Genomic DNA, 55,156 nt, shown 5'->3' on the forward strand with positions numbered 1-55,156 from the left:
TTAATTTAGATACACTTGCTTGCGTGTTGGTGTCAATGGCGTTAATGGTAGAAACGCCATTTGTGGTCTCCACTGTTACATTACGACCCGCTTGAATACCAGCAACTGTCGCATTAATGGTAATTTTAGAAACGCCATTCGCTTCTGTAGTTGGTGTCACGGTAATGCCATTACCTGATGCAATATTGACTTTATCACCTGGGTTAATTAAGCCTACTGTTTTATCACCAGCTTGTAATGTCCAGCCGCTATTATTAATAGCATTAGCAACTGCTTTATCGGTAGTTAAGCCGGTTGGCGTGGTAATATTGTTGGCAGCCCCCGCTGTGAATTGAAGTTCGTTTGATTTGGTTGTATTGATTTCTAATTTATTATCACTCGCTTTGGTTGTAATAAAACTACCTGTCGCACCAACAACAGATAAACGTTGATCGTGTAAACGTACATCACCTTTTGTATTGTTGTCACCTTTGAAGGCAAGGTTCACGGATTTTAATTGCGCTACGTTTACTGCGTCATCATCTGCCTTACCTGCAGCTAGGTGGTTGATTTGACGGGTTTTATTACCATTACCAATTGATAGTCCAGCAAGGTTAGAGGTAAGCGTTTTTCCATTGAGTCCATCATAGTGATTTGCTCGCCCATCATGTGTAGATGCATCAAAGCCAGTTTGACCTGAAGCTGCAGTTGTTTCTGATTTTGAACCTAAAGCAATACCATCAGCGATGTTTGCTACGGCAGCTGAGCCAATGGCAACAGCGTGTTCCGCACTCGCAGTAGTTTTATTACTATCATTCTGATCACCTGCACCTAGTGCAATTGAATTATTACCTGTACTTTGAGCATTTCGACCAATTGCAATTCCTCGAGCACCATTACTGTAAGCTTTATCACCTATTGCAATTGCACTAGTGTGTAACGTTGTTGCAGCATTACCAATTGCTACTGTACGAGCTTGTTTACTGGTTGCACCGTTACCGATCACAACAGCGCTGTCGGCATTACTTGTTGCTGTACCAACATTTAAGTCATATTGTTCATTATTTTTTAATGCTGTCGCTGATTTACCAATTACTACAGCGTTATTTGCAGATGAGGCTGCGTCTTTACCAATCGCAATCGCATTATCCCCAGTTGCACCTTTATTATCTTCATTGGTGCCACCGCTAGAGTTAACAGAGAAATATTTAATATTTTTCTTCGTTCTGAATTTTAAGGTTTTGCCATCGCGTTCCACATTGATTGTATCGGTGTCTTGAAAAGTTACGGTTTCATCACCTTTTACTAAAGCATCGGTTTTACCTGCTTCGGTATTACCATTTTCATCTACATCACGCAATTTCCATTTTGTAATTTCTTTTACACGATCGGGATTAAGATTTAAATTCCAAACTGTTTTATTAGGATCATGTGGATCTGGATGAGTAACCGTAATATCGCCATTTGGTGAAACAACATCATAATGTTTAATCGCTCCAGCAACGGCTTTTAATTGTGCAACGTTTACAGCATCAGAATCGGCGCTACCCGCAGCAACATTAATAATTTGGCGAGTATTGCTAGAATCCCCTACAGAAACCGCACCTTTGTTACCTTTTATAGTATTTTTAATTAGATTTAATGCTTCAGGAGCATCCACTAAACGTACTGGTGCATAAACACTGTTTTCAGTATTAAATCCTGTGCTTTTGCTAGGATCGCTAGTATTAATAACAATTCCATTTTGACTGCGTGCAGTACGATCAGCAACAGAATCATCACCCAGTGCCACACCGCTATCTACTTTAGCGTTAGCACCTTTACCTAATGCAATAGATTGGTTGCCATCTGCTTTTGTGCCACGACCTAAAGCGGTTGATTCTGTGCCATTCGCTGCCGCACCACGCCCCACCGCTGTCGCGTTTTCTCCATTTGCTTGAGCAACAGGACCAACAACTGTTGCGTCTTTTGCAGTTACTAGCGCCCCCTTACCAATAACTAAACTATTTTCAGCCTTATCTGTTGCTTGTGAGCCATTACCAATAGCAATCGCATTTTCCGCCGAGGCAGAGGCGTGGGAACCTGTCGCAATAGATTTTTTACCACTTGCTGTAGCACTTTCACCAAAGGCTGCTGAAGCTTCACCAGAGGCATTTGCGGTTGCGCCTGCCGCAATAGAATCGCGCCCAGAAGCAGTAGCTTTTTTACCTAGAGCTGTTGCATTGTCAGCTGTTGCCTTGGCACTCGCACCAACAGCCATTGATGCGTTACCTGTTGCTTTTGCTCCTTCTGGCGCATCTAAATCGGTGCCTCCAGCCAAATCACCTGAACCTATCGCAATTGACGATTCCCCCTTAGCCTGTGTTTTTGCACCTACAGCGGTGGATAAGTAATTTTCAGCACTAGCATTTTTACCAACGGCGATACCTAATTGTTCTTTGGCATTTGCTGACTTACCGACCGCCACACCATAATTCTTTTCTGCTATAGCCCCTTCACCAAATGCAGAAGAATTATATCCTTTCGCTTGCGCACCATTACCTACAGCAGTAGATTGTTGTCCCGCTGCTTCTGCTTTGGAGCCAATCGCTGTAGCCCCCTCAAGTTTTGCAACACTATTACTACCAATTGCAATCATTCCTCTATCGGGAGATACTCCAACCTCGTCATCTCCAACCCTGTTAGTAACTGCATTTGCACCAATTGCAACTGAATATCCATCGTTAGCTTTAGCTGCTTCACCGTAAGCAACAGAGTTTCTATTTGCATAGCTATTAGTACCAATGGCCATTCCATTTACTGTATGTGTTCCTTGTGGGTAATTAATAGCAGCTTCAGCTCCCCCAACAATAGCCCCAGCGGAAACTGTCGCTAAAACTACCGCATTTAATGTTTTACTTGATTTTGTTTTGCCTTTTGCACGGCTAAGTTCGGAAACGGCAACCCATGTTTGTGTGATCGTATTCCAAATAACTTTATAGATATGATTCATATTTTTAATCCTATTTTTTTGAAAAATTGAGATGTCCCTGTTCAATACTCAGAGGAAAAATTGGGGAGATTGAATGAGTGGGTGGTTTTACAAATTAAAGTGTTTAATGAAAAGAGTGTTTCCGCCTGGAAAGCAGGAAGTGATAAAAGACTAGTTGATTCAATAATAGCTTGGTTATATTAAAAAAGCCGATAACATTCCATGTTATGCAACGTATAAAGTTCATTTTATGGCCCGATTTATTATAAATAGTGAAATTAACGTTTTAGAGATATCAATTTATTTGTTTACTGAACTAGAAATAGACAAATAGAATTTTGGAACAGATTGTACCACTTTATTATTTGAAATAGAAAGAAAATTTTTAAGAATAATAACCATAACCATAACCATAACCATAACCATAACCTGCATATTTTTTCTATTTATTCATGTTATTTATTCTTTATTATGCAATTAGTTTTAATCACAAACTGCGTGCAAAATTTAGGATTTTCGGTAGAATTCGGGTGAGAAAAATGCACTTTAATACGGATTTAAATTGGCGTGTATTTTTGAATTAGTAAATAACTCGTCAGTGGACGAATCTGAACCTTAACGAAGAAAACGACGATATTATGCTTCCAGAACTTGGCTTTTTCCTTCTTTTACTCGCAACAGCTAGCGCGTTTTTTCTTGCGTTAGTGCCTCAATTTGGATTATTCAAAAAAAATCCGACTTTAATTAATGCAGCTTGGCCGCTTAGTTATATTTTTACCCTTGCGACGACGTTCTCAATTGGTTTGCTTGCTTATTCTTTTGCGGTGGATGATTTCACCCTTGAATATGTAGCGGCACATTCTAATTCCCAATTACCTACATTTTTTAAAGTGGCTGCCACGTGGGGCGGGCATGAAGGTTCAATGTTGTTTTGGTTATTTTCATTGAGTTTATGGCTTGCTGCCTTTGCTTTTTTTAATCGAAAAAATAACCGCACTTTTTCAGCTCAATCTTTATCTTTATTGGGATTAATTTGCTTTGGTTTTGCGGTGTTTATTTTATTTTATTCCAATCCATTTGGACGAATTTTTCCCGCACCGGCAGAAGGGCGCGATCTCAATCCAATGTTGCAAGATGTGGGATTAATTTTCCATCCGCCTTTGTTATATGTTGGCTATGTGGGCTTTGCGGTAAATTTTGCGATGAGTTTGAGTGCGTTGATTTATAACCAGTCTGCACGACAAATTGCACGTTCCATGCGTGGCTGGGTGTTGGTTTCTTGGTTATTTTTAACCATTGGCATTGTGCTTGGTGCGTGGTGGGCATATTACGAACTCGGCTGGGGCGGTTGGTGGTTCTGGGATCCCGTAGAAAATGCGTCTTTAATGCCTTGGTTGCTCGGTTTGGCTTTATTACACAGTTTAATGGCGACAGAAAAACAAGGCGTATTTAGTTATTGGACAACGCTTTTTTCTTTGCTTGCTTTTGCCTTTAGCGTATTAGGCACGTTTATTGTTCGTTCTGGCGCACTCACTTCTGTGCATGCTTTTGCATTGGATAACACGCGCGGTTATGTGTTGTTATTAATTTTCTTTGTTTTGACAGTGTTAGCCTTTGGTTTATTCGCTTTACGAGCGGGCCGTTCATCAGAAAGTGCGGTGAAATTTCAGTTCGTTTCTAAATCGGGTGGCATTTTATTACTGAATATTTTGCTGACCATTGCGACGGTTTCTACCTTTTTAGGCACCTTTTACCCGATGTTATTTCAGGCGATGAATTGGGGCTCAATTTCGGTGGGAAGTCCTTATTTTAATAGTATTTTCTTCCCAATTATTACGGTAGTTTTAATCTTAATGGTGATTTCACTTACCATACGTTGGGTGCAATTTGATCGCACATTATTGATACGTTGCGTATGGTTGTTGATTCCGTCTTTAATTCTTGCCGGCTTGATGATTTGGCAACAGCTACGCCATAATTCTGCATTAAATTTCCATTCTTTCGCCTTTGTGTTATTAACTCTTGCGATTTGGCTTTTGTTCGTCACTTTATGGCAAAATTGGCGACAAATTCGTTTGTCTCAATTTGGTATGATTTTAGCGCATTGTGGCGTGGCGATTGTGACTATCGGTGCGGTGATGAGTGGTTATTTTGGCAGTGAAATTGGTGTGCGTTTAGCACCGCAACAAAGTCAAAAATTGGGACAATATGAATTTCACTATCGTCAATTTTCTAATGAAATCGGGCCAAACTTTACGGCAGAAGCCTCCTTTTTTGACGTAACTGAAAATGGCAAGCCTTATGCAGAAATTATCCCCGAACGCCGTTATTACGATGTACGAACAATGACAATGAGTGAAGTAGGGCTTGATAGCGGTTTCTGGGGCGATTTATATATTGTGATGGGCGATTCTCTCGGCAAAGGAGAATTTACTTTCCGCTTACATTATAAACCACTGATTCGTTGGCTTTGGGCTGGCGGTATTTTAATGGCCTTTGGAGCACTTTTTAGCGTCTTCGGATTGCGCAGAAAACAGGAAAAATAATGAACAAAAAACTTATCTTTTTTACACCGCTCTTTGTACTTTTAGGCGTGTGTGTATTATTAATCGCAGGGTTAAATCAAGATCCGAAAAAAATTGCGTCGGCTTTAATTGATAAACCTGTTCCAGAGTTTTATCAGGCTAATTTACATGAGCCATCACAAATCGTAAGTCCGAAATATTTTCCTAAACAGCCATTTTTATTAAATGTGTGGGGCAGTTGGTGTGGTTATTGCAAGGAAGAACATCCTCTGTTAATTGAGATTGCAAAAACGTTGCCTATTGTGGGCGTGGATTATCGCGACAATCCTCAAAATGGCATTGAAATGCTTAAGCGAATGGGCAATCCGTTCGTCTTCACCATTGATGATAGCCAGGGGGAATTGGGATTAAAATTAGGCGTGGATGGCGCGCCAGAAACTTATCTTGTGGATGAAAATGGTGTGATTCGTTATCGCCATTCTGGTTTACTAGATAAAGAAACTTGGCAAACAGTCTTTCTGCCAAAAATTGAAGCATTGAAGAACAAATGAAAAGCATATTAGATATTTTTACTCGCGGTTTTATTCAGGTTCAAAAAACAGTTTTTTTTGCGACCGCACTTTTATTTGCATTTTCCTTATTTGCCCAAGCGGAAATGGTGGATACCTATCAATTCCAAAATCAAGATGATCGTACTCGCGCCGTAGAGTTGGCAAAATCTTTACGCTGCCCACAATGTCAGAACCAAAATTTGGTGGAATCTAATTCTCCTATTGCTTATGACTTGCGTCTTGAAGTGTACAAAATGGTGGATGAGGGCAAAACTAATCAGCAAATTATCGATCAAATGACCGCTAGATTTGGCGATTTTGTGAATTACAAACCGCCATTCAAATGGAATACGGCGTTGTTGTGGCTGTTGCCAGTCGCTCTTTTAATTTTAGCAGCCGCATTGCTTTATTTCTCAAATAGAAAAAAATCGGCTTTATCTTCAGTCGAGCAGGGAAGTGCATTGGAAAAAGAACAGCGATATTTTTCTGTTAATGCTAAGCCTTATTCGGATCCTAAGCAAAATGAACAAAAGACTTATTTTTTCGGAAAAAGTAATTACAAACTTTCTTTTGTGATTTTCTTTTTATTAATTGCTATTCCAAGCGTTTATTATTTTTCTCTTGATCGTTTTAGTCGTGTTCAACAAGGCGAGCAATCAATGATTGAGCAACATAATCAAAATGTTGAAATGAATGATGAACACAAAAATGAAAATGTGATTGAGAAGATCCAAAATAAACTGCGAACTGATCCGAATAATGCCGAAACTTGGCTTCAACTTGGGGAAGCCTATGTGCAGAATAATGAATTTGATAGTGCGCTTGTGGCTTATTCTAATGCGGAAAAAATATCAGGAAGTAAACCTAATATTTTAGGCTTGGCAGCCACCGCACTTTATTATCAAGCAGGCCAGCAAGTGACCCCAAAAGTCGAGCAACTTTTGAATGAAGCTTTGTCAAAAGATAAAAATGAAGTATCTAGCCTTTCTTTGTTGGCGACAATTGCCTTAGAAAATCGCCAATATCAACAAGCCAGTGGGTATTTACAGCAGTTATTAGATTCAGGTAATGCGGCAGTGGATCGTCGTTCAGTTATTCAACGAATGAAGATGTTGGATTTTTTACAACGTGGTGAAAAAGGGCAAAATCCGTGAGCCAATATTCTGAAAATATTATTATTGGTGCAGGGGCTGCAGGATTATTTTGCGCAGCACAGTTGGCTAAATTAGGCAAGTCTGTAACAGTTTTTGACAACGGCAAAAAAATCGGACGTAAGATTTTGATGTCGGGCGGCGGGTTTTGTAATTTCACCAATTTAGAGGTTACGCCTGCTCATTACCTTTCGCAAAATCCTCATTTCGTCAAATCGGCACTAGCCCGTTATACCAATTGGGATTTTATTTCTTTAGTGGCGGAGCAAGGGATTGCTTATCACGAAAAGGAATTAGGGCAATTATTTTGCGATGAGGGCGCAGAACAAATCGTTGAAATGCTGAAATCTGAATGCGATAAATATGGTGCTAAGATTTTACTGCGTAGCGAAGTTTCTCAAGTTGAACGGATTCAAAATGATGAAAAAGTGCGGTTTGTTTTACAGATAAATTCAACCCAATGGCAATGTAAAAATTTGATTGTCGCGACGGGCGGGCTTTCTATGCCAGGGCTTGGCCCAACGCCATTTGGTTATCAAATCGCAGAACAATTTGGTATTCCTGTTATTCCTCCACGAGCGAGTTTGGTACCTTTTACGTATCGAGAAACAGATAAATTTTTAACCGCACTTTCAGGTATTAGCTTGCCAGTCACGATCACGGCGCAGTGCGGAAAATCGTTTCACAACCAGCTTTTATTTACTCATCGTGGTATTTCAGGCCCTGCGGTGTTGCAAATTTCCAATTATTGGCAGCCCACTGAGTCTGTAGAAATTGATTTATTACCGAACCACAATGTGGAAGAGGAAATTAATCAAGCTAAACAACATTCACCAAAACAAATGTTGAAAACCATCTTGGTTCGATTACTTCCGAAAAAATTGGTCGAGCTTTGGATTGAACAAGGCCTTGTGCAAGATGAAGTTATCGCTAACATCAGTAAAGTGCGGGTAAAAAATCTAATGGATTTTATTCATCACTGGGAATTCACCCCTAATGGCACAGAAGGCTATCGCACAGCTGAAGTGACAATGGGCGGTGTGGATACTAAAGTAATTTCTTCTAAAACAATGGAAAGTAATCAAGTAAGCGGTTTATATTTTATTGGTGAAGTATTGGATGTGACGGGCTGGCTAGGCGGTTATAACTTCCAATGGGCGTGGAGCTCGGCTTATGCTTGTTCACAAGGAATTAGTGAAAAGTAGAAGGGATGTTGAAAATACGTTAGAATTCTTTTCATTAAATCATAAAATAAGGAAGTAAAATGTCAAAAATCCTCCCACTACATGCAGACACAGTCGGCTCTTATTTACGTTCACAAGTATTAAAAGAGGCTCGTTTAAAATTTGCATCAGGTGAAATTTCTCGTGAACAATTAACTGAGATTGAAGATCAAGAAATTACAAAGTTAGTCCAAGCTCAGTTAGATGAGGTATCCAAATCATCTATTTATTGAGCATTTAAAGAAATTGAATGTTATTGTTGGTGATCGTAGCATAGTTAAATATACCATCCCTAGTCCCAATCAATTAATGTATCCTATTCAGTGGAATACGGGCATTTATGCTACACGTGAAGAAATCGCTAAAGAGGTTTGGGGCGAAGATTAATTTGATTTTATGGGTAGATAATAAATGGCTCCTTATGGAGCCATTTTTTAACGCTGAATTAAGTAACGCAATTTTGTTCCATCTTGCTCTACACTTAGCAGTGTATAGCCATGATTTTTAGTATCAATAGGAATGTTGTTGATAGATTGTGCGCAATCGCTTAATAGTTCTAAAATTTCACCTTTTTGTAATTGTGGCATGGTTTCTAACATTACAATAGCGGGGTAAGGGCAGGGTTCGCCTAACGTATCTAATGTATAATCGGGTGAAATGTCTTTTGGATCTTTATCTAATTTTTGAACAATAGTAAATGCCATGATTATGCTCCTTTTGGTTAATTACATCCACAGCCAGTTTGTGCGGTTATTTGAGATTTTGCTTTGGCTAAGAAACGACGTTCCCACCAGACTACGGCAATTAAACATAAAATTAATAAACCGTAATTCACAAGTAAGCCACCCACGGGCCCGAAAGATTTTAGTAAATTAAGTTTTTCGTAATCAAGTGCTAAAACAGGAGCGATATCATCCCAGACATAGGCGAGATAAGTTGATCCGACTACATTACCTAAGCCAACCCACATAAAGTGTACTTGACCTTCCATTGAGCGATACATCCAACCTGTTTCACAACCACCAGCGAGTACAATACCAAATCCGAATAATAAACCGCCAATAATAGCATTGGGGCCAGCCCACATAATTTTAGGCGAGACGCCAAGTTGAATGTAACTAAATACACCAATTGTGCCCACTAATATTCCAAAAATAATCGCTTTTGCCATATAAGCACGCCCAGTTACCCATAAGTCACGGAAAGCTGAGGTAAAACAAATTTGAGCTCGTTCAATTAATAACCCGAAAGCCAAACCACAAAGCATAGCAAAACCAAGTTTAATAGATTGAGTCATGACATAAAGAGAAGCAATAAGGTAAGCAAAAAATACAACCATGCCAATCCAGAAACGGCGTTGTGCTTGTTTAGGATCTGTTTCTTTTATTTTCGCTGCGCCTTTTTTCAGTTCTAATTTAACGCGAAATATTGGTAGTAATGTGACTTTTACACCAGCATAAGTACCAATTGCAGTTGCGATAGTGAAGAACCAAGCGTGTACCGAAAATTGTGGGATACCTGTAAAAAGTGAAGCTAAATTACATCCCATTGCTAAACGTGCACCAAATCCTGCTAATGCACCGCCAATTAAAGCCTGAACAATCCGACGTTTATGTGGTTGGTTGCGCCATTTTACATTATTTGCCCAAAGTGCCGCAGAAATACAACCTGCAAACATGCCTAAGATCATGACGCCATCAACACGTGAGAAGATGTTACCTTGCATTCCTATGATTTTGTAGTAACTCCACTCAGATACATCAACGCCTAATGCTTGTAATGCATGTCCTCCCCATCGAGTAAATTCCCCTGTCACAGCCCAATAAGTGCCTGTTACCCCAAAGTAATAAGCGGAAAGCAAACCTGCTGCAGTCACTGCGACAATCGGATTCCAGTACTTAATTAAATAATCTTGTTTGAATTGTAGCCAAATCTCTTTCATAAGATAACCTAAATTTATTGAAAAGAAAGATTTGCAAGAAAGGTATAAATAATGAATGCAGTGAAAAAAGAAGTGCCCATTTTCCTATACACAAAACTTGCGATATAAGACAAATGAAATTTGTCGGACAAAATAATAACATTATTTTAACAATAAAGGCAAAATCTTTATTACTTTGCCTTTATAGGTATCGTATTTTTTGATTAAAGAATATCTAATAATTCTACTTCAAATACGAGTGTTGAGAATGGTGGAATTGATGCGCCAGCACCACGTTCACCATAAGCAAGTTCGTGTGGAATAGTGAGTTTCCATTTAGAACCGACAGGCATCATTTGTAATGCTTCAACCCAGCCACGAATTACGCCATTTACAGGGAATTCAGCTGGTGTGCCACGAGCAACAGAACTGTCGAATACGGTGCCATCTGGTAATGTACCAGTGTAGTGTACACGCACTTTATCTGTTGCAGATGGTTTTGCGCCATTGCCTTCAGTCATGATTTCGTATTGTAAACCGCTGTCTGTTACGTTTACGCCCGCTTTTTTTGCATTTTCTTCTAAGAATTTTTTGCCTTCTTCTTCAATGGCTTTAAATTGCGCTTGTTGTGCTTCAGCTGCTTGTTGTTGAAGTGCCTGAACCGAATGCATTAAGTCATTGATGTCTAATGCTGGCTGATTATGATTTAATGCGTCAAAAATGCCTTTTGCCACAGCTTCAACGGTGATCTCCATTTGGCTATCGGCTAATTGTTGGCCAATTTGCAAACCAATACCGTAGCTACCTTTTTCAGAAACGCTTTCTAATTTTACTTGTTCAAAATTCATTTGATGTTTTCCTTTCGTTAAAAATTATTTTTTATATGCCAAGATTTCGCCCATGCGAACAGGTTCGTTGACGCTTAGATGATCAGCTAAACGGACTTGATTTGCTTGGAATAAATTAATCACTGTCGAACCAAGTTGGAACCACCCCATTTCTTGACCTTTCAATAATTTGACCGCACTTTCGCCTTCATAAGTCCAAGTTTTCACTTCGTTGTGGCGTGGTGGATTAATTACGCCCGCCCAAGTGGTGCCAATACTTGCCGTGATGGTTGCGCCGACTAAAATTTGTACCATTGTGCCAAATTCAGTATCAAAAACACAAATCACACGTTCATTACGCGCAAATAAATTTGGTACATGCTGAGCTAAAAATGGGTTCACAGAGAATAAATCACCTGGTACATAAATCATTTTGCGTAGCGTACCATCACACGGCATATGTACTCGGTGATAATCACGAGGAGAAAGATAAGTAGTGGCAAATTCACCATTTTTAAAGGTTTCCACTAATTCTTTATCTTCTGCTAGTAAGTCTTCTAGGCTGAAAAAATGCCCTTTAGCTTGCAATAAAAGATTATCGTCAATATGACCACACTCGCTAATGCGACCGTCTGCGGGTAAACAAAGTGCGGTAGGATTTTGATTAATTGGACGCGCGTTTTCTTTTAACGGACGAATAAAAAATTCATTAAAACTTGCGTAATCAGAAAATTGTTCTTTTTGCGCAATGCTCATATCAATGTTGTATTTTTTCGCAAAAGCTTTAATTACAACATGGGTTAGTACACCCCATTTTTGTTTAGCAAACCAGCCTGCAATTTGAGTTAAATAAATTTGCGGCATGACATATTGAAATGCCACTTTCAAGCGTTGCCAATAAGAATTTGAAGTCATCATTATCTTTCCTTGTTAAAAAAAGAGGCGTGATTATAGCAATTTTTATCAATGTGCCAACTTTTTTGATGATTGGGGGAAATAATCAAGATAAAAAAATTGGCACACGTTGAAAGCGTGTGCCATTGTGGCGTATTAATTAGAACAAGTATCTCACACCAAGATGAGCTTGCCAATTTTGTTTAAAGTTATGCGTTGAAGAACGTTGTGCCTCGAAATAGAGTTGCGTATTTTTCGCTTTATTCATATAAGAGAGCCCAAAACCATAAACCCACCAACTCCCTTTATTACTGAATTTCTCAACTGCAACTTCATTAAATGTGTGTTGCATTTCACCTAAAAATTCTCTTTCATACATTAGCTTGACATAAGGATGTAGATTTTTTTCATTGAAATAATCTAGCCCTGCACGAAAGCCGATTCGCCCCACTAAACTACGCATTCTTTCTGTTTTAACGCTTGCATCATGTGAGGTTTTAAATGAATAGCCATTCGTAGCGTGATAACTTAATTGTGCTTCTGGTTGGAAATAAATAACACGTTCAGCATTTTGGCTTAGGTTAAAACGTTTCCCCATTTCAGAAGAAAAAATGTATGTAGACGCCATGATGTTTGGAGAGGTAATGTCTTTATTTGAATAATTAATTACATTATAGCCACCACGATATCTAATAGCTTTTGCCCAAAAATCCAAATACAGATCGTTTTCTTTGTTTAGCCAAGCAGAATATAAACCTAACTCTTTACCATAAATATGAATTTTTCCACCAAATGTATTCAATCGTGCAGTTGAATTGATGTATCCAAATGAGAGCCCGTTGTAATTAATCCAATTTCCTCTTGCTTTAATCCAATCATAACCTGCTTTTAATCCACGATAACGATTTGTGTATCCTCTCACTTTCACAGTTTCTGTTCCGACATATTCGCCACCAAGAGATTTAACCCAAACATTTTGTTGTTTAACAATCTCTTTATTGAAATGAACCTCTCCTAAACGTTGATGTAAACTTTCAGTTAAAGTTAAATTAGATTGATAGATTAAATCATTCAACACCACTGCAGCCTGAGCCCATGAACTCAAAGTAGCAGGATGAAGATAGAAATCGTGTTTATTGTCAGCCTTAATATCGGCTATTCTAGAATCTGTAGATTCACCTATAGAAAAACAGTAGGCCCCTTGTTCGGTACAGCGGACATTCAGTTTATAAATCGCTTTGTTATCTTTTTCATCGCCTCTATTTTCAACAAGTTTAAGGTATTCCTTTCCTGTCGTTTTCGCAGTCGCTTTATCTTTATCTTTATCTTCATATTCAATAATATGCGTTCCTTCACTGCTTTTTCTGGTAATCAATTGATCTGATTCACGTCTGAGTATATCACCATACATTTTTAAGGTGCCTGCATCGCCTTTTAAGTTTTTTACGGACACATTGACGAATTTTTTATCATCACCGAACTCTACAACAGCACCTTTCGATAGGTCTAGTTCTTTTATCATAGAATCATTTGTTACTTTCCAACGAGCCCCATTACTCATGGTTAGATTAATAGCATTTTTCGTATTATCGATGACATCATTTTTGATAATACCATTTTCATCAAAAAATTCTTTACTTCGCTGAATCTCAGCTTCCGTATCAGCAATCTGTTTTTTGAGTTTTTCTTTTAACTTTTCACTTACTGTGGGTTTATTTAAACTTTTTGTCCAAGAATCAATTTGTTTCTTTTTACGCTCAATGTCTCTTGTATTATTGAGCATTACATTATCATCTGCATCTACTGTTTCATCAAACAGGTTTTGCTTAGATGTATAAGCTTGTTTCCCAATATGCGCTTCACCTTCAAAATAGGAGTTTTTATTACCTAAATTAACATTGACCACACCACTATTATAGGCATGAATATCCCCCTTGATTTGAACAATCTTGTCTGGTTCACCAACAATATCAACTTTGCTGTTTTTTCCAGTTACATTTATAGCATCTCCAATACTCTTAGGATTCCCCTTGTCATCATATACAGGCGTCACATCGATATTAAGATTTCCCCGAAATGTGACTTCCATTTTAGAATCATCAGGAATATGACCTCTATTCCTTTTATTAGACCGAGCAGATAAGACAACTCCATAATTTTCAGCATTCATATGACCGTTTCTCTCTACCTTGATATTCACATCACCATCGTATTCCATCATGGTTTTCGTTGGATATGCTGTATCAATATTGGTTGAACCAGTCGTATTGTTATAATGATTAATAGCAATCCCACGAGAATAGTGTGTACCTGACTTCACATCGATATTCAATGTAGAGCCCTTTTCTGAACGAACATGGTACTCCCCTACTCTGGAACTATTATTGAATAGTTGAATACCATTTGATTGTTCTTTCTCAGCCTTAGTCAATTTGTCATCATCCAAATGGGTATTTATGGTATTAACGCCTTTGAAAGTCAGCAATGCAGGAGATAAACCACGTCCTATCTTACTCTTGATTTGATCGTGAGTCTGTATACCCGTAGCGGCAGCATGATTATCGATAGTGACATTCTCAAAAGTAATCGTATTATTTCCTTCCGTACTTCCATCAGCGATTGACACGGTGCCAGTCGATTTCTTGTCACTGCTTAGATAGGTAAGCTTATAGTCTCCTTCTGTGATATCACGCACAATGTTATGTGTCTCAAACGTACTTGGTGCAGGAACCGTAGGATTATCCCCTAACTTCCCTTTTATAGTAATGTTATTGCTGCCACCATGAGTTGCAATGATAAGGGAGTTTAAAGGTTTATTTGCAGTAGCTGCATCATAGGTATATGATGTGATTTCCCCTGCTTTTGCATACACTAAGGTATAGTTTGGCTTTTCAAAGACATTTCCTTGTGCGATTAGAGGAGCTAAAAGAACAAGTAGTAATATTTTTTGATTTTTCATAATAACCTTATTTTTATAATGATTCGTTGTTTTTATTTACAGATGAAATTAAAAGTGCGGAGTGTTTTAACTTCATTTTTTGTTATAGGATTCTACCTAATCGCCTGATTATACCTATACTTGATTAATTTTTGAACTCAAATTGTTTTTTTTTTTGAGTGATTTGGGGCGCTTTTTTAGTGGTGAATAGATTGAGATCAAATTTTGTCCAGATTAACAACACATAAAAAAGTGTACATAAAATTAAGGATGAAACTAATTTATCTGAATTGAAAGCAAATAAAATTTGCTCTCGTGTAAATTTGAGAAATTTATCGATTTCCCTTTGACTATCTTCGCAACAACAGGTAATATTCACGCCCTATGCAAAAGGTAAAACTACCCCTAACCGTTGATCCGGTAAAAGATGCTCAAAGACGGCTTGATTATGTTGGCTATTATGCTGCTAATCAGCTTGAGCGTTTGGCGGAATCAGTGGTAAACGTGCTCAGCGATGCACAGGTAACATTATCGTTTTATATTGATCCACAAAAATTAGTAGTGATGAAAGGTAAAGTGCAAGTTGATGTTGAATTAGAATGTCAGCGTTGTAACGAGCCTTACAAACAAACATTGGAATGTGAGTTTACTTATAGTCCAGTGGCTAATTGGGATCAAGCTGATGTATTGCCGGAAATTTATGAGCCAATCGAGTTCAATGAGTTTGGCGAAATAGATTTAATTGGCACGGTGGAAGATGAGCTAATTTTAGCTTTGCCGCTTGTACCAATGCATTCATCTGAACACTGTGAAGTGTCCGCGCAGGAACAGGTTTTTGGCGAATTGCCTGACGAATTGGCAAAAAAACCGAACCCGTTCGCTGTATTAGCTAATTTAAAGCAAAAGTAAATTAAATTTAGGAGTATGGCCAATGGCTGTTCAACAAAATAAAAAATCTCGTTCACGTCGTGACATGCGTCGTTCACACGATGCGTTAACTACTGCTGCAGTATCAGTGGATAAAGCAAGCGGTGAAACTCACTTACGCCACCACGTAACTGCAGACGGTTACTACCGTGGTCGTAAAGTGATCAATAAGTAATTTTTACTTATAGGTATTCACTTGACTCGTCTAACCTTGGCGTTAGATGTGATGGGCGGGGACATTGGTCCCCGTATTACTATCCCTGCATCCCTTTTAGCATTGGAAAATGATTCTGAGCTTTCTTTAATCCTCTTTGGCGATAGTCAACAAATTTCTCCTCTTCTCAATAAGTGTTCTCAGTCAGTTTTAGAACGAATACAAGTTCAACATTGCTCAAGTGTTATCGAAAATAATCAAGGCATATCTTATGCGTTGCGTCATAGTAAAGGTACATCAATGCGTTTAGCATTAGAATTTGTACAACGTGGCGAAGCGCAAGGTTGTGTCAGTGCGGGCAATACAGCGGCATTAATGGGATTGTCGAAGATTTTATTGCAGCCTTTACAAGGCATTGCACGCCCTGCATTGATTTCTCAGGTACTGACCATTGATGGTGAAAAATCAGTGATGTTGGATCTTGGTGCAAATATTGAGTGTAGTGCGGAAAATCTTTATCAATTTGCTATAATGGGCGCAATTTTTGCTGAAGCTCGACTTAATTTGGTGTATCCGAGAATTGGATTATTAAATATAGGTATTGAAGAAATCAAAGGCCATCAATCTATTCGTGATGCCGCAAATTTACTGCAAAAATCAACCGTACTTAATTATGTCGGATTTATCGAAGGTGATGTTTTACTGAATGGGAAAGCCGACGTGATTGTGAGTGATGGATTTGCAGGCAATGTGGCCTTGAAAACCTTAGAAGGGGCGGTGAGAAATTTGTTATCTTTGTTTAAAGATAAAGCGAATTCACGTTTTATAAAGCCCATTCTTGCTTGGCTTTTTCGCTTTGTATTTAAACAACGCTATAAACGCTTGAAACGAATTAACCCTGATGAATATAATGGCGCATCACTTATTGGCTTAAAAGCTGTGGTGGTAAAAAGCCACGGTAGCGCAAATGTGAATGCTTTTGCACATGCTATTGCTGATGCCGCTTTCCAAGCTCGCCAGCAACTTCCAGAAAAAATATTGGTTGGGCTTGCTCGTTATTAATGACTTAATTTTTATTTATTATGAATAGCAGAATTTTATCTACTGGTAGTTATTTACCAAGCTACATCCGCACAAATGCGGAATTGGAAAAAATGGTTGATACATCAGATGAATGGATTGTCACTCGTTCCGGTATTCGTGAACGTCGTATCGCAGCGGCAGATGAAACTGTTGCAACAATGGGATTTGAAGCGGCAAAAAATGCGATCGAAGCTGCTCAAATTAATCCTCAAGATATTGAACTGATTATTGTTGCCACTACAAGTCACTCACACGCTTATCCAAGTGCGGCTTGCCAAGTGCAAGGTTTATTAAATATCGATGATGCGATTTCTTTTGATTTGGCAGCAGCTTGCACTGGATTTGTCTATGCATTGAGCGTGGCAGATCAATTTATTCGTGCCGGTAAGGTGAAAAAAGCCTTAGTGATAGGCTCAGATCTCAATTCTCGTAAATTAGATGAAACTGATCGCAGCACTGTTGTACTATTTGGTGATGGTGCAGGAGCAGTCATTCTTGAAGCGAGTGAGCAAGAAGGGATTATTTCTACTCATTTACATGCTTCAGCAGATAAACATAATGCCCTTGTTTTAGCTCAACCTGAACGTGGTGTAGAAAAATCAGGTTATATCGAAATGCAAGGAAATGAGACGTTTAAACTTGCGGTTCGTGAACTTTCAAATGTGGTGGAAGAAACACTTTTAGCAAATAATTTAGATAAAAAAGATTTAGACTGGCTTGTGCCACACCAAGCAAATTTACGTATTATTACAGCGACAGCTAAAAAATTAGAAATGGATATGTCGCAAGTGGTGGTAACGTTAGATAAATACGCTAACAACAGTGCAGCAACTGTGCCTGTCGCTTTAGATGAGGCTGTTCGAGATGGTCGTATTCAACGTGGGCAGTTACTATTATTAGAAGCCTTTGGCGGTGGTTGGACTTGGGGTTCAGCATTAGTACGCTTCTAATTAGTTTGTTAGAATATGTAAGCTGTTTAAAGAGTGCGGTTAATTTTGACCGCACTTTTGGTATTTTATTGTCAGGTTTCGCCTGATGGCGACCTACTTTCTTTTACTCGTGTAAAAGAAAGTAGGCAAAGAAAACACGCCCCAGTTAAATCGCTGTTCTTTGCTTTGTTTCAATTTTCTTAACGGCAATTTGCTGAACTCGCTGCGCTCAAACAGACGCAAATTGCCTAAAAATTGAAAGTCGCAAAGGCGATTTATATGGGGCCTCGAATTTATCGGAGCATTATTTAAAAAGTGCGGTTAATTTTGAATTCATTTTAAGAACAAAAAATATTTTGAGTTTTGACCGCACTTTAAATCGGAGAAAGAACAAATTGGGTTCCCTTCTTTTCCACCTTTGTGTAATTGAATTTGTAGGAAATTTTCGTCTGTTTGAGCGCAGCGAGTTCAGAAAATTTCCGTTAAGCAAATTCAATGGAACAAAGGAAATAAGGAAAAGCAGGGACGCTTTTCTTTTTGCTTACTTTTTCTTTGGCGAGGCAAAGAAAAAGTAAGTCGCCGTCGGCGAAATCCGATTTTAATTACCGAAGAAGAATTCTCAATTAAAAAACAATAGGACAAAACATAATGAAAAAATTCGCAATGGTCTTCCCAGGTCAAGGCTCCCAAACTGTCGGTATGCTTGCTGATCTTGCCACTGAATATCCAATCGTTACTGAAACATTTAAACAAGCATCTGATGTGCTTGGATATGATTTATGGCATCTTATTCAACAAGGCCCTGCTGAAGAACTTAATAAAACTTGGCAAACTCAGCCCGCACTTTTGGCAGCTTCAGTCGCTATTTATCGTGTATGGCAAGAAAAATTTCCTCAATTAAAACCAGAGGTGATGGCAGGCCATAGCTTAGGTGAGTATTCTGCCTTAGTTTGTGCTGGCGTGTTGGATTTCCAAGATGCGATTAAATTAGTGGAATTGCGCGGAAAACTAATGCAACAAGCTGTGCCTGAAGGCACTGGCGCAATGTATGCGATTATTGGTTTGGATAATGAAGCGATTATTAATGCTTGTAAACAAGCGGAAGAAGGTGAAGTTGTATCTGCTGTGAACTTTAACTCACCAGGCCAAGTCGTTATCGCTGGCGCGAAAGCTGTAGTTGAGCGCGCGGCTGCATTATGTAAAGAAGCAGGCGCAAAACGTGCATTGCCGTTAGCTGTGAGTGTGCCTTCTCATTGTGCCTTGATGAAACCAGCAGCCGAGCAATTAGCGGTAACACTTGAGAATATTCAAATCAATACACCAACAACATCGGTATTAAATAACGTTGATGTGAAAGCGGAAACTGAAGGTGCAGAAATTCGTACCGCACTTGTTCGTCAGTTATATAGCCCAGTTCGTTGGACTGAAACAGTTGAAAAAATGGCGCAAGATGGTGTTCAAGCGCTTGTTGAAGTGGGACCAGGTAAAGTATTAAATGGTTTAACTAAACGCATTGTGGGTGATTTACAGGCAATATCAGTAAATGATGTTGCATCATTCAATGCTGTAGAAGAATTTTTAGAGTAAAAGGAAGAAAAAATGCAAGGTAAAATTGCTTTAGTGACAGGGGCTACTCGTGGTATCGGTCGTGCGATTGCAGAAGAACTTAGCTCAAAAGGTGCGTTTGTAATTGGTACTGCAACATCTGAAAAAGGTGCAGAAGCAATTTCTGCATATTTAGGAGACAAAGGTAAAGGTTTAGTTTTAAACGTAACGGATAAAGAATCTATTGAAACTTTACTTGAACAAATTAAAAATGATTTTGGCGATATTGATATTCTCGTGAATAACGCAGGTATTACTCGCGATAATTTATTGATGCGTATGAAAGATGATGAGTGGTTTGATATTATGCAAACTAACTTAACTTCGGTATATCATCTTTCTAAAGCCATGTTACGTTCAATGATGAAAAAACGTTTTGGTCGTATCATCAATATTGGCTCAGTGGTGGGTTCAATGGGTAATCCAGGACAAGCTAACTATTGTGCAGCAAAAGCGGGTGTGATTGGTTTTTCTAAATCTTTAGCGAAAGAAGTAGCTGCACGTGGTATTACTGTAAATGTGGTTGCACCTGGTTTTATTGCAACGGATATGACAGAAGTCCTTACTGATGAACAAAAAGCGGGTATTTTATCTAATGTTCCAGCAGGTCGTTTAGGCGAAGCTAAAGATATTGCTAAAGCCGTTGCTTTCTTAGCTTCTGATGATGCGGCTTACATTACAGGCACAACGTTGCATGTAAATGGTGGTTTATATATGAGCTAATGCTGAAAATCAGCGTTTCTCTTTATTTAGACTTGAGTGGCGTTCTAAACACAAAATCATAGCCAAAGATTTTAGATAATGTTAGAATCCCATTCGCAGTGTAGCTTGGTTACGCCTTGAGCGTATGCAAAGGTACGTAACTATTTTTAATGTGTGTATTCAGATTGCCCATTTTGTGGTGCGACCAGCCTATAAAATAGTTGCAAGTTGATAAAAAATACATACACTAACCGCTCTTTTATGAGTTAAAACCAACAAAATAGGAAAAACAAATGAGTATTGAAGAACGCGTGAAAAAAATCATCGTTGAACAATTAGGTGTTAAAGAAGAAGATGTTAAATCTGAAGCTTCTTTCGTTGAAGATTTAGGTGCGGACTCTTTAGACACAGTTGAATTAGTAATGGCTTTAGAAGAAGAATTCGATATCGAAATTCCAGATGAAGAAGCTGAAAAAATCACAACTGTTCAATCTGCGATTGACTACGTGCAAAACAATCAATAATTTCAAGTTGGGCGACTTTTTAAGTCGCCTAATTTTTTTTTCAAAAATTTCTTTCTAAAATCACCGCACTTTTCCCTTATTCCTGCATTGTAAAATTGATCTGAATTGCCTTTTAATTCAATTCTTGGTCTAAAATTTAAAAAATATCTAGTTTTATTCCTCAAAAAAGGTATTATTTTTGCAGTTTTTTATTTTTGAGGTACTTATGCTTTATTTAGAATTTTTATTCTTATTATTAATGCTTTATATGGGAAGCCGTTACGGCGGTATCGGTTTAGGTGTCGTGTCTGGTATCGGTCTTGCTATCGAAGTTTTCGTATTCCGTATGCCAGTGGGGAAAGCACCGATTGATGTAATGCTCATCATTCTTGCGGTGGTGACTTGTGCATCCGTACTTGAAGCTGCAGGCGGTTTGAAATTTATGTTACAAATTGCCGAACGTATTCTCCGTAAAAACCCAAAACGTGTAACTTTGCTAGGCCCATTAGTCGTGTATTTATTAACGTTTATGCTTGGTACAGGTCACTCTGTTTACACAATTATGCCAATCATCGGTGATGTTGCATTGAAAAACAAAATCCGTCCAGAGCGCCCAATGGCAGCGTCTTCGGTGGCATCTCAATTAGCTATCACATCTAGCCCACTCTCTGCAGCTGTTGTCTTCTATCTAGGTAAAATTACTGCAATGCCTGGTTTTGAGCATATTAGTTTGTTAGATATTATTTGTGTGACTGTTCCAGCAACCTTAGCGGGTACGATAGCGCTTTCTTTATATAGTATGCGTCGTGGTAAAGAGTTAGAACAAGATCCTGAATATCAACGTCGTTTACAAGATCCAGTATGGCGTGAACGTATTTTAAATACAACAAGCACAACATTGAATGAAGCCCTTCCACAAGGCGCTAAAAAATCAGTTTATTTGTTCTTATTAGCATTGGTGGTGATTGTCGCAATTGCGATGATTCCTGAAATTCGTACTATCGGTAGCGGAAAAGCAATTTCTATGTCGCTAATCATCCAAATGATGATGCTTTGCTTTGGCGGTGTGATTTTACTTGCAACGAAAACGAATCCTCAAATCGTGCCAAATGGCGTGGTATTTAAGTCGGGTATGGTGGCAGCGATTGCGATTTATGGTATTGCTTGGATGAGCGATACTTACTTCCAATATGCAATGCCAGAATTTAAAGCCGCGATTACTGATATGGTTCAAACTTATCCTTGGACATTCGCGTTAGCATTATTTGCAGTTTCTGTCGTAATTAACAGCCAAGCTGCGACTGCAGTCATGTTATTACCTGTTGGTATTGGTTTAGGTATTCCTGCGCCAATCTTGGTTGGTTTAATGCCTGCAACTTATGCGTATTTCTTCATCCCAAATTATCCGTCAGACATTGCCACTGTAAACTTTGACGTAACAGGTACAACAAAAATTGGTAAATATTATTTTAACCACAGTTTCATGGTGCCAGGTTTAATTGGGGTTATTGTTGCTTGCTTGGTCGGTGTTTCTGTGGCGGAATTAGTGATTCGATAATTTACACACAAACTAAATCCTTTTAATATAAAAGCACCTTTGAATGGTGCTTTTATTTTTATGACAACCTACATCGCCTACGGCAATATAAATCAACCTTTTTCTTTGGAATCCTTACCCGATGAACTGATTCCAGAAAATCTATATCAAATTGAAACGGATAGCTCCCGTGTATTTCAGCGTCATCAGTGCCGTCGGCTTGCTCATTTATTACTTTTTCAACTTTTAAAAATATCAGGAAAATCTACCGCACTTTTATCTCAAATTCATCGTACTGAAAGTGGCAGACCTTATTTTCTTGATGAGCGAATAGATTTTAATATTAGCCATTCTGGTGATTGGGTGGCGGTAATATTAGATATTAGAAATGAAGAAAAAAGTGCGGTTGGAATTGATATTGAATTTCCTAAAATAAGAAATTTTACGGCGTTGATGGAACATATTGCACCAAAAGAAGAAATTGATTGGTTTCATCATCAGCAGAATTCTTTGAAGGCTTTTTATCGTTGTTGGTGTTTGCGAGAAGCTGTATTGAAATCTCAAGGATTTGGGATCGTAAAATTATCCAATGTTCGTCATTTTCCTGAACAACAAAAAATTTTTTCAGATTATTGCCCGCAGGGGAAATTGTGGTTTACTGACGAACTCCCTGTTTATTTAGCCGCTTTTGTCAATCATCAAGAAAAATTACCGCACTTTTATGAGTGGAGTGGCGAGCGATTGCAACTTAAAATACTACAAGAATTCAGTTTTTATCATGTGAACTAGAGTGACTATTATTATATTTAAAACCTCACCGTAACGAGCTGTAAAAATAGTGACTAAGCGCAAGAAATCAGTAAACAAATTAGTCTCATTAAAAAAGGGATTGATGATGCTTACGGCATAGGTAGTGAAAAAAGCATGGCGATTCGAGCGGTGACGGCGGCATTACAAGCGGCAGCACAAAACGATACCGCAGGCAGTCTTCTTATCAAATTCTCAGATCATGAGATGCTTGAAATGGGGCAAAAGGCTGTAGCTAAAGGATATGTTAGTAGTGTTAAAGCAAGTAATGATTATTTAAAAAATTATCAAGATTCCCAGCAAATTAATGGGATAAAATTTCGTTATTATATTGATAAAGATACTAAAGGAGTAACAAATGTACACCCAGAATAGTATTCCCTTATATACAGCTAAAGGAGAAGATTCTCGTAGCCCTTCAAATTTTTTTTATGGTGGAACAGGTAGCTTAGATGAACCTGAGTCTAGTATAAAAACCTACTTTAATATTGTTTATCATGAGGGTGATTTTTTAAAAGCTATCTATTCTGTTTTAGTAGAAAAGGATGGATTCTGTGAGGAGGGAGCAGATTGCTATTACCCTGATATGAATAGTCCTTTTCCAGAAGATCACTTTGAAGGGGTAAGGTTTGAGATTGGAGGCCTATGTGATCCTAGATATCAGGTTCATGTATCTGAAGAAATCTGTTTTATGTATTTTAAAAAAGCATGTGAACGTTTTTTGGAATTACATCCTGAAAAAGAATATGTAGCGTTTATTTATGATATTTTAAACAACTGGGAACCATCAAAGATGAAATAAAAGTCAAAATTTATGTCTGTTTTTATATGTAAGTTAATAATATAAGAGTGCTAGAAAAAATAATGAATATATATAAATTTTTTGAAAATTTTGTTTATCCTAGGGTGATTGAAAAATTCGGAGTTGTTCAAGTTGATTTTGAGAAAGAGGGAGATTTTGGTTATTTAACTAGATTTGACTTATATTCAAATAAAAAAACAGCAACTATTGAGCTCTGGAGTAGTCATTGGGTAGGATTGGAAATATATAAATTAGAAAATAGGGATATAGATATTATATATAACAAAATGATTTCTCCTGAGGAAGTATCAGAAAAAGATTTTTTTGAATTTATGGAGATTTTATTTAATGATGATTAGTGAAAATCTGTTTTTATAGCTTGGATATATCAAGCGCGGCTAATTTTTAAAGAGTTTTTGAACCTCTCAAAAATTGACCGCACTTTTTGTATTTTTAGAGCTGTTTATCTTTAAGCAAATCTTATAATTCCACATCCAACTTCGCGTAAGCACACCCGATTTTCTACGGAAATATCACGAGAGAGCAAGACACCTAAGCTGTGATGAGAATTAACATCGCTTTTTCTGAAAATGTACGTATTGCTATTAAAGGCAATCTTAATTTAAAAATCTGTTAAGGCAGTAACTGCTACGATAGCAAACAGTAAAAGCTATCCAACGCTAACGGAAAAAATCTCCGCGCCTAAGGGGCATAACTTAAAAGTGAGGCGAAATTAATGGTTATCTCCTCTTGCATTTTCATAGACGCGCCCCATTTATTTAGCTAAACTCTTAACAATTTTTTGACAAATGGAGAATGAAATGTCACAGAACGGTTCAGATCGCGATCCTTGGAGCAAACCAGGGCAAAGCAACGACCAACAGCCGGGAAATTCATCCAATAATAATGGATGGAATAACAATCAAAATCGTGGGAATCAAGAACAATCTCCGCCAGATATTGAGGAGATTTTTAATAACCTTCTTAGAAAATTAGGTGGTGGAAATAAAAAGAGCGGTCAAAACAATGGTAGTTCTCAAAACAGTACGCCATTTAATTTTGGAAAAGTGGTGCCGCTTGCTGTTGCCATTGGTGCGATTATTTGGGGCGTAAGTGGTTTCTACACCATTAAAGAGGCTGAGCGTGGTGTGGTGCTTCGTTTTGGTGAATTACATTCTATTGTTCAACCGGGTTTGAACTGGAAACCAACATTTGTAGATAAAGTATTGCCGGTGAATGTAGAGCAAGTTAAAGAGCTTCGTACGCAAGGTTCAATGCTTACTAAAGATGAAAATATGGTTCGTGTGGAAATGACCGTGCAATATCGCGTACAAGATCCTGCTAAATATCGTTTTAGCGTGACGAATGCTGATGACAGTTTAGGTCAAGCGACTGACAGTGCATTGCGTTATGTGATCGGCCATATGTCAATGAATGATATTTTAACAACAGGTCGTGCGGTTGTTCGTGAAGATACGTGGAAAGCATTAAATGACATTATCAAATCCTATGATATGGGACTTGAGGTTATTGATGTGAACTTCCAATCTGCGCGCCCACCTGAAGAAGTAAAAGATGCCTTTGATGATGCGATTAAAGCGCAGGAAGATGAACAGCGTTTCATTCGTGAAGCGGAAGCCTATGCCCGAGAGAAAGAGCCGATTGCGCGTGGTGATGCACAACGTATTATTGAAGAAGCGACAGCTTATAAAGATCGTATCGTGTTAGATGCACGAGGCGAAGTGGAACGTTTGCAGCGTTTGTTGCCTGAATTTAAAGCTGCGCCAGATTTACTGCGTGAGCGTTTATATATTCAAACCATGGAAAAAGTCATGGCAAATACCCCAAAAGTGATGCTTGATGGCAATAATGGTAACAATTTAACTGTGTTACCCTTAGAACAAATTATGGGTAAAAAAGTATCAGCTAAAGCGCCAGTCGTAACAGAAAGAGCGGTAGAATCTGCACCTGTTTTATCACAGCCAGAGCGTATTAATCATTCTTCAAGCCAACTACCAAGCACTGTTGAGCCGATTCGCCAAGGGAGATTTAACTAATGCGTAAATTTTTATTACCAGCTATTTTCGTGATTGCAGCAGTGTTGTATTCCAGTGTCGTGGTCGTGACGGAAGGTACTCGCGGTATTATGTTGCGATTCAACAAAGTACAACGTGATGCAGATAATAAGGTGGTTGTCTATGAACCAGGCTTGCATTTTAAAGTGCCTTTGATTGATAGCATTAAAGTTTTAGATGCACGTATTCGTACTTTAGATGGTTCAGCAACACGTTTTGTTACTGTTGAGAAAAAAGACTTGCTAGTAGATTCTTATGTGAAATGGAAGATTAGTGATTTTGGTCGATTCTACACATCTACTGGTGGTGGAGATTATACTCAAGCTTCAAGCTTGTTAAGCCGTAAAGTAAATGACCGTTTGCGTTCTGAAATTGGTACAAGAACCATTAAAGATATCGTTTCTGGTACGCGTGGTGAATTAATGGAAGGGGCTAAAAAAGCTTTAAATTCAGGGCAAGATAGTACGGCAGAATTGGGTATTGAAGTGATTGATGTGCGTGTAAAACAAATCAATTTACCGGACGAAGTCTCTTCTTCAATTTATCAACGTATGCGTGCAGAACGTGATGCAGTCGCGCGTGAACACCGTTCTCAAGGTAAAGAAAAAGCAGCATTTATCCAAGCTGACGTAGATCGTAAAGTGACGTTGATTCTTGCTAATGCAAATAAAACTGCACAAGAATTACGAGGCTCAGGTGATGCAGCAGCGGCAAAATTATATTCAGATGCTTTTGCACAAGAGCCTCAATTCTTTACTTTTGTACGTAGCTTAAAAGCCTATGAAGCGAGTTTTGCAAGCTCTGACAATATGATGATTTTAAAACCAGATAGTGATTTCTTCCGCTTTATGCAGGCACCGAAGAAATAGATTTAGAATTGATAAAAACACCTTCTTTGTGAAGGTGTTTTTTTATAGCCAGCGTCTTACTTTTTGTTTGTAATGACGGTATTCATCGCCAAATTTACTTTCCAAATAGGCTTCTTCTCGGGCTATTTGAAAGCGATTCATAACTAGTATAAAGACAATTACGCCTAACCAAGCCAAACTATTACCTAACCAAAGAGACCAAGCAATTAACATTAACAGCAAACTTAAATACATTGGATTACGGCTAAATCGAAATATGCCTGTAGAAACTAATTGTGTTGTGTGTTTAAAGTCATGAGGATTGATAGTCGTTTTGCGTATAAAAAACTGAAGCACACTGCCCCCTGCAATCAAAAATGAAAGAGTAATGACAAAGACAATAACTGCAAAATGGACAGAATAACTAGCTACTTTTGGCAAAAAATACATTGAAGAGCCAATTAATAAACAGAGTAGTGGTGGTGGAATAAATAACATTATTAAATCTCATTAATAAAAATGCCGCCTATTGATAGACGGCATGTAAAGTGCGGTCAAAATTTATTTTAATTTTGCTTTAATCGCTTCTGCTACAAGTTCAGCTTCAGGACCTAAAATGACTTGTAATCCATCATTACCTAATTTTACATTACCTTTTGAACCAAGTGCTTTAAGTTGATCTTCATTAATATTGTGATGATCAACTAAAGTTAAGCGTAAACGAGTGATGCAAGCATCCACAGTTTTGAAGTTTTCTGAACCACCTAAAGCCGCGATAAATTTTACCGCTCTTTCTTCGCGAGATTGGTTGCTTTGTGTTGGGGCTGCAGCTGTTTCTGCTTTATCTTCACGTCCTAGTGTTTTGAGATTAAAGGCATTAATTGCAAAACGGAACACAAAATAATAGATAGCAAAAAATACAATACCTTGTACAAGTAACATATACCAGCTAACGGCAAGTGGGTTACGGCTAGAAAGTACCATATCCACTAAACCAGCACTAAAGCCGAAGCCTGCAATCCAGTGCATTGTGGCTGCAATGAATACAGAGATACCTGTTAATAATGCATGCAATACATAAAGCACAGGCGCAACGAACATGAATGAGAATTCAAGTGGTTCGGTGATCCCTGTAAAGAAAGAGGCTAACGCACCCGCAAGCATAATGGAGGCCACTTGTACTTTTTGATTTGGTTTTGCACAGTGATAAATCGCAAGAGCAGCACCTGGTAAACCAAACATCATCACTGGGAAGAAACCAGCTTGATACATACCAGTTAACCCCACAGTTGCAGTGCCTTCGGCAATAGATTTAGCGCCGCCCAAGAAGTTTGGAATATCGTTGATACCCGCTACATCAAACCAGAATACGGAGTTTAAGGCATGGTGTAAGCCAATAGGAATTAATAAGCGGTTGAAGAAACCGTAGATGCCTGCACCTACCGCACCTAAATCTTTGATCGATTCACCAAATGAAACGAGCGCGTTAAAAATATGAGGCCAAATATAGAGTAAGGCAAATGATACAGCGATCATCACGAAAGAAACCAAAATTGGGACGAGGCGTTTTCCGCTAAAGAACGAAAGTGCTTTTGGTAATTCAACTTGATAGAACCGGTTGTAAAGTTCAGCTGAAATCACACCAATTAAAATCCCGATAAATTGGTTATTAATTTTTTTGAATGCGGCAGGCACTTCACTAATATCAATGTGTTGTAATTGTGCTACACCAGCAGGGGAAAGCAGGGTGGTTACTACGTAGAAACCCACAAGACCTGAAAGTGCGGCGGAGCCGTGTTTGTCTTTTGCTAGACCAAAAGCAACACCCACAGCAAAGAGTAACCCCATGTTGTCAATAATTGCTGCACCAGATTTAATTAATAATGCCGCTAATTGACTGTTTGCACCCCAACCATCTGGGTCGATCCAATAGCCAATACCCATTAATAATGCTGCAGCAGGTAAGGCTGCCACAGGCACCATTAAGGCTTGACCGATTTTTTGTGCGTAACTAAGTACACTCATATAATCTCCTTAATTTTTATATTTTGATGAAATCAAAAGGCTTGAGCCCATTCTTTGCCTCAAGCCTTATACATTATTCTATGCCAAATTATTCAACGGTCAATTTTTTACCATCGTAGCTAATGGCTTTAACGCTGGTTAACGCTTTACCACCGTCAGTTTCACCACCGATGAGCAATACTTTATTGTTGTAAGACACAGAGAAACCATAGCCAATATTCATTGGTAATTCACCAACGATACTCCATTTACCATTATTTAAAGTATAAACTTCGTTATGCCATGTTTTGGTTAAACCTTTATGCGCATGAAGTTTGCCTTCCTTGAATTGTTTAATTGAACCAGGGAAGTTAGCTCCACCCGTAACTAAATAATGGCCATGGCTGTAGCCTGCGAGAGCACCAGCTAAACCATCTTGTGATTTACCTTTTGGTGCAGGTAAGTCAGGTAAGTTTTTCCATTGCACACCTTTAGCTGTGAATTTACCTTGATGAGTTTCTGCGGTACGAAGACCTGGTTTCACTTCACCATTAACAACCACTAAGTCATTACCTTGGATGGTGAATGCCGCACCAGCACGACCAGAGAATGGAATACGACCTTCATTGCGCCATTTATTGGTTGATGGTTCATAGCTCAATAATTCTGTTGTGAAGAAATAATCTTCTGGACGTTGATCAAAATAAGCTGCTGCGATTTCATCTTTTTTCGCTTTATCTTCACCTGCTGCCACGGTGTCTTGGAAGAAACCATTAAATATAGAGAGGTTAGAACCACCTAAAATATAAACTTTATCACCGTGAGATGCGCTGCTTGAACCGACTAATCCACGCGGAGAGCGAGTAGAAAGTTTCACCCAAGTATTATCAGCTGGGTTGTAGCTGTAAGCATCATTAACAAGTTGAAGTTCGCCTTTTTCATTTTTTTGCAAACCACCGAATACATAAAGTTTTCCATCTACGGCTGCTGCAACAGGTTGATTACGTTCACCACCAGGGAATGCGGCAATTTCTTTCCATTGTGCAGCAGGATCTTTTAAGTCTAAAGAATAGAATTTATTGCCACCCGAACCTAAGCCTACATATACGGTATCACCGATGAGTGCGCCAGTTCCGCTTTTGATGCCTACTGGTAAATCTGGATAGGCTTGTGCGCTAGCTGAAAATGCAACAGTTGCAAAAAGTGCGGCGCATAATGCTGTTTTTGTCAATGTCATAATAAACCTCATTTATTAAGTTATGTTTATGGTTTGCTATTCATAAAACCGCATTGAATAGGATTGATTTTATAAAAAAAGTGCGGTTATAAAAGCTTTGCTTTTTTTAACCGCACTTTAGTGTTAAGACATCAATAGATTTGGTACAAAAGTAATGATTTGTGGGAAAATCGTAATTAATACTAATGTTAAGAATATCGGTATTAAGAACGGCAATACACCTTTCGTTACAGTGGATACTGACATATTACCCACACGCGCCACCACAAAGAGAGCCATTCCCATTGGCGGTGTTAAGATACCGATCATCATATTCAAAGTAGTCATTACACCGAAGAATACTAAGTCGATATTAAATTGCATTGCGATTGGAATTAACATTGGTAACACTAAGAATTGCAATGCTAATGCATCAATGAACATACCTAAGAAGAGCAAGAGAGCATTGATCATGACTAATACCATAAGTGGAGAATCAGCTACGGCAACGAATACATCTGCTATACGCATTGCAACTTGTTCACGTGCGATCATATCTCCGAAGAAGGTCACAGTCATAATCATTAATGCAACCACACCCGTAATCGCCATTGCTTCAACGCAGCTATTAAAGAGCATTTTCATGGTTAATTCTTTATAAACGAATTTACCTATGATTACGGAATAAGTCGCAGCAACAACGGCAGATTCTGTTGGACTAAATAAGCCAGAGAAGATACCGCCGATAATGAGTAATGGAGTTAAGATTGCCCAGAATGCTTTTTTGAATGATGTGCAAAGTTCTTCACGAGTTACTTTTGGTGTTCTTGGATAACCACGTTTTTTGGATACGTAGTAGTTCATGATCATCAAAGCAATCGTTACAAGTACGCCAGGTACAAAACCTGCAACGAAGAGTTTCGCAATGGATTCGTTGGCGATTACACCGTAAATAATCATGGCGATACTTGGTGGAACTAATGGGCCGATGATACAAGATGCCGCAGTGATACCACCACAAATATCATCATCATAACCTGCATCGCGCATAGCCTTGATTTCTAACTGACCTAAGCCACCCGCATCAGCAAGTGCAGAACCAGACATACCTGAGAACAATAAACTTGCGCCAATATTTACATGACCCATACCACCAGTGTAGTGACCGAGTAAGGCTTTCGCGAAATTAAAGATACGTTCTGTGATACCGCCAGTATTCATTAAAATACCAGTTAGGATATAAAACGGCACAGCAAGTAATGAGAAACTATCTAAACTCATGGTCAGTTTTTCAGCTGCTGCGTTTACCACGTTCCATCTGGTCATTGAGAAATAGAGTAATGTGGTGATGAATAATGACCAACCTACCGGCACACCAAGGAACATAATAACTAGCCAGAATATTAGGGCAACGTATACAGAGTTAGAACCAAATTTCACATATTCTGTAATGCGTAATACTTTGTACCACTCTGGGAACGTAAATAAAATGCCTAATAAAATGACCGCACTTACAATGAAGAATGTCGCTGGTAAATAGCTTTTATCTTCTTTAAAATTATCTGCTTGTGCTTGGAAGAAGCGCACTAACATTAGGATAGAAATGAACGGTAGAGAAGCATAAATCCATTTCTCTGAAATTCCACCTAACGCATCAATAGGGAAATCAGCACCAAGGAATGTTTTAATACCAAAATGGATAAAGAAAATAATGCCAAGGAAAATGACAAACTGTACAAAAGAGTTTGTTACTTTTTTGATAGAAGCAGGCATTAAATTGGTTAAGAAGTCGATGTAAACGTGTTCTTGTTTGCGGATAGCCACGCTAATACCGAGCATACCTACATATACAAACAATAGTTTAGCGAGTTCTTCACTCCAAATTAACGGCGAGTGGAAAGCTTGGCGGAATAGGATTTGAGCAACAAGAATACCGAAGATCACAAGGAATAGCGCGCCGCCAATCCATTCTTCAAGTTTGTTAAAAAATTTCATACTTCACTCCGGAGATTGTGGAGAACGAAAATGAGTGCGCCAACCAAATTGCTGGCGCACGTGATAGAGATTATTTAAGAGCTTGGATTTCTTTTAATGCTTTTTCACCTTTCTCACCAGTTTGTTTTACAAACTCAGTGTAGAATGGTTTCATCGCATCTTTGAATGGAGTTAAATCTGGGTGAGTCACTTTAACACCTTGTTTTTCAAAGAATGTTACTAAATCTTTTTCGCCATCTACGAATAATTTAGTGTGGTATTTTGCTGCATTTTCAGCGGCGTCTTTAACTACTTTTTGAAGATCTTCTGGTAATTCTTTATAAGTTTCGTTACTTACTAAATAAAGTTGGTCATTCAAAATGTGGTTAGTCATCGCCAAGAATTTTTGTACTTCATAGAATTTTTGTGCTTGTACGGTCGCTAATGGGTTTTCTTGACCATCTACAGAGTTAGTTTGAAGTGCAAGATATACTTCAGAGAATGCCATAGGTGTTGGAGATGCGCCTACATATTTTGCGTACGCTAAGTTAGTTGCAGCGTTTGGTACACGAAGTTTTAAGCCTTTCATATCAGCAATACTATTGATCGCTCTATTTGAAGTTGTTTGGCGAGTACCGTTGTAAGCTTGTGATAATAAGGTTAAGCCTAATTCTTTATTCATTTTTTGAACTAAATCTTTACCAAATGCAGTTTCTTTTAATGCTTTTTGTGCAACATTGTAGTCGGTGATGACATAGGGTAATGCGAACACTGCTGCTTCAGGATAGAATAATTGGAAACGAGCTGATTCAGCAAAAGTGAAGTCAAGAGAACCGTCTTTTAATTGTTTTAACATTGCACGGTCATCACCAAGTTGTGAACTTGGATAAAGTGAAACTTCAATTTTACCATGTGATTTTTCTTTTACTTCTTTTGCAAACATTTCTGCTGCTTTGTACTCATTAGATGAAGTACCCGCATTCATACCAAATTTTAAGTCATAATCTGCGGCAAAAACGGCTGAAGAAACGCCTAATGTGATAGCAGTTGCAAGGAAAAGTTTAGTAAATTTCATAATGTTCGCTCCTGTGTGAACCTATGTTGATATAAGCCATAATTGGCTTGGATTGAAAGTGAATGCTTGATGTTTTAGACATCAAAAAAACTACTCGGGCGCTATTCTAAAGTAAAAAAATACTTTTTGAACTGCTCTTTGAAGTTTTATTTCAAAATTGAGAGGTAGATCACATTTACAAAAAAATACTTCAAAAAATCTTTTAAAATGGAGTTATGTTTTTATATAATGCAGAGCAATGACGAAAATGCGGGCTCAGTTATATTTTTGAGGATGATTGAGTCTAAATAATGCTAACGCCTAGATGGCTTGTAATAAAGCATTTAAGCATTATCGGCCTCAATATATTTAGGAGTGATATTATGTCGAAATTATCTCATCAAGATGTGCTTTCTCAAATTCAATATGGTCTCATTGCTTCTTGCCAACCTGTTGATGATGGTCCAATGGATAAACCAGAAATTGTTTCTGCCATGGCTCAAGCTTCTGTTGCTGGTGGCGCATCAGGTTTACGTATTGAAGGTGTAGATAACCTTAAAGCGACACGTCCTTTTGTAAACATTCCAATTATCGGTATTGTAAAACGCGACTTATCTGATAGTCCGATTCGTATTACGCCATTTCTGCAAGATATTGAAGATCTTGCCAATGCTGGGGCAGATATTATTGCGGTAGATGGCACTAGCCGTCCTCGCCCAGTTGATATTGAAAGTGCGGTGAAAAAAATTCATGAAATGGGCTGCTTGGCAATGGCAGATTGCTCTAATTTAGAAGAAGGCTTGTATTGTCAAAAACTGGGTTTTGATATTGTGGGTAGCACAATGTCTGGTTATACGGGTGGTCCAGTTCCCGAAGAACCTGATTATCAATTAGTGAAAGATTTAAAAGCAGCGGGCTGTTTTGTGATGGCAGAAGGTCGCTATAACACCCCTGAATTGGCAAAAGTTGCCATTGAAATTGGCGCAGATTGCGTCACTGTTGGTTCAGCATTAACTCGCCTTGAGCATATCGTGAGTTGGTTTGCTAATTCTGTGAAATCTGCAAGATAGTCGTAAGACGTGTGAGAAAATACTTCATACTATAAGGATAAGTTATGCGTTGTTTAGCTCTAGACATTGGCGGTACAAAAATCGCGGCGGCTATCGTAAAAAATGGCGAAGTTGAACAACGCCAACAAATTCATACGCCGCGTGAAAATGTGGTAGAAGGAATGCATCAAGCATTAGAACAACTTCTTACTCATTATGCGGGGCAATTTGATTATGTGGCGGTGGCTTCAACCGGTATTATAAATGACGGTGTTTTAACCGCACTTAATCCTAAGAATTTAGGTGGTTTGAATCAATTTCCACTAAAAGAAAGTATAGCTAAACACACGGATAAACCAATTGGCTTATTAAATGATGCACAAGCTGCAACTTATGCGGAATACCAACTCCAAGATTCAGAAAAAGTATCAAACTTTGTTTTTATTACTGTTTCTACTGGCGTGGGTGGTGGTGTCATATTAAACCAACAATTACAAACTGGTCCAAAGGGAATCGCAGGACATATCGGGCATACATTAGCGGATCCAAATGGTCCAATGTGCGGTTGTGGTCGTCGTGGTTGTGTAGAAGCAGTTGCTGCAGGGCGTGCAATTGAAGCGGTGTCTTCCCAATGGGACGATCCTTGTGAGCCAAGAGAAGTTTTTGAACGTTTTAGAAAAAATGATGAAAAAGCTACCGCACTTATAGAACGTTCAGCCAAAGCCATTGCCAATTTAGTGGCGGATTTAGTGATTGGATTGGATGTTCAAAAAGCTGTTGTAGGTGGTAGTGTCGGGTTGGCTGAAGGTTATTTACCATTAGTCAAACGTTTCTTACAGGATATGCCTGCTGTATATAGCTGTGACATTGAATCTGCTAAATTTGGTCAAGATGCAGGATTAGTCGGCGCAGCTTATTGGGTGAAAGATGTTCTGCTTGATAAACCAAAAGGAACAATTTATGGCTAAATCCGGAAATGTGTTAAACACCATTAGTTCGCTTTACCACAGCCTAACCAAATCAGAGAAAAAAATTGCTGATACGATTTTACGTTCGCCCGATTTGGTGTCCCAATGTCCCCTTTCAGAAATTGCTAAACATTTGGAAGTTGGAGAAGCTACGCTCGTCCGTTTTTGTCGAACCATTGGTTTTAAAGGTTTCAGCGATTTTAAATTAGAACTTTCCATTGAGCTTGCCACGAAAGATAACAATGATGAAACTGTGCTCGAAACAGAAATTATGCCGAGCGATGATTCTTTAACGATTGCACAAAAGTTGCAAGCGGCAGTTTCTAATGTAATGGAAGAAACGGTTAATTTATTAGATTTGAAACAGCTTGAGCAAGTGGTTAAAGCCATTAAAAAAGCACGTCGTATCTTTTTATTCGGCGTGGGATCATCTGGCGTGACAGCTGAAGATGCGAAAAATAAATTGATGCGTATCGGTTTCCAAGTGGATGCAACAGGCAATAATCATTTTATGTATATGCAGGCGGCATTACTTACGTCTTCTGATGTGGCAATTGGTTTAAGTCATTCAGGATATTCCGCCGAAACAGCGCATACACTCAAAATTGCTAAACAAAATGGTGCAACGACAGTGGCATTAACTCACAGTTTGCGTTCACCCGTTACAGAATATGCTGATTATGTTTTAGTAAATGGTAATAAACAAGGGAAGCTACAAGGTGACTCTATTGGTACCAAAATTGCACAGCTTTTTGTATTAGATTTAATTTATGCTTTGTTAGTGCAGGGCGAAGAAGAACTTGCAGCTCAGACCAAGCAAAAAACCCTCAATGTGATTCTTGAACAACGTATAAAATAGGAGAAAACTTATGCGTGATTTAAAAGGTATTTTCAGTGCATTATTAGTGTCATTTAATAAAGATGGCACAATTAATGAAAAAGGTTTACGTCAAATTATCCGCCATAATATCGACAAAATGAAGGTTGATGGTTTATATGTGGGTGGTTCAACAGGCGAAAACTTTATGCTTTCAACTGAAGAGAAAAAAGAAATCTTCCGTATTGCAAAAGATGAAGCAAAAGATCAAATCGCGCTAATTGCTCAAGTGGGCAGCGTAAACTTAAAAGAAGCAGTTGAATTAGGTAAATATGCAACAGAATTAGGCTACGATAGCTTATCTGCAGTTACTCCGTTCTACTATAAATTTAGTTTCCCTGAAATCAAACATTATTACGACACCATTATTGCAGAAACGGGCAATAATATGATCGTGTATTCTATTCCGTTCTTAACTGGCGTGAATATAGGAATTGAACAATTTGGTGAACTTTACAAAAACCCGAAAGTATTAGGGGTAAAATTCACAGCAGGTGACTTCTATTTATTAGAACGTTTGAAAAAAGCTTATCCAAACCACTTAATTTGGGCAGGTTTCGATGAAATGATGTTACCTGCGGCCGCACTTGGTGTAGATGGTGCAATCGGTTCAACTTTCAACGTAAACGGCGTTCGTGCTCGTCAAATTTTTGAATTAACCAAAGCGGGTAAATTAGCCGAAGCGTTAGAAATTCAACACGTAACCAACGATTTAATCGAAGGCATTTTAGCGAACGGTTTATATTTAACCATCAAAGAATTGCTTAAATTAGAAGGTGTGGATGCGGGTTATTGCCGTGAGCCAATGACAGCAAAAGCAACAGATGCTCAGCTTGCTAAAGCAAAAGAGTTGAAAGCGAAATTTTTATAATTAATGGAATATCGTGAGAACCTAGGGGAGTGATTTCCCTAGGTTACTCATAATTTATCCCTCTTGGGGTAGCAATTCTCGTTTCCTGCTTCTCAGTTTTTCTATTTCGTAGTGGGGAACCATTATGTTTAACCGTTGGTTTGTTTATCCACGGTATTGAAAATAAAGGAAGTATAGTATGCGTCTTATCCCTCTACACAACGAACAACAGGTGAGTCGTTGGGCTGCACGCCATATTGTTGATCGTATCAATCATTTTAATCCTACGGCTGAACGTCCATTCGTTCTAGGTTTACCAACTGGTGGGACACCATTAAAAACTTACCAAGAATTAATCGCACTTTGTAAAGCGGGAGAGGTGAGTTTTAAGCATGTGGTAACATTTAATATGGACGAATATGTGGGGTTACCAGAGGAACATCCTGAAAGTTATCATAGTTTTATGTATAACAATTTCTTCAATCATATCGATATTCAGCCAGAAAATATCAATATTCTTAACGGTAACACGGATGATCATGATGCGGAATGTCGCCGTTATGAAGAAAAAATTAAATCTTACGGAAAAATTAATTTATTTATGGGCGGAGTAGGTAATGATGGTCATATTGCCTTTAATGAACCAGCCTCATCATTAAGTTCTCGCACTCGTATTAAAACGTTAACTCAAGACACGCTGATCGCAAATTCACGTTTCTTTGATAATGATGTGAATAAAGTGCCTAAATATGCTTTGACTATTGGTGTAGGAACATTATTAGATGCAGAAGAAGTGATGATCCTTGCAACTGGCCATCATAAGGCGCTTGCAGTTCAAGCTGCCGTAGAAGGTGGTGTGAACCATATGTGGACAGTGAGTGCACTTCAATTACATCGTCATTTTGTGTTAGTTTGTGATGAGCCTGCACAACAAGAATTGAAAGTAAAAACGGTTAAATATTTTACTGAATTAGAACAACGCGCCATTCATAGCGTGTTATAAGATCCTGCCGCTCAAAAGAGCGGTAATTTTTCTGATTATTTTATTTAAGGACAAAAAATGAGATATGCATTAACGAATTGTGTGATTTACACAAAATATGACGTTTTACGTGATTTTGCTGTAATTATTAACGGTGAAATTATTGAAGCGGTAGTTCCACAAGCTGAATTAGAAACAGGCATCAAAACCATTGATTTACAAGGTAATAATTTAACCGCTGGTTTTATTGATCTTCAATTAAATGGCTGTGGCGGCGTGATGTTTAACGATCAAACTAGCGTTGAAACCTTGGAAATTATGCAGGAAACTAACTTGAAATCAGGTTGTACAAGTTTCCTTCCAACTTTTATCACTGCACCAGATGAAAACATAAAAAGTGCGGTGAAAATTATGCGTGAATATTTAAACAAGCATAAAAACCAAGCACTTGGTTTACATATTGAAGGGCCGTTTATCAGTGTTGAGAAAAAAGGTGTACACCGTCCCGAATATATTCGTGAAATTACGCCTGAAATGAAAGATTTTCTCTGTGAAAATGGTGATGTCATTACAAAAATTACCATTGCCGCAGAAAACCCAACCATTAACTATACGCCTGATTTTGTGAAAGCGGGCATCATTGTCTCTGTAGGCCATTCTAATGCGACTTATGAAGTCGCTAAAGCCGCATTCCACAAAGGCGCAACTTTTGCGACCCACTTGCATAATGCAATGTCGCCAATTAGTTCTGGGCGTGCAATGGGCGTAGTAGGTGCGGTACTCGATTCAGATGTTTACACTGGTATTATCGTGGATGGTGTGCATATCAATTACGGCAATGTTCGCATTGATAAAAAAATCAAAGGTGACAAACTTTGTATTGTGACTGACTCTCTTGCAGCAGCAGGCGCCCCACCTGAATTGGAAACATTTACCTTCGTAGGAAAAACTATTTATATCCGAGATGGTCGCTGTTTTGATGCGAACGGTACGATCGCTGGCGCATCAATTACCATGATCGAATCTATTAAGAATGCAGTGGAGTTTGTAGAAATTCCGCTTGCTGAAGCAATTCGAATGAGTAACCTTTATCCTGCACGAGCAATTGGTGTGGATGATCGTTTAGGTTCGGTAGAAAAAGGAAAAATCGCAAATTTAGCCGTGTTTACACCAGATTATAAAGTGACAGCAACTGTGCTCAATGGTGAATGGAAACCTAATTGATTTAAAGTGCGGTAAATTTTTCTGATCTTTTATAGCCCAACCAATCGGTTGGGTTATTTTTTGCTTTACTACTTTAATAAGAATAATTTTCATCTATAATATAAAAACCAAGTTAATTACTAGGAGATAGATATGGCAAAAGATGAAGTAGGGCATAATTTTCTTGCACGTTTAGGTAAAACTCGTTTGCGTCCAGGCGGTAAAAAAGCAACAGATTGGTTAATTGCCAATGGTGATTTTAGCCAAGATAAAAAAGTGTTAGAGGTTGCCTGTAATATGGGAACGACAGCCATTGGATTGGCGAAGCAATTTGGTTGCCATATTGAAGGTGTTGATTTAGACGACCATGCGTTAGAAAAAGCACAAGCAAATATCGAAGCAAATGGCTTGCAAGAAAAAATTCATGTGCAGCGTGCGAATGCGATGAAGTTGCCTTTCGAGGACGAAAGTTTTGATATTGTCATCAATGAAGCGATGCTCACGATGTTACCCGTGGAAGCTAAGAAAAAGGCCATTGCAGAATATTTTCGAGTGTTAAAACCCAATGGCTTATTGCTTACTCACGATGTTATGCTGGTGGGGAATGATCATCAAACGATTCTAGAAAATATGCGCAAAGCGATTAACGTGACGGTCACGCCATTAACGAAAGATGGCTGGAAAGGCATATTCCAAGAAAGTGGCTTTAGAAATGTTGATACTTTCTCTGGTGAGATGACCTTACTTTCACCAAAAGGAATGATTTATGATGAGGGAATTCTTGGGACATTAAAAATCATTCGTAATGCGATGAAAGCGGAAAATCGTGAGCAATTTAAAAGAATGTTCAAAACCTTTAATGATCCTGAACATAAATTACATTTTATTGCTGTATGTAGCCAAAAATAATATAAAAACGAACCGCTCTTTTATGTGCGGTTCGCTTTTTCTTACGATAATTTTTTCACTAGGGTTGTTTAGATTTATTTTGAATAATCTCTTGCACCGAAAATTGCAGTACCAATACGTACCATAGTAGAGCCGCATTTTACTGCGCTCGGCATATCATCCGTCATTCCCATAGAAAGTGTATCAATTTGTTGATTGGGTAAGGCTTGTTTAAGTTGTTCAAATAGGTCTGACATTTTTTTGAACACAGCTTCTTGTTTTGCGATTTTATCGGTCGGCGCGGGTATTGCCATTAAGCCACGTAAGCGTAAGTGCGGTAAATTTTCGATGTGTTTTGCCAGTGTTAACATTTCCTCAGGTTGAATACCTGATTTACTTTCTTCATCGCTGATATTAATCTGAATCAAGACATTTAACGGTGCTTTGTTAGTCGGTCGTTGTTCATTTAAACGCTCTGCAATTTTTGCTCGATCAAGCGTTTGCATCCAATCAAAATGTTCTGACACGAGACGGGTTTTATTCGATTGTAATGGACCAATAAAATGCCATTCAAGGTTAATACCTTGCGATTCAAAATATTGGATCTTTTCTACACCTTCTTGCACATAATTTTCCCCAAAGGCTATTTGTCCAGCTTGATAAGCCGAAAGAATAGCGGAAATAGGTTTGGTCTTAGATACGGCAAGTAATTTTACGGTATTTTGATTGCGTTTAGCTTCGTTGCAAGCCGTTTCAATTTTTTGATGAATTAGGTTGAGATTATGTTGGATATCCATAGGTTCTCCTTTATAAAAGTGCGGTTAGTTTACACGAAATTTATTTGCTGAGAAAATTTCTGAAAAATTTGTTACTTTCTGTTTGACAAGCTCGGGAAATTTCGGTATTTCTTTACGCATTCATTTTTCAAGATAAAACACAATGAAAAATAACCGCACTTTATCCGTAATCATTAGCACGATTACCACCATTATGATGACCATTACTATGATTAATGGCGCGGGTTAGTGCACCAAAAAACAGGATACAGAAAACCCGCGATTCAACTGAATAGCGGGTTTTTTTATAAATTTAAAAACACAATATCTCTAGGAGAACCAATCATGCGCGTACTTAAATTTGGCGGCACTTCGCTTGCAAATCCGGAACGTTTTTCCCAAGCAGCGAAATTGATCGAGCAAGCTCATTTAGAAGAGCAGGCTGCAGGTGTTTTATCAGCACCAGCCAAAATAACCAATCATCTCGTCGCCCTTTCTGAAAAAGCTGCATTAAATCAACCAACCGATACGCATTTCAACGAAGCAATCGAAATTTTCTATAACATCATCAATGGCTTACATGCCGAAAATAATCAATTCGACTTAAATGGCACCAAAGCGCTTATTGATGCTGAATTTGCTCAAATTAAAGGATTATTAGAAGAAATTCGTCAGGCAGGAAAAGTAGAAGATGCAGTTAAAGCGACGATTGATTGCCGTGGTGAAAAACTTTCTATCGCAATGATGAAGGCTTGGTTTGAAGCGCGTGGCTATAGCGTACATATTGTGGATCCGGTCAAACAATTATTGGCAAAAGGCGGTTATCTTGAATCTTCTGTTGAAATTGAAGAATCAACAAAACGTGTTGATGCAGCAAGTATCGCAAAAGATAAAGTGGTGCTTATGGCTGGCTTTACTGCGGGTAATGAAAAAGGTGAGTTAGTGCTGCTCGGTCGTAATGGCTCAGATTATTCTGCAGCCTGTTTAGCTGCTTGTTTAGGCGCAAGCGTATGCGAAATTTGGACTGATGTGGATGGCGTTTATACTTGCGATCCGCGTTTAGTGCCCGATGCACGTTTATTACCAACTCTTTCTTATCGTGAAGCAATGGAACTTTCTTATTTCGGTGCGAAAGTGATTCATCCTCGTACGATTGGCCCATTGTTGCCACAAAATATTCCTTGTGTCATTAAAAATACAGGAAATCCTTCTGCGCCAGGTTCGATTATTGATGGCAATGTGAAATCAGAAGGTTTACAAGTCAAGGGTATCACTAACTTAGATAATTTGGCGATGTTTAATGTGTCAGGCCCAGGTATGCAAGGCATGGTTGGTATGGCATCTCGTGTATTTTCAGCTATGTCAGGCGCAGGCATTTCAGTCATTTTAATTACCCAGTCTTCGTCTGAATATAGTATTAGTTTCTGTGTGCCAGTGAAATCTGCAGAAGTAGCGAAAATCGTACTAGAAACTGAGTTTGCTAATGAATTAAATGAACATCAATTAGAACCAATTGAAGTGATTAAAGATTTATCCATTATTTCTGTTGTGGGCGATGGAATGAAGCAAGCGAAAGGCATTGCTGCTCGTTTCTTTTCTGCGTTAGCACAGGCAAATATTAGCATTGTAGCGATTGCACAAGGATCTAGCGAACGTTCAATTTCTGCAGTTGTGCCACAAAATAAAGCGATTGAAGCGGTAAAAGCTACCCATCAGGCGCTTTTCAATAATAAAAAAGTCGTGGATATGTTTTTAGTGGGCGTTGGTGGAGTAGGCGGAGAATTAATTGAGCAGGTAAAGCGTCAAAAGGAGTACCTAGCAAAGAAGAATGTTGAAATTCATGTCTGTGCTATTGCGAACTCTAATCGTATGTTGCTTGATGAAAATGGATTATGTTTAGACGATTGGAAAACCGATTTAGAAAATGCGACTCAGCCATCAGATTTTGATGTATTGCTTTCTTTCATTAAATTACATCATGTGGTGAATCCAGTATTTGTAGATTGTACCTCAGCTGAATCTGTAGCGGGGCTTTATGCTCGTGCGTTAAAAGAAGGTTTCCATGTGGTCACGCCAAATAAAAAAGCGAATACACGAGAATTAGCTTATTACAATGAGTTACGCCAAAATGCTCAAGCAAGCCAACATAAATTCTTATATGAAACCAATGTGGGCGCTGGTTTGCCAGTGATTGAAAATCTTCAAAACTTACTTGCTGCGGGTGATGAACTTGAATATTTTGAAGGTATTTTATCTGGCTCGCTTTCCTTTATTTTTGGTAAATTGGAGGAAGGACTTTCTCTTTCAGAAGTCACCGCACTTGCCCGAGAAAAAGGCTTTACTGAGCCAGATCCCCGTGATGACCTCTCTGGGCAAGATGTAGCGCGCAAATTATTAATTCTTGCTCGTGAAGCTGGAATTGAGCTTGAACTTTCAGATGTTGAAGTTGAAGGTGTATTGCCGAAAGGCTTCTCTGAAGGAAAATCTGCAGATGAATTTACGGCAATGTTGCCACAGCTTGATGAAGAATTTAAAGCTCGTGTTTCCACGGCTAAAGCTGAAGGCAAAGTATTGCGTTATGTTGGAAAAATTTGTGAGGGTAAATGTAAAGTATCTATTGTTGCAGTCGATCAGAATAATCCACTTTATAAAGTGAAAGATGGTGAAAATGCTTTGGCATTTTATACTCGTTATTACCAACCTATCCCACTTTTATTACGTGGTTATGGCGCAGGCAATGCGGTTACTGCGGCAGGTATCTTTGCAGATATTTTAAGAACATTACAACATTAAGGATTTCAGATGTTAAGAATTTATGCTCCAGCATCTAGCGCAAATATTAGTGTAGGATTCGATACTTTAGGTGCTGCTATCTCTCCAATTAATGGTTCTTTGTTAGGCGATGTGGTTCAAATAGAATCTATTTCAAGTGGTTTTGAGTTAGAAAGTGCGGGCTATTTTGTTCGTAAATTACCGAAAGAACCGCAAAAAAATATTGTTTACCAAGCTTATGTGTTATTTAGTGAGCAATTAAAATTACGCGGAGGAAATCTGAAGTCTTTGCGTTTAACGCTCGAAAAAAATATGCCTATTGGCTCTGGTTTAGGCTCTAGTGCTTGTTCTATTGTTGCTGCATTAGTGGCATTAAATCAGTTTCATGATGAACCTTTTTCGAAAATGGAGTTGCTTGAAATGATGGGCGAATTGGAAGGTCGTATTTCTGGCTCAATCCATTATGATAATGTTGCACCTTGCTATCTTGGCGGTGTGCAATTTATGGTGCAATCGCTCGGCAATATTTGTCAAAAACTGCCATTTTTTGATAATTGGTATTGGGTGTTGGCATATCCTGGAATTGAAGTTTCTACTGCTGAAGCGCGTGCAATTTTACCGAAAAGCTATACTCGACAAGACGTGATTGCCCATGGTCGTCATTTGGGGGGCTTTGTACATGCTTGCCATACTCATCAGGAAAACCTTGCAGCGATTATGATGAAAGATGTCATTGCCGAGCCTTATCGTGAATCTCTCTTACCTAATTTTGCTGAAGTAAAACAAGCTACGAGAGACTTAGGTGCACTTGCCACAGGTATTTCAGGCTCAGGGCCAACAATTTTCTCTATTGCCCCTGATTTACAAACTGCAATTAAACTTTCAACTTATTTAGAGAATCATTATTTACAAAATAATGAAGGTTTTGTGCATGTATGTAAGGTTGATAACGAAGGTGCAAGAGAAATTAAATAAGCATAATTTAAATAGATAAAATTAAATTAAAAACGGATTAAATATGAATTTATACAATATCAAACACCCCGAAGAACAAGTCACTTTTTCTCAGGCTGTTCGTCAAGGACTTGGTCGGGATCAAGGTTTATTCTTTCCTGAAGTTATTCCTCAACTTAATAACATTGATGAATTACTTGAATTACCTCTTGTTGAGCGTAGCCAAAAAATTCTAGGTGCATTAATTGGTGACGAATTACCGAAAGCAACGTTAGATGAGATGGTGAAAAATGCGTTTACTTTCACCGCACCGTTAGAAAAAGTGGAAGACAGTATTTATGCACTTGAATTATTTCATGGGCCTACATTAGCATTTAAAGACTTTGGTGGTCGTTTTATGGCACAAGCACTTGCTGCGGTACGTGGCGATGGCAAAATTACTATTTTAACGGCAACGTCTGGCGATACTGGGGCTGCTGTAGCACATGCGTTTTATGGATTAGAAAATATTAATGTAGTTATCCTTTATCCAAAAGGCAAAATCAGCCCATTACAAGAAAAGCTATTCTGTACTTTAGGTGGGAATATTCGCACAGTTGCGATTAACGGTGATTTCGATGCGTGTCAGGCTTTGGTTAAGCAAGCCTTTGATGATGCTGAATTGCGCCAAGCTATCGGACTTAACTCTGCAAATTCTATTAATATTAGCCGTTTATTAGCTCAAGTTTGTTATTATTTTGAGGCTGTAGCACAATTGCCAAAAGAAAAACGTGATAATGTTGTGGTTTCTGTGCCAAGTGGTAATTTTGGTAATCTAACTGCAGGGTTAATTGCAAAAACCTTAGGCTTGCCGATAAAACGCTTTATCGCCTCAACAAACGCAAATGATACTGTGCCACGTTATTTGAAGTCGGGAAATTGGGATCCTAAAACGACAGTTGCAACCCTTTCTAATGCAATGGATGTAAGTCGCCCAAATAATTGGCCGAGAGTGGAAGAATTGTTTAAACGAAATGGTTGGAATTTAACTGATTTAGGCTCGGGAATGCTAAGTGATAGCGAAACAGAAGATACCTTAAAAGCGATGCAGGCAAAAGGTTATTTATGTGAACCTCACGGTGCGATAGCTTACCAGGTGCTGAAAGATCAACTTAAAGCGGGTGAAACAGGAATCTTCCTATGTACAGCACATCCAGCAAAATTTAAAGAATCCGTAGAACGTATTCTTGGTATTCAGCTTTCATTACCTGAAGCTCTGGATAAACATAATCAGCTACCATTGCTTTCTGATGAAATGGATAATGATTTTGCACAACTACGGGCTTACTTATTGAAGTAATAAAGTGCGGTAAATTTTTATTGTATTTTGGATAGCGCTTGATTTTCAGGCGCTATTTTATTTTAGAAAATATAATGTAGCGATAAAATATATTAATTATTTTAGATTGGGGAGAGAGAATAGTGATTTTTCAATAAGCCAGTAATTGAAAAGTAGTACCAGATATTAGGCAATAAAAAAACACCTTGCGGTGCTTACTTTATTTTTAAGTGGTGGGTCGTGAAGGATTCGAACCTTCGACCAACGGATTAAAAGTCCGCTGCTCTACCGACTGAGCTAACGACCCACTGGAATCATTTTTAATGGTGCCCGAAGCCAGACTTGAACTGGCACGCCTCGAAAGGCGAGGGATTTTAAATCCCTTGTGTCTACCGATTCCACCACTCGGGCAAATTGGAGCGGGAAACGAGGCTCGAACTCGCGACCCCGACCTTGGCAAGGTCGTGCTCTACCAACTGAGCTATTCCCGCATTTATCACTAATCAGCATTGCTGTGTGACAACGGGGCGTATTTTACGGTTTTATAGTCTTGTGTCAAATGAAAAAATAAAAAAAAACTTTGTTTGATTAAAAATAAGACAAAATGATAAAAGTACGGTAGAAAATACCGCACTTTATCCAAAATTAGAGTTTTAAATCATCTAGTAGGCTACCTTTTGCCGCCTGTAAATATTGGATCATTGACCATACTGTTAAAATGGCTGCGATGTAAAGCAAGATTATAGCGGCAATTTCCATATAGTTATTGTAACGCCATAACAATCCGCCTAGGGATAACATTTGTGCGGTTGTTTTCCATTTTCCCCACCAAGAGACAGCGACTTTACTACGTTCTCCGAGTTCAGCCATCCATTCACGTAATGCGGAAATAATAATTTCGCGAGAAATCATAATAATGGCAGGAATCGTAATCCAAAGAGAGTGTTGATATTCAACGATGAGAACCAAGGCGGCGACAACCATTACTTTATCCGCAACAGGATCCAAAAAAGCGCCAAATCTTGTAGTTTGCTTCCATTTACGGGCCAAATAACCATCAAGCCAATCAGTAACACCGGCAATAAAGAATATGAATGTAGTAATAAAAGGGGAGGATTCGATAGGTAAATAAAATGCAATCACGAAAAACGGAATCAGGATTACACGAAACATCGTTAGGAAAATAGGAATATTAAATTTCATAGAAATGAACCGCTCTTGGTGCTAGAGATACACCTATTCTAAAGTATCTAAGAATATAAAAAAAGCCACATTATGTGGCTTTCTTGTAAATAATTACGGATTAAAGTTTATCAGCGTTTTGTTTTAAGTATTTTGCAACGCCTTCAGGGTTATCTTTCATCCCTTCTTTACCTTTTTCCCACTGAGCAGGGCAAACTTCACCGTGATCTTCATGGAATTGTAATGCATCAACCATACGTAACATTTCATCGATGTTACGACCTAATGGAAGATCGTTTACAACTTGGTGACGAACGACGCCATTTTTGTCGATTAAGAATGAAGCACGTAATGCAACGCCTGCTTCTGGATGTTCAATGCCGTATGCTTGAGCAATTTCGTGTTTTACGTCTGCTGCTAATGCATATTTAACTTGGCCGATACCACCATTTTCAGTTGGGGTGTTACGCCATGCATTGTGAGTGAATTGAGAGTCGATAGAAACACCAACTACTTCTACGCCACGTTTTTTGAATTCTTCATAACGGTGGTCAAATGCGATTAACTCAGAAGGGCAAACAAAGGTAAAGTCTAATGGGTAGAAAAAGATTACTGCAGCTTTTCCAGCAATGTGTTTTTTAAAGTTGAAGTTATCAACGATTTCGCCATTGCCTAATACAGCAGATGAAGTAAAATCTGGTGCTTGACGGGTTACTAATACCATAGTCATAATTCCTATATAAAGTTAAGTTAAAGTTTTGCCACACAAAATAGCGGCGCGGTTCCATTTGAAACGCCGACATTTTATACTCGATTTTATCTATTAAAGCAATTAATCTTATCTAAAATAAGGTGGAAATATGCAACAACACAATCTCTCAACAACATTTGTCCATGCAGGGCGTAAAAAACGCTTTTCACAAGGAGCTGTAAACCCCGTTTTACAGAGAGCTTCTTCATTAGTATTTGACAGTATTGAAGATAAAAAACACGCAACTAAACATAGAGCAAAAGGCGAATTATTTTATGGCAGAAGAGGTACACTAACACATTTTGCTTTACAAGATTTAATGTGCGAAATGGAGGGAGGCGCAGGCTGTTATCTTTATCCTTGTGGTGCAGCAGCAGTAACTAATTCGATTCTTTCTTTTGTAAAAACTGGCGATCATGTATTAATGAGCGGTGCAGCCTACGAGCCAACCCAAGATTTCTGTAATATTGTGCTGAAAAAAATGCAGATCGATACAACTTATTACGATCCTCTTATTGGTGCTGATATTGCAACGCTTATTCAACCGAATACAAAAGTGCTTTTTTTGGAGGCCCCGAGTTCTATCACAATGGAAATTCCAGATATTCCTACTATTGTGAAGGCTGCAAGAACGGTGAACCCTAATATTGTGATTATGATTGATAATACTTGGTCAGCGGGGGTTTTATTTAAAGCGTTAGCGCATGACATTGATATTTCTATTCAAGCGGGTACGAAATATTTAGTGGGGCATTCAGATATTATGATTGGTACTGCAGTTGCGAATGCGCGAACTTGGGAACAACTTAGAGAACATTCCTATTTAATGGGGCAGATGGTGGATGCGGATTCTGCTTATACGACTGCTCGTGGTATTCGTACATTGGGTGTACGGTTAAAACAACATCAGGAAAGCAGTATTAAAGTAGCAAAATGGTTGAGTGAGCAACCAGAAGTAAAAACTGTGTACCATCCAGCCTTACCAAGTTGCCCTGGTCATGAATTCTTTTTACGAGACTTTAGTGGTAGCAGCGGTTTATTTTCTTTTGAATTAACTAAGCGATTGACATCAGAACAAGTCTCAAATTTCATGGATCATTTTCGACTGTTCACCATGGCTTATTCATGGGGAGGATTTGAGTCTTTAATTCTTTGTAATCAACCAGAAGAAATTGCACATATTCGTCCAAATATTAAACGTAACCTTACAGGTTCATTAATTCGTGTGCATATTGGCTTTGAAGATGTAGATGAATTGATTGCAGATTTAAAAGCTGGATTTGAGCGAATTGCCTAAAAGTGCGGATAAAAAAATGCCTGTTTTACACAGGCATTTTTTATAGGATTATTTTTGTTCTGACACTAAGCCAATTTTGGAACCGTCAGCAAAATGTACTGAAGTCCCGATAATATCTACTTGGATATTTTTCCCTTGTTGCAAGTGCGGGCGAATTTGCGAAAGCACAGCTTCTTCAGTTGTTGATAATGTTACTGTTTCGCTAGCTTTTGGTGCAATTGTTTTTCCAAATTGTAATGCTGGAAGGTTTGCTACATAGAATGCTTGGTTATTTTCTTTATAAACAGTTAACCATTGCGCTTCTAAAATAGCTTTATTACTTAAGTTTGTAATTTCATAAGTGATAGAAAACGATTTTAAATCATCTGTTACAGAAACATTTGTTACTTTTACATTCGCAACTTTTAGAAATTCTGTATTTGCTTGAGTGATTAAATCATCCGTTTTTACTTGAGGTTGTTGTACTGCTTGTTGAGCCGGTTGAGTAGTTTCTGTTGTTGCAGGTTTTTCTGCTACTTTTTCTTCTTTATCGTTACAAGCTGTTAATGTAATTGAAGCTGCGATGACACTTGCAAAGAGAAAAGATTTATTAAATTTCATTGTAAATTCCTTCATTATATTTTGTTAGTTGAGTTGTACTCGTTTTTCAAAGGCTCAATTATAGCCCATGTGAGCCTTTATGACAGTCTTTTATTTTGAAAGTTCATAGAAGTTGTTTTATTATACTTTTCATTTTCCTTGATAAGTAGAGAAGTACAATGAAACATATTCATATCTTAGGTATTTGTGGCACATTTATGGGTGGCGTGGCGATGATTGCTAAACAAATGGGTTATCACGTGACGGGGTCCGATACTAATGTTTACCCTCCAATGAGCACTTTTTTAGAAGAGCAAGGTATTCAGATTATTCCAAATTATGATGTTGCACAATTACAACCTTCGCCTGACATGGTAATCATTGGTAATGCGATGAAGCGCGGTAATCCTTGCGTAGAATATGTGTTGGAAAATAATTTGAAATATACATCTGGTCCTCAATGGTTACATGATCATTTATTACGCGATCGTTGGGTATTGGCGGTTTCTGGTACGCATGGAAAGACCACTACAACAGGCATGCTAACTTGGATCTTAGAACAAAATGGCTTAAAACCAGGCTTTTTAATCGGTGGCATTGCGGGTAACTTTGGCATTTCAGCTCGCTTAGGAGATAGTCCTTATTTTGTTATTGAAGCTGATGAATATGATACAGCTTTCTTTGATAAACGTTCGAAATTTGTCCATTACAATCCGCGTACACTTATCGTAAATAACATTAGTTTTGACCATGCAGATATTTTTGATGATCTCAAAGCGATCCAACGCCAATTTCATCATATGATTCGAACTATTCCGGCAAGTGGCTTGGTATTAAGTTCGGCGAGTGAACAAAGTGCAAAAGAAACGCTGGAATTGGGATGTTGGTCTCAGCAACAATTTTTAGGCAAAGATAGTGAGTGGTTTGCTGATCGTATTACAAATGATGCCTCACATTTTGCGGTTTTCCATCATGGTGAAAAAGTGGCCGAAGTAAAATGGAATGTAGTCGGGCAACATAATATGCATAATGCTTTAATGGCAATAGCGGCTGCTCATCATGCGGGTGTATCAATTGAAGATGCATGTAAAGCATTAGGATCTTTTGTAAATGCTAAACGTCGTTTAGAAGTAAAAGGCGAAGTTAATGGCATCACCGTTTATGATGATTTTGCTCATCATCCAGAAGCTATTCTCGCTACGCTAACCGCTTTACGAGATAAGGTGGGGGGCGGCGTGCGAATTCTTGCAGTGCTTGAACCTCGCTCTAACACGATGAAAATGGGTGTTCATAAAGATGAAATTGCACCTGCACTTGGCCGAGCTGATGAAGTGTTTATGCTTCAACCAGAACAACTTCCTTGGGAAGTGGCAGATATTGCAAACCAATGTATACAACCTGCTTATTGGAACGCAAATTTAGATCGATTAGTCGATATGATTGTCGCTGAGGCTCAACCTACAGATCATATTTTGGTGATGTCTAACGGCAGTTTTGGAGGAATTCATCAAAAAATTCTTGATAAGCTTAAACAGAAATAATCAAAGTGCGGTTAATTTAGAAAATGTTTTTAAGTTGACCGCACTTTTTATTGAGTTAACGTAACATTTATTTTTAATTTGTAATTTATAAAAGGAATCTTTGTAGAATGGCTGATCCACATATTAAATCACCGATGGATTTTTTAGATAATCTGACTGTCATTATTTATCGCACTGGCTTTGTGATAGCAGCGTTGGCTATTCTTGCCATGAGTTGGTATCCAGATTTATCGCTCACATTTATATTAATTGCGGCAACTTGCTGTGCCTCTTCATTACATATTTATCTCAAATCCTTCCGATTACTTTTTCAATTTGCTACTTGGATAGGATTACTTTTTTATATTAATCATTATCCCGCTTTAGCCCTTGGCGGTGCGTTACTTACTTTAGGTGGTTTGTGTTTTAAAGAATATTTTTGTTTCCGCGTACCTTTGCTAAATTTACAGCCAATATTTGTGGCTTGCTTGTGGTTTTCATGGGTGTTAAATAATCTTATCGCATTACGCATTTTTTCTATTATTTCTGGCGTATTACTTTTAGTTTTAGCGATACAAAAATGGCGAATGCCTTTGCATTTTGATATTGGAGATAAAACTAAATATCAAATTTAGAAAAGAAAATGACCGCACTTTTATGTGCGGTCATTGTTTTTAGAAAGGTTTATTTAGCTAAACATTCCATGTAACTATCTGCGGTAGATTGTAAGAATGTTGCATAAGAATTTTTGCCTAAAGTGACTTTATCACCAATTGGGTCGAGTTGTCCTACATTGACTTTAGTATTTTGAGCTAAAGATTCAATCACTTTCGGCGTAAATTGTGGTTCTGCGAATAAGCAATTTACTTTATGTTCTGCGATTTCTTCTTTAATGTGAGCTAAAGTTTTTGCCCCCGGTGCCACTAATGGATTGATTGTGAAGTAACCCGTTTGTTTTAAACCATAAGCATCGTTGAAATAACCATAAGCATCGTGGAAAACGTAGAAACCTTTATCTTTAACATTCGCAAGTTGTGCCGTAATTTTTTCACCTTGTTCTGCCAAAGTGCGGTTAAAATCTGCAAGATTTTGTGCAATTAAATCTTTTTTATCTGGGAATTGTGCAGTTAATTTATCTGCTACTTTTTGTGCAACAATTTTGCTGATCGCTGGAGAATACCAAACGTGCCAGTTTGTTGTTAAACCTTCGTCATGATCATGGTGATCGTGATCATGGTCGTGGTGTTCATGCTCGTGCTTATGATCATGGTCGTGTTCATGTTCGTGATCGTGTTTATGTTCGTGTTTGTGCTCATGTTCATGTTCATGTTTATGATCGTGATCGCCATCTTCATGGAAATGCTCGTGGTGAGCTTGACTTAATAAAGGTTCTACATCAGCAAGATCTGCAATGGTAATCACTTTTTTACGTTCAATTTGGCTAATTGGTTTGTCTAAAAATGAATCAACATCCTCACCAATCCATACAACTAAATCTGCAGATTTTACTTTTTGAATATCAGATAATTTCAAATTGTAGTCATGCGGAGAGGCGCCTGCAGGAACAAGGACTTGTGTGCCAGTTACGCCATCTGCAATAGATGAAACAATAAAACCTAAAGGTTTTACTGATGCCAATACATCGGCATTCGCCATCATTGGCGCACTTAAAAGTGCGGCAGAAACGGCGCTAATTTTTAAAAGTTTTTTCATATTTCTGTTTCCTTACTTGTTAGTAATAATTCTCAAAGGGAAAAAGACTACGCCTTTTTATATAAATTGCAACGATTTTATAGAGAACCTGAGGGAAAATTTTTCATTTTTAAAGTAAATAGGTTTCATTCGATAAAAAATGCACATTTATGGTCAATGTGCATTTTCAAGAGGAGATTAAGATTTTTTCTTTAGTAATTTATCTATTACACGAGAAACAGCAAAAAAACCAAAGGTTGCCGTAATCATCGTGGCTGCACCAAATCCGTTTGCGCAATTCATTGTGGCAGAAATTGCACAACCTTCAGTCATTTGTGGGAATATTAGAGGTTGTGTTGAAAATACCGCATCAATACTAAATTTGCGTTTTGGGTTTTGGCTAAAATTGTAATCCTTGCGTAAATCCGACCGCACTTTGGCTAGGAGTGGATCTTGAATGGTTTTACTAAGATCGGCAATTTGAATTTGGGTTGGATCAGTTTGACCGCCAGCACCACCAATAGTAATCACATTAATTTTGTTGCGTTTACAATAAGCAATCAGCGACGCTTTAGTTTTCACATTGTCAATGGCATCAATGACATAGTCATAGCCTCGGTTGAGGTAATCTGATTGATTTTCTGGTGAGATAAAATCATCAATAATATTGACGGTACATTCAGGGTTAATTAATTTTACTCGCTCTGACATGACTTCAGTTTTTAGTTTGCCGATTGTGCCGCTCATTGCAGGAAGTTGGCGATTGATATTCGTGACGCAAATATCATCCATATCAATTAATGTTAGTTCACCAATGCCTGAACGTGCTAAAGCCTCTACGACCCAAGAACCGACGCCTCCAATGCCTATTACGCAAATATGGGCTTTGCGTAAGCGCGCGAGTCCATCAGGTGTATAAAGTCGACCAATACCGCCAAATCGCTGTTCATAATTGTCCACTGGAGCCATTATTGTAACACCCATACTCGGCCATAGTGTTTTGATAATCCTGCAATATGGCCTGCTTGATCACCAATGCCACGATATAAGTCAAAGTGGTGGCCTTTCACCGCACCGCCCACATCAAGTGCAACCATTAAATGCAATTTGTGTGTACCAAGCCAGTTTCCGTTATTATCAATGTCAGGCACTTCGACTAAAAGAACAGTACCAGATGGTACAACGCTGCGATCTGATGCTACTGAAGCCATTGGTACAAGTGGTACGCCAGCAGAACCTTTTACTTTGCCACTCGGATCATTTTTAAAGAATACATAAGAAGAATTACGTTCTAACAAACTTTGTACGCGAGAAGGATTACGATTGCCCCATTCACGAATTGCTTGAATAGACATTTTCTCTTTTGGTACTTCACCATCTTCAACTAATAAACGACCAACGGCAGTGTAAGGAAAGCCATTTTGTCCTGCATAAGCGAAGTAATTAAGATTGCCATCACCAAAATCTACATAGCCACTGCCTTGCACCCCAAGTAAAAAGTTCTCTAACATGGAATCACTATATGCTAATTCCAATCCTTGACCCGCTAATGCACCGGCATAGATTTGTGCACGGCTAAAACGTTTATTTGCTGGCATGCGATAAATTGGATTTTGGAATTGACCTTGCGGTGAACGGCGTGCATGAAGGACAGGAGAGTAGTAGCCTGTCATCAAAACATTTTGATATCCATCGAACCCACGCATAATTTGCGGGTTAATACCAAATTTAGAAAGCTCACTTACATTGGCGCCAGAAAGTACCCAATTCGTAATTTTTTCATAGTTGCCATAGAAACGATCAGATAGTTTGCTTGAATAACTTTGTACGTTTGAAAGTTGCGTTAAAAAATCGCCTTGATTAATGACCGCACTTTGGTTTTCAACTTGAGAAACTGGCATAAATACAGCTTGTTGATAATTACGACCCGAATATTTCGCACCAAATTGTTGAGGATCGCTGCCATTTGAGGTGGTGGGAATTTGAGTTTTTGTTGTATTAGAAGAACCACAGGCAACTAAAAGTGCGGTTGTCACTGCAATAGAAAATGTTTTTAATGAGAAAAATTTTCGAACTGACATTTTTAATCCTAAATAAGCTTAAATAAGGCTGCATACGCTATCAAAAATCCTTCAAAACGACCAGTGTTATTTAGTCAAGCTGATTAATAAAAACTCACATTGAACATTTTATTAACAAATGAAACATAAACTTTTGTTTAATTCTTGCAAAAAAATATTAATAGCGTATAGTGCACCACATCAGACGCGGGGTGGAGCAGCTTGGTAGCTCGTCGGG

General features: G+C 38.4%; 49 protein-coding genes, 4 tRNA genes, 1 pseudogene and 1 other annotated feature (1 of these 55 cut by a window edge). Of the genes and pseudogenes, 33 read left to right on the plus strand and 21 right to left on the minus strand.

All coding sequences use genetic code 11. The annotated features are described in order from the left end of the window. Positions 1 to 2,971, minus strand: a 2,971-nt coding sequence (locus HMPREF9096_RS05010; RefSeq protein ID WP_009500340.1) for an ESPR-type extended signal peptide-containing protein, incomplete at its 3' end; no start/stop codon positions are given. 617 nt (positions 2,972 to 3,588) lie between these two features. Here HMPREF9096_RS05010 and nrfE point away from each other — a divergent pair. The 5 genes and pseudogenes from nrfE to HMPREF9096_RS09395 form a co-directional block, all read left to right on the plus strand. Then, positions 3,589 to 5,496, plus strand: a complete 1,908-nt coding sequence (gene nrfE / locus HMPREF9096_RS05005) for a heme lyase NrfEFG subunit NrfE (protein ID WP_009500343.1) — start codon at positions 3,589 to 3,591, stop codon at positions 5,494 to 5,496. Continuing rightward, a complete protein-coding gene (locus tag HMPREF9096_RS05000; RefSeq protein WP_009500344.1) occupies positions 5,496 to 6,026 on the plus strand; it encodes a DsbE family thiol:disulfide interchange protein in 531 nt (176 codons plus the stop codon). The genes nrfE and HMPREF9096_RS05000 overlap by 1 nt, the downstream gene beginning before the upstream one ends. Next, positions 6,023 to 7,180, plus strand: a complete 1,158-nt coding sequence (gene nrfF, locus HMPREF9096_RS04995) for a heme lyase NrfEFG subunit NrfF (protein ID WP_009500345.1) — start codon at positions 6,023 to 6,025, stop codon at positions 7,178 to 7,180. Before HMPREF9096_RS05000 ends, nrfF begins: the two co-directional genes overlap by 4 nt. Then, positions 7,177 to 8,382, plus strand: a complete 1,206-nt coding sequence (locus HMPREF9096_RS04990) for an NAD(P)/FAD-dependent oxidoreductase (RefSeq protein ID WP_009500346.1) — start codon at positions 7,177 to 7,179, stop codon at positions 8,380 to 8,382. Before nrfF ends, HMPREF9096_RS04990 begins: the two co-directional genes overlap by 4 nt. Before the next feature lie 59 nt (positions 8,383 to 8,441). Next, a pseudogene (locus tag HMPREF9096_RS09395) lies at positions 8,442 to 8,772 on the plus strand (5-methyltetrahydropteroyltriglutamate--homocysteine methyltransferase); the annotation flags it as partial. A 62-nt stretch (positions 8,773 to 8,834) separates the two neighbouring features. Here the strand turns inward: HMPREF9096_RS09395 and yedF are convergent. The 5 genes from yedF to HMPREF9096_RS04960 form a co-directional block, all read right to left on the minus strand. Then, positions 8,835 to 9,104, minus strand: coding sequence for a sulfurtransferase-like selenium metabolism protein YedF (gene yedF / locus HMPREF9096_RS04980; protein WP_005627337.1), 270 nt, complete (start codon positions 9,102 to 9,104; stop codon positions 8,835 to 8,837). Positions 9,105 to 9,121: 17 nt separating this feature from the next. Further along, positions 9,122 to 10,342, minus strand: coding sequence for a selenium metabolism membrane protein YedE/FdhT (gene yedE, locus HMPREF9096_RS04975; RefSeq protein ID WP_009500350.1), 1,221 nt, complete (start codon positions 10,340 to 10,342; stop codon positions 9,122 to 9,124). A gap of 203 nt (positions 10,343 to 10,545) precedes the next feature. After that, entirely contained in the window at positions 10,546 to 11,169 is a 624-nt protein-coding gene (locus HMPREF9096_RS04970; protein WP_009500351.1) for an FKBP-type peptidyl-prolyl cis-trans isomerase, read from the minus strand. A 24-nt stretch (positions 11,170 to 11,193) separates the two neighbouring features. Next, positions 11,194 to 12,063, minus strand: a complete 870-nt coding sequence (gene asd / locus HMPREF9096_RS04965) for an archaetidylserine decarboxylase (RefSeq protein ID WP_032803387.1) — start codon at positions 12,061 to 12,063, stop codon at positions 11,194 to 11,196. Between the two features lie 139 nt (positions 12,064 to 12,202). Then, positions 12,203 to 15,001 carry an autotransporter outer membrane beta-barrel domain-containing protein gene (locus HMPREF9096_RS04960; RefSeq protein WP_009500354.1) on the minus strand — a complete coding sequence of 933 codons (2,799 nt, stop codon included), beginning with the start codon at positions 14,999 to 15,001 and terminating at the stop codon, positions 12,203 to 12,205. A gap of 363 nt (positions 15,002 to 15,364) precedes the next feature. On the opposite strand from HMPREF9096_RS04960, the gene yceD reads away from it, so the two are divergent. The 14 genes from yceD (at position 15,365) to hflC (ending at position 26,973) form a co-directional block, all read left to right on the plus strand. Then, entirely contained in the window at positions 15,365 to 15,889 is a 525-nt protein-coding gene (gene yceD, locus HMPREF9096_RS04955; protein ID WP_005633285.1) for a 23S rRNA accumulation protein YceD, read from the plus strand. Between the two features lie 22 nt (positions 15,890 to 15,911). Beyond that, on the plus strand, positions 15,912 to 16,082 hold the full coding sequence (gene rpmF, locus HMPREF9096_RS04950; protein WP_005544470.1) for a 50S ribosomal protein L32: 171 nt from the start codon (positions 15,912 to 15,914) through the stop codon (positions 16,080 to 16,082). Between the two features lie 21 nt (positions 16,083 to 16,103). After that, positions 16,104 to 17,123 (plus strand): phosphate acyltransferase PlsX, encoded by a 1,020-nt coding sequence (plsX, locus tag HMPREF9096_RS04945; RefSeq protein ID WP_032803371.1) that lies wholly within the window; start codon positions 16,104 to 16,106, stop codon positions 17,121 to 17,123. 20 nt (positions 17,124 to 17,143) lie between these two features. Continuing rightward, positions 17,144 to 18,094, plus strand: a complete 951-nt coding sequence (locus HMPREF9096_RS04940) for a beta-ketoacyl-ACP synthase III (protein WP_009500357.1) — start codon at positions 17,144 to 17,146, stop codon at positions 18,092 to 18,094. A gap of 627 nt (positions 18,095 to 18,721) precedes the next feature. Further along, complete coding sequence (gene fabD / locus HMPREF9096_RS04935) at positions 18,722 to 19,660, plus strand: ACP S-malonyltransferase (RefSeq protein WP_009500360.1); 939 nt, start codon at positions 18,722 to 18,724, stop codon at positions 19,658 to 19,660. 12 nt (positions 19,661 to 19,672) lie between these two features. Then, positions 19,673 to 20,401 (plus strand): 3-oxoacyl-ACP reductase FabG, encoded by a 729-nt coding sequence (fabG, locus tag HMPREF9096_RS04930; RefSeq protein ID WP_005627320.1) that lies wholly within the window; start codon positions 19,673 to 19,675, stop codon positions 20,399 to 20,401. Positions 20,402 to 20,673: 272 nt separating this feature from the next. Further along, complete coding sequence (gene acpP / locus HMPREF9096_RS04925; RefSeq protein ID WP_005627318.1) at positions 20,674 to 20,904, plus strand: acyl carrier protein; 231 nt, start codon at positions 20,674 to 20,676, stop codon at positions 20,902 to 20,904. Positions 20,905 to 21,109: 205 nt separating this feature from the next. Beyond that, entirely contained in the window at positions 21,110 to 22,441 is a 1,332-nt protein-coding gene (locus HMPREF9096_RS04920; RefSeq protein WP_032803373.1) for an anaerobic C4-dicarboxylate transporter, read from the plus strand. Between the two features lie 60 nt (positions 22,442 to 22,501). After that, the gene (locus tag HMPREF9096_RS04915; protein ID WP_009500363.1) at positions 22,502 to 23,209 is read left to right on the plus strand and encodes a 4'-phosphopantetheinyl transferase superfamily protein; all 708 of its coding nucleotides are present in this window, start codon (positions 22,502 to 22,504) and stop codon (positions 23,207 to 23,209) included. Positions 23,210 to 23,344: 135 nt separating this feature from the next. Next, on the plus strand, positions 23,345 to 23,602 hold the full coding sequence (locus HMPREF9096_RS04910) for a hypothetical protein (RefSeq protein WP_009500364.1): 258 nt from the start codon (positions 23,345 to 23,347) through the stop codon (positions 23,600 to 23,602). Next, complete coding sequence (cdiI, locus tag HMPREF9096_RS04905) at positions 23,586 to 24,029, plus strand: ribonuclease toxin immunity protein CdiI (protein WP_009500365.1); 444 nt, start codon at positions 23,586 to 23,588, stop codon at positions 24,027 to 24,029. The genes HMPREF9096_RS04910 and cdiI overlap by 17 nt, the downstream gene beginning before the upstream one ends. 62 nt (positions 24,030 to 24,091) lie before the next feature. Continuing rightward, complete coding sequence (locus tag HMPREF9096_RS04900) at positions 24,092 to 24,388, plus strand: hypothetical protein (protein ID WP_032803375.1); 297 nt, start codon at positions 24,092 to 24,094, stop codon at positions 24,386 to 24,388. A 462-nt stretch (positions 24,389 to 24,850) separates the two neighbouring features. Further along, on the plus strand, positions 24,851 to 26,086 hold the full coding sequence (gene hflK, locus HMPREF9096_RS04895) for an FtsH protease activity modulator HflK (RefSeq protein ID WP_032803377.1): 1,236 nt from the start codon (positions 24,851 to 24,853) through the stop codon (positions 26,084 to 26,086). Beyond that, positions 26,086 to 26,973, plus strand: coding sequence for a protease modulator HflC (gene hflC / locus HMPREF9096_RS04890; RefSeq protein WP_009500368.1), 888 nt, complete (start codon positions 26,086 to 26,088; stop codon positions 26,971 to 26,973). The genes hflK and hflC overlap by 1 nt, the downstream gene beginning before the upstream one ends. Positions 26,974 to 27,015: 42 nt before the next feature. On the opposite strand, the gene HMPREF9096_RS04885 is transcribed toward hflC, so the two are convergent. The 5 genes from HMPREF9096_RS04885 to HMPREF9096_RS04865 all read right to left on the minus strand — a co-directional run bounded on the left by HMPREF9096_RS04885 (position 27,016) and on the right by HMPREF9096_RS04865 (position 33,224). Further along, positions 27,016 to 27,450 carry an isoprenylcysteine carboxylmethyltransferase family protein gene (locus tag HMPREF9096_RS04885; protein ID WP_032803378.1) on the minus strand — a complete coding sequence of 145 codons (435 nt, stop codon included), beginning with the start codon at positions 27,448 to 27,450 and terminating at the stop codon, positions 27,016 to 27,018. Positions 27,451 to 27,513: 63 nt separating this feature from the next. Then, a complete protein-coding gene (gene nagE / locus HMPREF9096_RS04880) occupies positions 27,514 to 28,977 on the minus strand; it encodes an N-acetylglucosamine-specific PTS transporter subunit IIBC (protein WP_009500370.1) in 1,464 nt (487 codons plus the stop codon). Between the two features lie 88 nt (positions 28,978 to 29,065). Then, a complete protein-coding gene (locus HMPREF9096_RS04875) occupies positions 29,066 to 30,193 on the minus strand; it encodes an N-acetylneuraminate epimerase (RefSeq protein WP_032803379.1) in 1,128 nt (375 codons plus the stop codon). Positions 30,194 to 30,316: 123 nt separating this feature from the next. Then, positions 30,317 to 32,167, minus strand: coding sequence for a TRAP transporter large permease subunit (locus HMPREF9096_RS04870; RefSeq protein WP_009500372.1), 1,851 nt, complete (start codon positions 32,165 to 32,167; stop codon positions 30,317 to 30,319). A gap of 70 nt (positions 32,168 to 32,237) precedes the next feature. Continuing rightward, positions 32,238 to 33,224 (minus strand): sialic acid TRAP transporter substrate-binding protein SiaP, encoded by a 987-nt coding sequence (locus HMPREF9096_RS04865; protein ID WP_083817188.1) that lies wholly within the window; start codon positions 33,222 to 33,224, stop codon positions 32,238 to 32,240. Positions 33,225 to 33,583: 359 nt separating this feature from the next. Between HMPREF9096_RS04865 and HMPREF9096_RS04860 the strand changes: the two genes are divergently transcribed. The 7 genes from HMPREF9096_RS04860 (at position 33,584) to HMPREF9096_RS04830 (ending at position 40,038) form a co-directional block, all read left to right on the plus strand. Continuing rightward, positions 33,584 to 34,270, plus strand: coding sequence for a putative N-acetylmannosamine-6-phosphate 2-epimerase (locus HMPREF9096_RS04860; protein WP_032803381.1), 687 nt, complete (start codon positions 33,584 to 33,586; stop codon positions 34,268 to 34,270). 44 nt (positions 34,271 to 34,314) lie between these two features. Continuing rightward, on the plus strand, positions 34,315 to 35,217 hold the full coding sequence (locus HMPREF9096_RS04855) for an N-acetylmannosamine kinase (protein ID WP_009500375.1): 903 nt from the start codon (positions 34,315 to 34,317) through the stop codon (positions 35,215 to 35,217). Next, the gene (locus HMPREF9096_RS04850) at positions 35,210 to 36,076 is read left to right on the plus strand and encodes a MurR/RpiR family transcriptional regulator (RefSeq protein ID WP_005625613.1); all 867 of its coding nucleotides are present in this window, start codon (positions 35,210 to 35,212) and stop codon (positions 36,074 to 36,076) included. Before HMPREF9096_RS04855 ends, HMPREF9096_RS04850 begins: the two co-directional genes overlap by 8 nt. Before the next feature lie 10 nt (positions 36,077 to 36,086). Continuing rightward, positions 36,087 to 36,965, plus strand: coding sequence for an N-acetylneuraminate lyase (gene nanA, locus HMPREF9096_RS04845; RefSeq protein WP_009500376.1), 879 nt, complete (start codon positions 36,087 to 36,089; stop codon positions 36,963 to 36,965). Between the two features lie 178 nt (positions 36,966 to 37,143). Then, positions 37,144 to 37,947 (plus strand): glucosamine-6-phosphate deaminase, encoded by an 804-nt coding sequence (nagB, locus tag HMPREF9096_RS04840; RefSeq protein WP_009500377.1) that lies wholly within the window; start codon positions 37,144 to 37,146, stop codon positions 37,945 to 37,947. A 57-nt stretch (positions 37,948 to 38,004) separates the two neighbouring features. After that, a complete protein-coding gene (nagA, locus tag HMPREF9096_RS04835) occupies positions 38,005 to 39,150 on the plus strand; it encodes an N-acetylglucosamine-6-phosphate deacetylase (protein ID WP_009500378.1) in 1,146 nt (381 codons plus the stop codon). A 132-nt stretch (positions 39,151 to 39,282) separates the two neighbouring features. Next, positions 39,283 to 40,038 (plus strand): class I SAM-dependent methyltransferase, encoded by a 756-nt coding sequence (locus HMPREF9096_RS04830; protein WP_009500379.1) that lies wholly within the window; start codon positions 39,283 to 39,285, stop codon positions 40,036 to 40,038. A 74-nt stretch (positions 40,039 to 40,112) separates the two neighbouring features. Here HMPREF9096_RS04830 and HMPREF9096_RS04825 read toward each other — a convergent pair whose 3' ends face one another. Then, the gene (locus HMPREF9096_RS04825) at positions 40,113 to 40,814 is read right to left on the minus strand and encodes a YggS family pyridoxal phosphate-dependent enzyme (RefSeq protein ID WP_009500380.1); all 702 of its coding nucleotides are present in this window, start codon (positions 40,812 to 40,814) and stop codon (positions 40,113 to 40,115) included. 170 nt (positions 40,815 to 40,984) lie between these two features. Beyond that, positions 40,985 to 41,103: a sequence feature (Thr leader region), on the plus strand. 35 nt (positions 41,104 to 41,138) lie between these two features. Between HMPREF9096_RS04825 and thrA the strand changes: the two genes are divergently transcribed. Genes thrA through thrC form a run of 3 tightly spaced genes read left to right on the plus strand, consistent with a single transcriptional unit; the run spans position 41,139 to position 45,858 of the window. After that, positions 41,139 to 43,586, plus strand: coding sequence for a bifunctional aspartate kinase/homoserine dehydrogenase I (gene thrA, locus HMPREF9096_RS04820; RefSeq protein ID WP_032803382.1), 2,448 nt, complete (start codon positions 41,139 to 41,141; stop codon positions 43,584 to 43,586). 9 nt (positions 43,587 to 43,595) lie between these two features. Further along, positions 43,596 to 44,540 carry a homoserine kinase gene (gene thrB / locus HMPREF9096_RS04815; RefSeq protein ID WP_009500382.1) on the plus strand — a complete coding sequence of 315 codons (945 nt, stop codon included), beginning with the start codon at positions 43,596 to 43,598 and terminating at the stop codon, positions 44,538 to 44,540. Positions 44,541 to 44,583: 43 nt separating this feature from the next. Further along, positions 44,584 to 45,858 carry a threonine synthase gene (gene thrC, locus HMPREF9096_RS04810; protein ID WP_009500383.1) on the plus strand — a complete coding sequence of 425 codons (1,275 nt, stop codon included), beginning with the start codon at positions 44,584 to 44,586 and terminating at the stop codon, positions 45,856 to 45,858. Positions 45,859 to 46,068: 210 nt separating this feature from the next. On the opposite strand, the gene HMPREF9096_RS04805 is transcribed toward thrC, so the two are convergent. The 5 genes from HMPREF9096_RS04805 to HMPREF9096_RS04785 all read right to left on the minus strand — a co-directional run bounded on the left by HMPREF9096_RS04805 (position 46,069) and on the right by HMPREF9096_RS04785 (position 47,743). Further along, positions 46,069 to 46,144 (minus strand) — tRNA-Lys (locus HMPREF9096_RS04805). 17 nt (positions 46,145 to 46,161) lie between these two features. Beyond that, positions 46,162 to 46,248: transfer RNA gene (locus tag HMPREF9096_RS04800), tRNA-Leu, on the minus strand. Positions 46,249 to 46,252: 4 nt separating this feature from the next. After that, a tRNA-Gly gene (locus HMPREF9096_RS04795) sits at positions 46,253 to 46,328 on the minus strand. 154 nt (positions 46,329 to 46,482) lie between these two features. Then, positions 46,483 to 47,040 carry a CDP-diacylglycerol--glycerol-3-phosphate 3-phosphatidyltransferase gene (gene pgsA / locus HMPREF9096_RS04790; protein ID WP_009500385.1) on the minus strand — a complete coding sequence of 186 codons (558 nt, stop codon included), beginning with the start codon at positions 47,038 to 47,040 and terminating at the stop codon, positions 46,483 to 46,485. Positions 47,041 to 47,140: 100 nt separating this feature from the next. Then, positions 47,141 to 47,743 (minus strand): peroxiredoxin C, encoded by a 603-nt coding sequence (locus HMPREF9096_RS04785; RefSeq protein WP_005625599.1) that lies wholly within the window; start codon positions 47,741 to 47,743, stop codon positions 47,141 to 47,143. Between the two features lie 136 nt (positions 47,744 to 47,879). Here HMPREF9096_RS04785 and metC point away from each other — a divergent pair, with 136 nt between their 5' ends. Next, positions 47,880 to 49,067 carry a cystathionine beta-lyase gene (gene metC, locus HMPREF9096_RS04780; RefSeq protein WP_009500387.1) on the plus strand — a complete coding sequence of 396 codons (1,188 nt, stop codon included), beginning with the start codon at positions 47,880 to 47,882 and terminating at the stop codon, positions 49,065 to 49,067. Positions 49,068 to 49,115: 48 nt separating this feature from the next. On the opposite strand, the gene HMPREF9096_RS04775 is transcribed toward metC, so the two are convergent. Further along, positions 49,116 to 49,667: a hypothetical protein gene (locus HMPREF9096_RS04775; protein WP_032803385.1), complete on the minus strand. Its 552-nt coding sequence runs from the start codon at positions 49,665 to 49,667 to the stop codon at positions 49,116 to 49,118. A gap of 158 nt (positions 49,668 to 49,825) precedes the next feature. On the opposite strand from HMPREF9096_RS04775, the gene mpl reads away from it, so the two are divergent. Both mpl and HMPREF9096_RS04765 read left to right on the plus strand, forming a co-directional pair. Further along, positions 49,826 to 51,187 carry a UDP-N-acetylmuramate:L-alanyl-gamma-D-glutamyl-meso-diaminopimelate ligase gene (gene mpl, locus HMPREF9096_RS04770; protein WP_009500389.1) on the plus strand — a complete coding sequence of 454 codons (1,362 nt, stop codon included), beginning with the start codon at positions 49,826 to 49,828 and terminating at the stop codon, positions 51,185 to 51,187. 107 nt (positions 51,188 to 51,294) lie between these two features. Continuing rightward, a complete protein-coding gene (locus HMPREF9096_RS04765; protein ID WP_009500390.1) occupies positions 51,295 to 51,801 on the plus strand; it encodes a DUF2301 domain-containing membrane protein in 507 nt (168 codons plus the stop codon). 49 nt (positions 51,802 to 51,850) lie between these two features. Here HMPREF9096_RS04765 and znuA read toward each other — a convergent pair whose 3' ends face one another. The 3 genes from znuA to mltA all read right to left on the minus strand — a co-directional run bounded on the left by znuA (position 51,851) and on the right by mltA (position 54,939). Next, positions 51,851 to 52,879 (minus strand): zinc ABC transporter substrate-binding protein ZnuA, encoded by a 1,029-nt coding sequence (gene znuA / locus HMPREF9096_RS04760; protein WP_009500392.1) that lies wholly within the window; start codon positions 52,877 to 52,879, stop codon positions 51,851 to 51,853. Positions 52,880 to 53,056: 177 nt separating this feature from the next. Then, positions 53,057 to 53,827: a tRNA cyclic N6-threonylcarbamoyladenosine(37) synthase TcdA gene (gene tcdA / locus HMPREF9096_RS04755; protein ID WP_032803386.1), complete on the minus strand. Its 771-nt coding sequence runs from the start codon at positions 53,825 to 53,827 to the stop codon at positions 53,057 to 53,059. Continuing rightward, on the minus strand, positions 53,827 to 54,939 hold the full coding sequence (mltA, locus tag HMPREF9096_RS04750; RefSeq protein WP_005633213.1) for a murein transglycosylase A: 1,113 nt from the start codon (positions 54,937 to 54,939) through the stop codon (positions 53,827 to 53,829). Before mltA ends, tcdA begins: the two co-directional genes overlap by 1 nt. A gap of 185 nt (positions 54,940 to 55,124) precedes the next feature. Here mltA and HMPREF9096_RS0108725 point away from each other — a divergent pair. Then, positions 55,125 to 55,156 (plus strand) — tRNA-OTHER (locus HMPREF9096_RS0108725) (it continues 43 nt past the right edge of the window).

The sequence above is a fragment of the Haemophilus sp. oral taxon 851 str. F0397 genome, from assembly GCF_000242295.1.
GTDB lineage: Bacteria > Pseudomonadota > Gammaproteobacteria > Enterobacterales > Pasteurellaceae > Haemophilus.

What these genes read in the sequence shown, in the direction of transcription:
- nrfE (WP_009500343.1), top strand. Translation starts at nt 3,589, where the DNA reads ATGCTTCCAGAACTTGGCTTTTTCCTTCTTTTACTCGCAACAGCTAGC.
- HMPREF9096_RS05000 (WP_009500344.1), top strand. Translation starts at nt 5,496, where the DNA reads ATGAACAAAAAACTTATCTTTTTTACACCGCTCTTTGTACTTTTAGGC.
- nrfF (WP_009500345.1), top strand. Translation starts at nt 6,023, where the DNA reads ATGAAAAGCATATTAGATATTTTTACTCGCGGTTTTATTCAGGTTCAA.
- yedF (WP_005627337.1), bottom strand. Translation starts at nt 9,104, where the DNA reads ATGGCATTTACTATTGTTCAAAAATTAGATAAAGATCCAAAAGACATT.
- yedE (WP_009500350.1), bottom strand. Translation starts at nt 10,342, where the DNA reads ATGAAAGAGATTTGGCTACAATTCAAACAAGATTATTTAATTAAGTAC.
- HMPREF9096_RS04970 (WP_009500351.1), bottom strand. Translation starts at nt 11,169, where the DNA reads ATGAATTTTGAACAAGTAAAATTAGAAAGCGTTTCTGAAAAAGGTAGC.
- asd (WP_032803387.1), bottom strand. Translation starts at nt 12,063, where the DNA reads ATGACTTCAAATTCTTATTGGCAACGCTTGAAAGTGGCATTTCAATAT.
- HMPREF9096_RS04960 (WP_009500354.1), bottom strand. Translation starts at nt 15,001, where the DNA reads ATGAAAAATCAAAAAATATTACTACTTGTTCTTTTAGCTCCTCTAATC.
- yceD (WP_005633285.1), top strand. Translation starts at nt 15,365, where the DNA reads ATGCAAAAGGTAAAACTACCCCTAACCGTTGATCCGGTAAAAGATGCT.
- rpmF (WP_005544470.1), top strand. Translation starts at nt 15,912, where the DNA reads ATGGCTGTTCAACAAAATAAAAAATCTCGTTCACGTCGTGACATGCGT.
- HMPREF9096_RS04940 (WP_009500357.1), top strand. Translation starts at nt 17,144, where the DNA reads ATGAATAGCAGAATTTTATCTACTGGTAGTTATTTACCAAGCTACATC.
- fabD (WP_009500360.1), top strand. Translation starts at nt 18,722, where the DNA reads ATGAAAAAATTCGCAATGGTCTTCCCAGGTCAAGGCTCCCAAACTGTC.
- fabG (WP_005627320.1), top strand. Translation starts at nt 19,673, where the DNA reads ATGCAAGGTAAAATTGCTTTAGTGACAGGGGCTACTCGTGGTATCGGT.
- acpP (WP_005627318.1), top strand. Translation starts at nt 20,674, where the DNA reads ATGAGTATTGAAGAACGCGTGAAAAAAATCATCGTTGAACAATTAGGT.
- HMPREF9096_RS04920 (WP_032803373.1), top strand. Translation starts at nt 21,110, where the DNA reads ATGCTTTATTTAGAATTTTTATTCTTATTATTAATGCTTTATATGGGA.
- HMPREF9096_RS04915 (WP_009500363.1), top strand. Translation starts at nt 22,502, where the DNA reads ATGACAACCTACATCGCCTACGGCAATATAAATCAACCTTTTTCTTTG.
- HMPREF9096_RS04910 (WP_009500364.1), top strand. Translation starts at nt 23,345, where the DNA reads ATGGCGATTCGAGCGGTGACGGCGGCATTACAAGCGGCAGCACAAAAC.
- cdiI (WP_009500365.1), top strand. Translation starts at nt 23,586, where the DNA reads ATGTACACCCAGAATAGTATTCCCTTATATACAGCTAAAGGAGAAGAT.
- HMPREF9096_RS04900 (WP_032803375.1), top strand. Translation starts at nt 24,092, where the DNA reads ATGAATATATATAAATTTTTTGAAAATTTTGTTTATCCTAGGGTGATT.
- hflK (WP_032803377.1), top strand. Translation starts at nt 24,851, where the DNA reads ATGTCACAGAACGGTTCAGATCGCGATCCTTGGAGCAAACCAGGGCAA.
- hflC (WP_009500368.1), top strand. Translation starts at nt 26,086, where the DNA reads ATGCGTAAATTTTTATTACCAGCTATTTTCGTGATTGCAGCAGTGTTG.
- HMPREF9096_RS04885 (WP_032803378.1), bottom strand. Translation starts at nt 27,450, where the DNA reads ATGTTATTTATTCCACCACCACTACTCTGTTTATTAATTGGCTCTTCA.
- nagE (WP_009500370.1), bottom strand. Translation starts at nt 28,977, where the DNA reads ATGAGTGTACTTAGTTACGCACAAAAAATCGGTCAAGCCTTAATGGTG.
- HMPREF9096_RS04875 (WP_032803379.1), bottom strand. Translation starts at nt 30,193, where the DNA reads ATGACATTGACAAAAACAGCATTATGCGCCGCACTTTTTGCAACTGTT.
- HMPREF9096_RS04870 (WP_009500372.1), bottom strand. Translation starts at nt 32,167, where the DNA reads ATGAAATTTTTTAACAAACTTGAAGAATGGATTGGCGGCGCGCTATTC.
- HMPREF9096_RS04860 (WP_032803381.1), top strand. Translation starts at nt 33,584, where the DNA reads ATGTCGAAATTATCTCATCAAGATGTGCTTTCTCAAATTCAATATGGT.
- HMPREF9096_RS04855 (WP_009500375.1), top strand. Translation starts at nt 34,315, where the DNA reads ATGCGTTGTTTAGCTCTAGACATTGGCGGTACAAAAATCGCGGCGGCT.
- HMPREF9096_RS04850 (WP_005625613.1), top strand. Translation starts at nt 35,210, where the DNA reads ATGGCTAAATCCGGAAATGTGTTAAACACCATTAGTTCGCTTTACCAC.
- nanA (WP_009500376.1), top strand. Translation starts at nt 36,087, where the DNA reads ATGCGTGATTTAAAAGGTATTTTCAGTGCATTATTAGTGTCATTTAAT.
- nagB (WP_009500377.1), top strand. Translation starts at nt 37,144, where the DNA reads ATGCGTCTTATCCCTCTACACAACGAACAACAGGTGAGTCGTTGGGCT.
- nagA (WP_009500378.1), top strand. Translation starts at nt 38,005, where the DNA reads ATGAGATATGCATTAACGAATTGTGTGATTTACACAAAATATGACGTT.
- HMPREF9096_RS04830 (WP_009500379.1), top strand. Translation starts at nt 39,283, where the DNA reads ATGGCAAAAGATGAAGTAGGGCATAATTTTCTTGCACGTTTAGGTAAA.
- HMPREF9096_RS04825 (WP_009500380.1), bottom strand. Translation starts at nt 40,814, where the DNA reads ATGGATATCCAACATAATCTCAACCTAATTCATCAAAAAATTGAAACG.
- thrA (WP_032803382.1), top strand. Translation starts at nt 41,139, where the DNA reads ATGCGCGTACTTAAATTTGGCGGCACTTCGCTTGCAAATCCGGAACGT.
- thrB (WP_009500382.1), top strand. Translation starts at nt 43,596, where the DNA reads ATGTTAAGAATTTATGCTCCAGCATCTAGCGCAAATATTAGTGTAGGA.
- thrC (WP_009500383.1), top strand. Translation starts at nt 44,584, where the DNA reads ATGAATTTATACAATATCAAACACCCCGAAGAACAAGTCACTTTTTCT.
- pgsA (WP_009500385.1), bottom strand. Translation starts at nt 47,040, where the DNA reads ATGAAATTTAATATTCCTATTTTCCTAACGATGTTTCGTGTAATCCTG.
- HMPREF9096_RS04785 (WP_005625599.1), bottom strand. Translation starts at nt 47,743, where the DNA reads ATGGTATTAGTAACCCGTCAAGCACCAGATTTTACTTCATCTGCTGTA.
- metC (WP_009500387.1), top strand. Translation starts at nt 47,880, where the DNA reads ATGCAACAACACAATCTCTCAACAACATTTGTCCATGCAGGGCGTAAA.
- HMPREF9096_RS04775 (WP_032803385.1), bottom strand. Translation starts at nt 49,667, where the DNA reads ATGAAATTTAATAAATCTTTTCTCTTTGCAAGTGTCATCGCAGCTTCA.
- mpl (WP_009500389.1), top strand. Translation starts at nt 49,826, where the DNA reads ATGAAACATATTCATATCTTAGGTATTTGTGGCACATTTATGGGTGGC.
- HMPREF9096_RS04765 (WP_009500390.1), top strand. Translation starts at nt 51,295, where the DNA reads ATGGCTGATCCACATATTAAATCACCGATGGATTTTTTAGATAATCTG.
- znuA (WP_009500392.1), bottom strand. Translation starts at nt 52,879, where the DNA reads ATGAAAAAACTTTTAAAAATTAGCGCCGTTTCTGCCGCACTTTTAAGT.
- tcdA (WP_032803386.1), bottom strand. Translation starts at nt 53,827, where the DNA reads ATGGCTCCAGTGGACAATTATGAACAGCGATTTGGCGGTATTGGTCGA.
- mltA (WP_005633213.1), bottom strand. Translation starts at nt 54,939, where the DNA reads ATGTCAGTTCGAAAATTTTTCTCATTAAAAACATTTTCTATTGCAGTG.